This window comes from Helicobacter sp. T3_23-1059 (assembly GCF_053654515.1).
This window is the reverse complement of record NZ_JBSIUV010000014.1, coordinates 1-57671: the sequence shown is the minus strand read 5'-3', so window position 1 is coordinate 57671 and position 57671 is coordinate 1. Positions and strand designations below refer to the sequence as shown.

Annotated in this window: 57 protein-coding genes and 2 pseudogenes (1 of these 59 running past the window's edge); 27 read left to right on the top strand and 32 right to left on the bottom strand. The window is 38.9% G+C overall.

Annotated features, from left to right (window positions below; all coding sequences use genetic code 11):
- The 5 genes from ACWIX0_RS05750 to ACWIX0_RS05730 form a co-directional block, all read right to left on the bottom strand.
- Positions 1 to 1183 carry the 5' end (the start) of an endonuclease MutS2 gene (locus ACWIX0_RS05750; protein WP_454172725.1) on the bottom strand. It extends 1295 nt beyond the left edge of the window, so 1183 of the gene's 2478 nt are visible here — the first part of the coding sequence; the start codon lies at positions 1181 to 1183; the stop codon falls past the left edge of the window.
- Positions 1184 to 1203: 20 nt separating this feature from the next.
- Positions 1204 to 2541: an RNA polymerase factor sigma-54 gene (locus tag ACWIX0_RS05745; protein WP_454172723.1), complete on the bottom strand. Its 1338-nt coding sequence runs from the start codon at positions 2539 to 2541 to the stop codon at positions 1204 to 1206.
- 18 nt (positions 2542 to 2559) lie between these two features.
- Entirely contained in the window at positions 2560 to 3288 is a 729-nt protein-coding gene (gene lptB / locus ACWIX0_RS05740) for an LPS export ABC transporter ATP-binding protein (RefSeq protein WP_454172721.1), read from the bottom strand.
- A gap of 191 nt (positions 3289 to 3479) precedes the next feature.
- Entirely contained in the window at positions 3480 to 4163 is a 684-nt protein-coding gene (locus ACWIX0_RS05735; RefSeq protein WP_454172719.1) for a tRNA (adenosine(37)-N6)-threonylcarbamoyltransferase complex ATPase subunit type 1 TsaE, read from the bottom strand.
- Positions 4164 to 6122 carry a DNA polymerase III subunit gamma/tau gene (locus ACWIX0_RS05730; RefSeq protein WP_454172718.1) on the bottom strand — a complete coding sequence of 653 codons (1959 nt, stop codon included), beginning with the start codon at positions 6120 to 6122 and terminating at the stop codon, positions 4164 to 4166.
- Positions 6123 to 6373: 251 nt separating this feature from the next.
- Between ACWIX0_RS05730 and ACWIX0_RS05725 the strand changes: the two genes are divergently transcribed.
- The 4 genes from ACWIX0_RS05725 (at position 6374) to xseA (ending at position 10072) form a co-directional block, all read left to right on the top strand.
- The gene (locus ACWIX0_RS05725) at positions 6374 to 6703 is read left to right on the top strand and encodes a hypothetical protein (protein WP_454172716.1); all 330 of its coding nucleotides are present in this window, start codon (positions 6374 to 6376) and stop codon (positions 6701 to 6703) included.
- 232 nt (positions 6704 to 6935) lie between these two features.
- Positions 6936 to 7517: a CDP-diacylglycerol--glycerol-3-phosphate 3-phosphatidyltransferase gene (gene pgsA / locus ACWIX0_RS05720; RefSeq protein WP_454172714.1), complete on the top strand. Its 582-nt coding sequence runs from the start codon at positions 6936 to 6938 to the stop codon at positions 7515 to 7517.
- A gap of 108 nt (positions 7518 to 7625) precedes the next feature.
- On the top strand, positions 7626 to 8792 hold the full coding sequence (gene rseP / locus ACWIX0_RS05715) for an RIP metalloprotease RseP (protein WP_454172712.1): 1167 nt from the start codon (positions 7626 to 7628) through the stop codon (positions 8790 to 8792).
- A gap of 20 nt (positions 8793 to 8812) precedes the next feature.
- Complete coding sequence (gene xseA / locus ACWIX0_RS05710) at positions 8813 to 10072, top strand: exodeoxyribonuclease VII large subunit (protein WP_454172710.1); 1260 nt, start codon at positions 8813 to 8815, stop codon at positions 10070 to 10072.
- Positions 10073 to 10319: 247 nt separating this feature from the next.
- Here xseA and ACWIX0_RS05705 read toward each other — a convergent pair whose 3' ends face one another.
- The 6 genes from ACWIX0_RS05705 to fabD all read right to left on the bottom strand — a co-directional run bounded on the left by ACWIX0_RS05705 (position 10320) and on the right by fabD (position 15275).
- Positions 10320 to 11129 carry a hypothetical protein gene (locus tag ACWIX0_RS05705; protein ID WP_454172708.1) on the bottom strand — a complete coding sequence of 270 codons (810 nt, stop codon included), beginning with the start codon at positions 11127 to 11129 and terminating at the stop codon, positions 10320 to 10322.
- Positions 11130 to 11569: 440 nt separating this feature from the next.
- Positions 11570 to 12214: an META domain-containing protein gene (locus tag ACWIX0_RS05700; RefSeq protein ID WP_454172707.1), complete on the bottom strand. Its 645-nt coding sequence runs from the start codon at positions 12212 to 12214 to the stop codon at positions 11570 to 11572.
- Between the two features lie 201 nt (positions 12215 to 12415).
- A complete protein-coding gene (locus tag ACWIX0_RS05695; RefSeq protein ID WP_454172706.1) occupies positions 12416 to 12901 on the bottom strand; it encodes a type IV pilin protein in 486 nt (161 codons plus the stop codon).
- 27 nt (positions 12902 to 12928) lie between these two features.
- The gene (locus tag ACWIX0_RS05690) at positions 12929 to 13429 is read right to left on the bottom strand and encodes a type II secretion system protein (RefSeq protein ID WP_454172704.1); all 501 of its coding nucleotides are present in this window, start codon (positions 13427 to 13429) and stop codon (positions 12929 to 12931) included.
- Between the two features lie 83 nt (positions 13430 to 13512).
- Complete coding sequence (locus tag ACWIX0_RS05685) at positions 13513 to 14283, bottom strand: 5'-methylthioadenosine/adenosylhomocysteine nucleosidase (RefSeq protein WP_454172702.1); 771 nt, start codon at positions 14281 to 14283, stop codon at positions 13513 to 13515.
- Between the two features lie 56 nt (positions 14284 to 14339).
- Positions 14340 to 15275, bottom strand: coding sequence for an ACP S-malonyltransferase (fabD, locus tag ACWIX0_RS05680; protein ID WP_454172700.1), 936 nt, complete (start codon positions 15273 to 15275; stop codon positions 14340 to 14342).
- Positions 15276 to 15430: 155 nt separating this feature from the next.
- Between fabD and ACWIX0_RS05675 the strand changes: the two genes are divergently transcribed.
- Both ACWIX0_RS05675 and ACWIX0_RS05670 read left to right on the top strand, forming a co-directional pair.
- Positions 15431 to 15931 carry a Sua5/YciO/YrdC/YwlC family protein gene (locus tag ACWIX0_RS05675; RefSeq protein WP_454172698.1) on the top strand — a complete coding sequence of 167 codons (501 nt, stop codon included), beginning with the start codon at positions 15431 to 15433 and terminating at the stop codon, positions 15929 to 15931.
- A gap of 67 nt (positions 15932 to 15998) precedes the next feature.
- Positions 15999 to 16256 (top strand): RNA-binding S4 domain-containing protein, encoded by a 258-nt coding sequence (locus tag ACWIX0_RS05670; RefSeq protein ID WP_454172733.1) that lies wholly within the window; start codon positions 15999 to 16001, stop codon positions 16254 to 16256.
- Between the two features lie 184 nt (positions 16257 to 16440).
- On the opposite strand, the gene ACWIX0_RS05665 is transcribed toward ACWIX0_RS05670, so the two are convergent.
- Complete coding sequence (locus tag ACWIX0_RS05665; protein WP_454172696.1) at positions 16441 to 16599, bottom strand: hypothetical protein; 159 nt, start codon at positions 16597 to 16599, stop codon at positions 16441 to 16443.
- Between the two features lie 270 nt (positions 16600 to 16869).
- On the opposite strand from ACWIX0_RS05665, the gene ACWIX0_RS05660 reads away from it, so the two are divergent.
- Positions 16870 to 20646 (top strand): vacuolating cytotoxin domain-containing protein, encoded by a 3777-nt coding sequence (locus tag ACWIX0_RS05660; RefSeq protein ID WP_454172694.1) that lies wholly within the window; start codon positions 16870 to 16872, stop codon positions 20644 to 20646.
- Between the two features lie 404 nt (positions 20647 to 21050).
- On the opposite strand, the gene ACWIX0_RS05655 is transcribed toward ACWIX0_RS05660, so the two are convergent.
- Together ACWIX0_RS05655 and ACWIX0_RS05650 are read right to left on the bottom strand one after the other, a co-directional pair.
- The gene (locus ACWIX0_RS05655) at positions 21051 to 21362 is read right to left on the bottom strand and encodes a hypothetical protein (protein ID WP_454172692.1); all 312 of its coding nucleotides are present in this window, start codon (positions 21360 to 21362) and stop codon (positions 21051 to 21053) included.
- A 32-nt stretch (positions 21363 to 21394) separates the two neighbouring features.
- Positions 21395 to 21811 carry an outer membrane beta-barrel protein gene (locus tag ACWIX0_RS05650; protein ID WP_454172690.1) on the bottom strand — a complete coding sequence of 139 codons (417 nt, stop codon included), beginning with the start codon at positions 21809 to 21811 and terminating at the stop codon, positions 21395 to 21397.
- A gap of 136 nt (positions 21812 to 21947) precedes the next feature.
- On the opposite strand from ACWIX0_RS05650, the gene ACWIX0_RS05645 reads away from it, so the two are divergent.
- Positions 21948 to 22154, top strand: a complete 207-nt coding sequence (locus tag ACWIX0_RS05645) for a hypothetical protein (protein WP_454172688.1) — start codon at positions 21948 to 21950, stop codon at positions 22152 to 22154.
- Between the two features lie 285 nt (positions 22155 to 22439).
- On the opposite strand, the gene ACWIX0_RS05640 is transcribed toward ACWIX0_RS05645, so the two are convergent.
- The gene (locus tag ACWIX0_RS05640) at positions 22440 to 22778 is read right to left on the bottom strand and encodes a c-type cytochrome (RefSeq protein WP_454172687.1); all 339 of its coding nucleotides are present in this window, start codon (positions 22776 to 22778) and stop codon (positions 22440 to 22442) included.
- Positions 22779 to 23073: 295 nt separating this feature from the next.
- Here ACWIX0_RS05640 and ACWIX0_RS05635 point away from each other — a divergent pair, with 295 nt between their 5' ends.
- The 5 genes from ACWIX0_RS05635 (at position 23074) to ACWIX0_RS05615 (ending at position 27606) form a co-directional block, all read left to right on the top strand.
- Positions 23074 to 24276, top strand: a complete 1203-nt coding sequence (locus ACWIX0_RS05635; protein ID WP_454172685.1) for a flagellar basal body P-ring protein FlgI — start codon at positions 23074 to 23076, stop codon at positions 24274 to 24276.
- A gap of 108 nt (positions 24277 to 24384) precedes the next feature.
- Positions 24385 to 24699, top strand: a complete 315-nt coding sequence (locus ACWIX0_RS05630; RefSeq protein WP_454172731.1) for a rod-binding protein — start codon at positions 24385 to 24387, stop codon at positions 24697 to 24699.
- The gene (locus ACWIX0_RS05625) at positions 24672 to 25961 is read left to right on the top strand and encodes a sensor histidine kinase (protein WP_454172683.1); all 1290 of its coding nucleotides are present in this window, start codon (positions 24672 to 24674) and stop codon (positions 25959 to 25961) included. The genes ACWIX0_RS05630 and ACWIX0_RS05625 overlap by 28 nt, the downstream gene beginning before the upstream one ends.
- On the top strand, positions 25918 to 27210 hold the full coding sequence (locus tag ACWIX0_RS05620) for a DNA ligase (protein WP_454172681.1): 1293 nt from the start codon (positions 25918 to 25920) through the stop codon (positions 27208 to 27210). Before ACWIX0_RS05625 ends, ACWIX0_RS05620 begins: the two co-directional genes overlap by 44 nt.
- 162 nt (positions 27211 to 27372) lie before the next feature.
- On the top strand, positions 27373 to 27606 hold the full coding sequence (locus tag ACWIX0_RS05615) for a hypothetical protein (RefSeq protein WP_454172679.1): 234 nt from the start codon (positions 27373 to 27375) through the stop codon (positions 27604 to 27606).
- A 216-nt stretch (positions 27607 to 27822) separates the two neighbouring features.
- Here the strand turns inward: ACWIX0_RS05615 and ACWIX0_RS05610 are convergent, their stop codons facing one another.
- Genes ACWIX0_RS05610 through nhaA form a run of 5 tightly spaced genes read right to left on the bottom strand, consistent with a single transcriptional unit; the run spans position 27823 to position 33186 of the window.
- Positions 27823 to 28110, bottom strand: coding sequence for an SPASM domain-containing protein (locus ACWIX0_RS05610; RefSeq protein ID WP_454172677.1), 288 nt, complete (start codon positions 28108 to 28110; stop codon positions 27823 to 27825).
- A complete protein-coding gene (locus ACWIX0_RS05605; RefSeq protein ID WP_454172676.1) occupies positions 28061 to 28852 on the bottom strand; it encodes a radical SAM protein in 792 nt (263 codons plus the stop codon). The genes ACWIX0_RS05610 and ACWIX0_RS05605 overlap by 50 nt, the downstream gene beginning before the upstream one ends.
- Positions 28852 to 30003, bottom strand: coding sequence for a dTDP-glucose 4,6-dehydratase (locus tag ACWIX0_RS05600; RefSeq protein ID WP_454172674.1), 1152 nt, complete (start codon positions 30001 to 30003; stop codon positions 28852 to 28854). Before ACWIX0_RS05600 ends, ACWIX0_RS05605 begins: the two co-directional genes overlap by 1 nt.
- Before the next feature lie 35 nt (positions 30004 to 30038).
- Positions 30039 to 30944 carry a glucose-1-phosphate thymidylyltransferase RfbA gene (gene rfbA, locus ACWIX0_RS05595; RefSeq protein WP_454172672.1) on the bottom strand — a complete coding sequence of 302 codons (906 nt, stop codon included), beginning with the start codon at positions 30942 to 30944 and terminating at the stop codon, positions 30039 to 30041.
- A 43-nt stretch (positions 30945 to 30987) separates the two neighbouring features.
- Positions 30988 to 33186: a Na+/H+ antiporter NhaA gene (gene nhaA / locus ACWIX0_RS05590; protein ID WP_454172670.1), complete on the bottom strand. Its 2199-nt coding sequence runs from the start codon at positions 33184 to 33186 to the stop codon at positions 30988 to 30990.
- 444 nt (positions 33187 to 33630) lie between these two features.
- On the opposite strand from nhaA, the gene exbB reads away from it, so the two are divergent.
- The 4 genes and pseudogenes from exbB to ACWIX0_RS05570 all read left to right on the top strand — a co-directional run bounded on the left by exbB (position 33631) and on the right by ACWIX0_RS05570 (position 36299).
- Positions 33631 to 34056 carry a TonB-system energizer ExbB gene (gene exbB, locus ACWIX0_RS05585; RefSeq protein WP_454172730.1) on the top strand — a complete coding sequence of 142 codons (426 nt, stop codon included), beginning with the start codon at positions 33631 to 33633 and terminating at the stop codon, positions 34054 to 34056.
- Between the two features lie 40 nt (positions 34057 to 34096).
- Positions 34097 to 34477, top strand: a complete 381-nt coding sequence (gene exbD, locus ACWIX0_RS05580) for a TonB system transport protein ExbD (RefSeq protein ID WP_454172668.1) — start codon at positions 34097 to 34099, stop codon at positions 34475 to 34477.
- Entirely contained in the window at positions 34443 to 35156 is a 714-nt protein-coding gene (locus ACWIX0_RS05575) for an energy transducer TonB (RefSeq protein ID WP_454172666.1), read from the top strand. Before exbD ends, ACWIX0_RS05575 begins: the two co-directional genes overlap by 35 nt.
- Before the next feature lie 12 nt (positions 35157 to 35168).
- Positions 35169 to 36299, top strand: a pseudogene (locus ACWIX0_RS05570) (lipid A deacylase LpxR family protein).
- Positions 36300 to 36517: 218 nt separating this feature from the next.
- On the opposite strand, the gene ACWIX0_RS05565 reads toward ACWIX0_RS05570, so the two are convergent.
- The 5 genes from ACWIX0_RS05565 to ACWIX0_RS05545 all read right to left on the bottom strand — a co-directional run bounded on the left by ACWIX0_RS05565 (position 36518) and on the right by ACWIX0_RS05545 (position 42453).
- Positions 36518 to 37330 (bottom strand): metal ABC transporter permease, encoded by an 813-nt coding sequence (locus ACWIX0_RS05565; protein WP_454172665.1) that lies wholly within the window; start codon positions 37328 to 37330, stop codon positions 36518 to 36520.
- Positions 37323 to 38063, bottom strand: coding sequence for a metal ABC transporter ATP-binding protein (locus ACWIX0_RS05560; RefSeq protein WP_454172663.1), 741 nt, complete (start codon positions 38061 to 38063; stop codon positions 37323 to 37325). Before ACWIX0_RS05560 ends, ACWIX0_RS05565 begins: the two co-directional genes overlap by 8 nt.
- 62 nt (positions 38064 to 38125) lie before the next feature.
- Positions 38126 to 39667 carry a HoxN/HupN/NixA family nickel/cobalt transporter gene (locus tag ACWIX0_RS05555; RefSeq protein WP_454172661.1) on the bottom strand — a complete coding sequence of 514 codons (1542 nt, stop codon included), beginning with the start codon at positions 39665 to 39667 and terminating at the stop codon, positions 38126 to 38128.
- 32 nt (positions 39668 to 39699) lie between these two features.
- A complete protein-coding gene (locus ACWIX0_RS05550; protein ID WP_454172659.1) occupies positions 39700 to 40641 on the bottom strand; it encodes a metal ABC transporter solute-binding protein, Zn/Mn family in 942 nt (313 codons plus the stop codon).
- A 45-nt stretch (positions 40642 to 40686) separates the two neighbouring features.
- A complete protein-coding gene (locus ACWIX0_RS05545; protein WP_454172658.1) occupies positions 40687 to 42453 on the bottom strand; it encodes a hypothetical protein in 1767 nt (588 codons plus the stop codon).
- 211 nt (positions 42454 to 42664) lie between these two features.
- Here ACWIX0_RS05545 and ACWIX0_RS05540 point away from each other — a divergent pair, with 211 nt between their 5' ends.
- The 3 genes from ACWIX0_RS05540 to ACWIX0_RS05530 all read left to right on the top strand — a co-directional run bounded on the left by ACWIX0_RS05540 (position 42665) and on the right by ACWIX0_RS05530 (position 46731).
- Complete coding sequence (locus ACWIX0_RS05540) at positions 42665 to 45049, top strand: DNA methyltransferase (RefSeq protein WP_454172656.1); 2385 nt, start codon at positions 42665 to 42667, stop codon at positions 45047 to 45049.
- The gene (locus tag ACWIX0_RS05535) at positions 45046 to 45927 is read left to right on the top strand and encodes a DNA methyltransferase (protein WP_454172655.1); all 882 of its coding nucleotides are present in this window, start codon (positions 45046 to 45048) and stop codon (positions 45925 to 45927) included. The genes ACWIX0_RS05540 and ACWIX0_RS05535 overlap by 4 nt, the downstream gene beginning before the upstream one ends.
- A gap of 549 nt (positions 45928 to 46476) precedes the next feature.
- Positions 46477 to 46731: a geranylgeranylglyceryl/heptaprenylglyceryl phosphate synthase gene (locus tag ACWIX0_RS05530; RefSeq protein ID WP_454172653.1), complete on the top strand. Its 255-nt coding sequence runs from the start codon at positions 46477 to 46479 to the stop codon at positions 46729 to 46731.
- Positions 46732 to 46845: 114 nt separating this feature from the next.
- Here ACWIX0_RS05530 and ACWIX0_RS05525 read toward each other — a convergent pair whose 3' ends face one another.
- Complete coding sequence (locus ACWIX0_RS05525; protein ID WP_454172652.1) at positions 46846 to 47106, bottom strand: hypothetical protein; 261 nt, start codon at positions 47104 to 47106, stop codon at positions 46846 to 46848.
- A 342-nt stretch (positions 47107 to 47448) separates the two neighbouring features.
- Here ACWIX0_RS05525 and ACWIX0_RS05520 point away from each other — a divergent pair, with 342 nt between their 5' ends.
- From ACWIX0_RS05520 to trpA, 3 genes are read left to right on the top strand one after another with little or no spacing between them, the layout of a single operon-like run.
- Positions 47449 to 48501 carry an AAA family ATPase gene (locus tag ACWIX0_RS05520; RefSeq protein WP_454172650.1) on the top strand — a complete coding sequence of 351 codons (1053 nt, stop codon included), beginning with the start codon at positions 47449 to 47451 and terminating at the stop codon, positions 48499 to 48501.
- Entirely contained in the window at positions 48501 to 49064 is a 564-nt protein-coding gene (locus tag ACWIX0_RS05515; protein ID WP_454172649.1) for a hypothetical protein, read from the top strand. Before ACWIX0_RS05520 ends, ACWIX0_RS05515 begins: the two co-directional genes overlap by 1 nt.
- A gap of 24 nt (positions 49065 to 49088) precedes the next feature.
- Positions 49089 to 49871: a tryptophan synthase subunit alpha gene (trpA, locus tag ACWIX0_RS05510; RefSeq protein WP_454172647.1), complete on the top strand. Its 783-nt coding sequence runs from the start codon at positions 49089 to 49091 to the stop codon at positions 49869 to 49871.
- 68 nt (positions 49872 to 49939) lie between these two features.
- Here the strand turns inward: trpA and purB are convergent, their stop codons facing one another.
- From purB to ACWIX0_RS05480, 6 genes are all read right to left on the bottom strand, one after another.
- Positions 49940 to 51301, bottom strand: a complete 1362-nt coding sequence (purB, locus tag ACWIX0_RS05505; RefSeq protein WP_454149949.1) for an adenylosuccinate lyase — start codon at positions 51299 to 51301, stop codon at positions 49940 to 49942.
- Positions 51302 to 51338: 37 nt separating this feature from the next.
- A complete protein-coding gene (locus ACWIX0_RS05500) occupies positions 51339 to 51980 on the bottom strand; it encodes a hypothetical protein (RefSeq protein WP_454172645.1) in 642 nt (213 codons plus the stop codon).
- Positions 51946 to 52806 (bottom strand): DNA-methyltransferase, encoded by an 861-nt coding sequence (locus ACWIX0_RS05495; RefSeq protein WP_454172643.1) that lies wholly within the window; start codon positions 52804 to 52806, stop codon positions 51946 to 51948. Before ACWIX0_RS05495 ends, ACWIX0_RS05500 begins: the two co-directional genes overlap by 35 nt.
- A 35-nt stretch (positions 52807 to 52841) precedes the next feature.
- Positions 52842 to 54800: a motility associated factor glycosyltransferase family protein gene (locus ACWIX0_RS05490; RefSeq protein WP_454172642.1), complete on the bottom strand. Its 1959-nt coding sequence runs from the start codon at positions 54798 to 54800 to the stop codon at positions 52842 to 52844.
- Entirely contained in the window at positions 54782 to 55030 is a 249-nt protein-coding gene (locus ACWIX0_RS05485; RefSeq protein WP_454172640.1) for a hypothetical protein, read from the bottom strand. The genes ACWIX0_RS05490 and ACWIX0_RS05485 overlap by 19 nt, the downstream gene beginning before the upstream one ends.
- A gap of 200 nt (positions 55031 to 55230) precedes the next feature.
- Entirely contained in the window at positions 55231 to 55587 is a 357-nt protein-coding gene (locus ACWIX0_RS05480) for a hypothetical protein (protein ID WP_454172638.1), read from the bottom strand.
- Positions 55588 to 55722: 135 nt separating this feature from the next.
- On the opposite strand from ACWIX0_RS05480, the gene ACWIX0_RS05475 reads away from it, so the two are divergent.
- From ACWIX0_RS05475 to ACWIX0_RS05460, 4 genes and pseudogenes are all read left to right on the top strand, one after another.
- Positions 55723 to 55872, top strand: coding sequence for a hypothetical protein (locus ACWIX0_RS05475; protein ID WP_454172636.1), 150 nt, complete (start codon positions 55723 to 55725; stop codon positions 55870 to 55872).
- Positions 55873 to 56228: 356 nt separating this feature from the next.
- Positions 56229 to 56617 (top strand): annotated as a pseudogene (locus tag ACWIX0_RS05470) (hypothetical protein); the annotation flags it as partial.
- Positions 56618 to 56781: 164 nt separating this feature from the next.
- The gene (locus tag ACWIX0_RS05465; protein WP_454172635.1) at positions 56782 to 57381 is read left to right on the top strand and encodes a hypothetical protein; all 600 of its coding nucleotides are present in this window, start codon (positions 56782 to 56784) and stop codon (positions 57379 to 57381) included.
- A gap of 62 nt (positions 57382 to 57443) precedes the next feature.
- Positions 57444 to 57671: hypothetical protein (locus ACWIX0_RS05460; RefSeq protein WP_454172633.1), on the top strand; the 228-nt coding region annotated here is incomplete at its 3' end.

Here is a 57671-nt window from a genome sequence, read left to right as displayed (position 1 = left end):
TTAAAATAGATTTTAGAAGCATTGTTTTGCCACCTGCATTTACGCCTGTAAGGATTAGCGCACCTTTGTCAAATGTGATATTTATAGGCTTTGGATTTGATAAAATCGGGTGGCAAAAATCACGCAAAATGATTGTGTCAAAATCGTGGCTAAAATCTTTATTATGCTTGTTTTGATTGTGTGTTTTATGTGGATTTTGTGGGCTTTGTGAGATATGTGAGATAAAATCTAAATTATGCTCTTTTGCAAATTTTATGCGCGCTTGAAGTAAGTCAAATTTATCAAATTCTTTATCAATAAAGCTCAAAAAATGCAAGTTCCCTTTTAGCAAAATCGATAGATTTTCACATATTTTAGCAATCTCTACTTCAAGCAAATCACGCAAAGAATTTTGCTTTTCATAAAGCTGTTTTATGCTACTTGGCAGGACATAAAAATACCCCGCTTGCGTGCGCTCTAAGATATTGCCATTTAGGATTTTGCTAAATCCAGCTTTTAGCAAAAGGCATTGGCATTCATAAATAAAATGCACTTGTTTATCCACCAAAAATGGCTCGATTTTAGGAGAATTTAGCAGCGAAGTTAGCTCGGTTTTTATCTGTGAGGCGACATTGTTAAGATTAGATTTTATGGAATCTATTTGAGAAAAAATGCCATCTTTTATCTCGCCTTTTTGGGTAAAAATTAACATTGATTCTAGTAAATTTGGCGGGAAAATGATTTTATCTAGCCATTGTTTTAGGCTACTTTGTGGGGAGATTTGTGGGTTTTTTTGAGCGTGTTTTTGAAGCAAAGAAAAATATCCCAAAATCTTAGCTATGTTAAAGATTTGGTTTAAATGCAAAACACCATTTTTGCTTAAATGCAAAAATGCTAAATCTAGGGATTCTACGCGTGGGATAGTAGGCAAAGATATGCTAGAAAACGCGAAATCTAACTCATCTAAAATCTTTTTGTATAGCCCAAAATCCCCTTGCAAATAAATAGGCTTTTTTCGTGCCAAAAACGCGCTAAAATCGCAGATAAACCCCTCCAAATCAAGCTGTTTGATTAGCCTAGAATCTGCTTTATTATGCAAAGACAAAAAATCATTTAGCATTTCTGCTGTGCTAGCATTTAGATTTTGACAAAAATCTGCGTTATTTTGCGTATTTTGTGTATTTTGTGTATTTAGCATTTGCATAGTTTTGCATAAAGCGTGATTTAATACCCGATTTCATATAGCTTTTTGCGCTCGCTTGAGCTTGCGATATTAAGCTGTTTTCGATACTTAGTTATCGTCCTGCGCACGATTTTTAGCTCAAATTTTTCCTCTATCATTTTTAGGATTTTCAAATCGCTTAGCGGTTTTTTGCGATTTTCGCCTTTGATGATTTCGCTTAGAAAATCTTTGATTGAAGCATTGCTTACATCGCCCTCAATCGCGGTGGTAAAAAAGCTCTTTATAGGGAAAATCCCCCTTTGACATTCTAAATATTTATTAGAAATCGCACGCGAAATAGTGCTTGGAGCATAGCCTAGCTCTTCGGCAATATCTTTTAGCTTCATAGGCTTCATCTCCCCTCCCATAAAAAAATCATACTGATAATCCACTATCATAAGCCCCACTTTTTTAATCGTTGCTTTGCGCATTTCTAGGGCATCTATCAAGTCGCGCGCTTCTTTGATTTTGGTTTTTATGTAGGTTTGGGTGTCTTTTTCCTCGTTTGTGAGATTTGCACTGCGGTTGTTTTGCAATGTCTCAAGCCTAGATTCTTGTCTCTCTAGCTCGATTATTGGGTAGTATTCATCATTGCTTTTTACGATGATATTTCCCTCCTCCTCTAGCACATAAATATCGGGGATTTTATACGAGTCCTCATAGTCAAAATCTAATCCGGGGGGATTTTTAAAACTTCGTATGATTTTCATCGCCTCTTCATAAAAAGGGCTTTTTTTGTATTGGGTATGCGCGCTTAGATTGTGGATTATTTGCGTGCAAAGCTCATAAGTGTCATTATCTGCCCCGCTAGATTCTAGCTGAAAGCAAAATGACTCTAGCACATCTTTTGCCCCCACTCCGCGTGGCTCAAGATAGCAAAATCTAGCGCGGATTTTTTCATACTCCGCTTCCTCCACACCAAGCCTTTTAGCACAAACCTCACTATCCTCCCTAAAATACCCCTCGCTATCAATCCCCTCAATAATATCAAATGCGATTTGTTGAGAAATATCCGTAGGAAAAAGCGGGGGGTTAATTTGAGATTTTAGATTTTCATAGAAACTATCTTTTGCGATAGTTAGCTGCTCGATTTTCTCGCTTATGCTAGATTTTGTGGCTATGCTATTGCTTTGCTTGCTAGATTTGCTTATTTTATTTATTTTGCCAAAATCCTCTTCTCTAGCATTTTTTATGTTGATAAATGGATTTTGCATAGCGCAATCTTTTAGGATTTCCTCCACTTCGGATAAATCCCCCTGCAAAATGGGCAACCAGCTTTTAAGCGTAGTAGATAATTTGCCTTTGATATTTTGCCGTAGGCGAATCGCTCCTTGCGCCATTTTGTCCCCTAAGTCTTGCTACGCCCTAAAATGTTCGCCTAGATAGTAACGGCGAACAAGGGCGTTTTGGTAGATTTCATCAGCACTTCCACTTGCAAGCAAAGAGCCAGATTTTATCACATAGGCTCTCTGACATACTGATAATGTCTCACGCACATTGTGATCGGTGATAAGCACGCCTATATCCATATCTACAAGCTTTTGGATAATCTTTTGAATATCTATCACAGCGATTGGATCCACCCCTGCAAAAGGCTCATCAAGTAAAATAAACTTTGGTTCTTTTATCAGTGCGCGGGCGATTTCTACACGCCGTCTCTCCCCACCGCTTAGGCTTAGCCCTTTTCGCTTTCGTATAGGTTCTATGTTAAATGCTTCTAACATTTGCTCGATTTTGTGTGCGGCTGCTTTGGCGTTTTTAAAAGTCGCTTCCGCTGCTAGTGCTAGATTTTCCTCCACACTCAAATCTTTGAAAATGCTAGATTCTTGTGGCAAGTAGCCTATGCCTAGATTTGCCCTTTTGTGCAATGGATATGCTGATAAATCCTCCCCATCTAAATACACCCCCCCAGAGCTAGGCTCTAAAAGCCCGCAAATCATATAAAAAGTCGTAGTTTTTCCCGCTCCATTTGGTCCTAGAAGTCCGACTACTTCGCCACTTTCTACAAAAAGAGAGATACCATTGACAATTTTTGTTTTTTTGATATGCTTGGCTAAATCTTTTGCCTCTAGCTTATGCTCTCCCATCGCCTTCCTTAGTGCTTTTTGTAAGTATTTTTTGTGGTTTTTTTGGTTTTTGATATTGATTTGTAATGCTTGATAATGATTTGTAAAAAATGCGAAACAAATAAGTATATAAGAACAAAAATTGCTTGTTATTATAACTGCGTTGTTTTAATTTGTGGCGTTTTTTGTGTTTTTTAGTCCTGTTTTGGCATTTATGATAAAAATCTATAAAATCTTTTAGAATCTTTTGGCGTTAGGGTTTGGGATAGATTTTTGATATGTTGTGATTTTTTGTTGTGTTGCAAAACCTCATCTAAATCCTCGCTAATAATGATTTCTACGCATTCAAAGCCATTTTGCTTTAGCAAAGGCACTGCTTCTTCCCCCCACTCGATAAAATGCCACCCCTCCTCATCTAGCCATTCCAAAAGCCCAAGCTCTAGCACATAGTCCAAATCTATGCGATACAAATCATAATGAAATACACTGCCATAGTTTATGCTATTTGCTTGATTTTGGCTATGGATTTTGCCATATTCATTTCGTATCCCAAAAGTAGGCGAGCTAGCACGCACCAAAGCAAAATCCTCAAAATCCACACTATTTTTTTTGCTACTTGTTTTTACGCTTTGTTTCGCGCTATTTTTTTTTGCGTTTTTGTTATTATGTAGATTTTGCTTTTTTTGCATAAGCGATAGCACAGCTTGCACTAGCGTAGTCTTGCCACTTCCTACCGCACCGCTTAATACAAAAATCCTCTCCCCTCTCTCCAAAATCATACTAGCGATTGATTCTATATCTGCCACATTTGCGCAAAAAATGTCGGTATTTTTCACATCTTGTGTCGTTGTTTTTTGCGTATAGCTATGTGCTAGATTTTGTGTTGTGTTTGTCATTTATGTTGTTTTTGGTTGTTCGTCATTTTTTATATGCATTTGTGTCGCACCAAAATTTTGCTTTATGCTATCTATTAGCTCTTTATTTTGGGCTAAAAATTGTTGAGTTTGGAGCTGTGATTTTGCTAAATCGTTGGAGTTAGATTCTGCTTTATTTGGCTCATTTAGCTCATTAGATTGTGTCTCGTTTTCTTCATTAGATTCCACAGATTTGCTTGAATCAAAATTGCCAAAATCCGCATTGCTAGAATCCATATTTGCAAAATCTTGTTGTAAGTTAGATTCTTGCGTATTTTCTTTTGGGGTAGATTCTGTTATGTTATTTGGATTTTGGTTTGGGGGTTGATTTGGTGGGTTGTTTTCGTGTTTGCTAGGATTTGTATCATTTATCTTGCTATCTTTTGTGGTGTTTTTTATCGCTATTGTTTCGCCAAATATCTCTTTTGCAAGCGCGACTATGACGGCATATCCACGCGTTAGTTGCTCTTTTTGGCTTTCATTTGGGCTAGATTTCCAATACAGCACATTTTCTTTCACGCATTCAAACTCCACGCACGCGCTAAAAACTTCGCCTAACTCAAAAGAGCGGTCATAAATCTTTTTGATTAGTTCATCAAATTTTGCGCTATCTAGGTTGCCATCTAGGTTGCTAGATAGATTTTGGTTTGGCATATTTGTAGGCACTATATTTTGTGGGGTAGGATTTGACATAGATTGCGTGCTAAAATCTTGCTCGTTATCATTTGTGATATTTGGGGGATTTTGGGTATTGCTAGCTTTATTTTGCATAGATTCTTGCGCTAGATTTTGCGCGTTATTTTGTGTAATATTTTGGGTTAGATTTTGCGTGTGGCTTGTGGCAGAATCTAGCGTGTTTGCTTTGGTTAGATTGTTAGAAAAAGTAGTTTTTTCTAGTGAATTTATCGCTTCATTTATATCTCTTAGCTTCATTGCCTCGCGCATTTTTAGGCTTATAAGCGTTAGGACAAACCCACCATCTGGATTTAGATTTAGCAGGGATTTTGCCCGCGATAAAATCCCTAAAAATCTATCCAAAAGTAGCAAAGGAAAATCCTTATTCCCGCCAAAAAGCGCGTCTTTTAGAAAAAGCAACATTTCATCGATTATCATTTCGCATTCATATTCGCTTAGCGTTTCTAAATTTTTCTTTAGCCCCTCCTCATCATTATGCAAAATACTCCCAAAAAAATCACTCAACACTTGAGGATCCACCACGCCTAGCATTTGGGTTACTTGCTGTGTCGTCAAAAATTTATCGCAATAATTTATCGCTTGATCAGTTAGCGTTAGCGTATCTCGCAAACTCCCCCCGCCAGAGCGAGCGATAATCTCTAGCGCACCATCATCATATCCTACTTCTTCTTTTTGCAATATCATCTTTAAATGCGCCACAACAAGCCTATGTGGAATCTTTTTAAACCGAAAATGTTGCGTGCGTGATAAAATCGTAGCAGGAAGTTTTAGCGGGTCAGTAGTCGCAAGGATAAATTTCACATACGGCGGAGGCTCTTCAAGAGTTTTTAATAATGCGTTAAAAGCCTCTTTTGTCAGCATATGGACTTCATCAATGATAAAGATTTTAAATCGTGCCATTGCGGGGGCGTATTTGGTTTGCTCAATCAAATCGCGGATATTATCAATGCTACGATTTGAAGCAGCGTCCATTTCGATAATATCGATATTTCGCCCCTCTAATGTCGCCTTGCAAATATCACATTCCCCACAAGGCGTAGAGATGGGTCCCCTCTCACATTCCAAAGCCCGCGCAAAAATCCTAGCCGAGCTTGTCTTGCCACTGCCTCTAAGCCCGCTAAAAAGATATGCGTGCACAATGCGATTTTTATCTAATGCCATTCCTAGCGTTTTAGAAATCGCTTCTTGTCCTATGAGGTCGCAAAATAGCTGTGGGCGGTATTTAAGGGCTAGGGCAAGCGACATAGATTCTCCTTAATTTTAGCTACAAAATCTCACGCAAAAATGCAAAAAATTTAATTAAATCAATAAAAAATAAGTTGAAATTATAATGACATTTTTGCAACATTTGCAACAAAACGATAAAATGTTGGCTCTTAGGAGCGATATTCTTTCTAATCAAGTTTTAAGTCAAAATTTGCGTAAAAACCGCTTATACAGCTTAAAAAGGCTTAATGCAAAATCACAAACTAAACTAGCAACAAAGGGGCATACAAATGACAACTGCAAAAACAAACACAAAAGCAAAAAAGCACCAAAATCCAAAATCTAAAAAATCCCAAAAAATCAACAACATTCACAGCTACAACATTTCTACTAAAGATTTGCAATCAATCTTTAAAACCCTCCCAAATATCACGCATTTTCAACTGCAAAAAATTCGCACAAAAATGCCTACTAAGATTTACAAAAAGCTACAAACGCTATGTCCTTTTATTGACAAATACACCATTAAAGATTTGCAAAAAGAAGCCACTTCGCTTATGCAAATCGCCACAAAGCTATCAAATGACGCTGCATTTAGCAACCTCGTGGAAGCAAAATAACGCTAAATAAAACTAAATAAAAGCTAAAAAATATTATTAAATTGTCATAGCCATATTGTTTATTTGGCTATGTTTTAGTCTTTTTTTTTAGTCGCGTTTTTTATTGAGTCGTTTTTCTTGGATAAGTTAAAAACTTATTAAAACTTCTTGTGATAAGATTTCGCTTATGCTTTTTAGCAACGCTAACTACCACAAATACATAAAACAACACATAATTAAGCAAGGCAACCAAATGAAATCTCTGCCAAATTTTCTTACCATTAGTCGCATTATCTTAAGTATTTTTTTACTCTTTTTTTTGCTACATAGTGATTTGGTATTGCCATCTTGGGTGGATAAAAGCTGGGCAAATTATGTCGCGTGTTTGATTTTTTGCATAGCGAGCATTACGGATTTTTTTGATGGCTACATAGCGCGAAATTTTGCCTTAGAATCCACTTTTGGCGCAGTGTTTGATCCTTTAGCAGATAAGATGCTAATTTTAAGCGCGTTTATTGGGTTATTGCTTCTTGGCAGGGCAAATGCGTGGGCAGTGTTTATGATTTTAAGCAGGGAGTTTTTTATCACGGGTTTGCGCGTAGTAGTCGCTTCTGCAAAATCCAACTCCAAACAACCACAATCTAGCAAAACAAAATCTAGCATTTCTATCAAAGCAAGCAATTTAGGCAAATACAAAACAGGTGTGCAAATCGCTGCGGTTGCGTTTTTGCTAGCGGATTTTTTCCCGGGCGGTGAGGTGCTTTTGTGGTTAGCGACTTTTATCACGCTATATTCTGGCATAGATTATACGGTCAAATATTACAGGGCTTTGTAGATTTTTGATGAAGTCTTGGTGGATTCTCACAAGATTTTAAAAAATCTTGCAAAAACGCGCAAAATCTAGTTTATAGCCATTTTATCAAACACAAATTTAAGGAGCATTATGGGTTTTTTAGAAGCACTTTTAGCATTATGTTTTTTAATCTTTTTTCACGAGCTAGGGCATTTTTGCGTAGCAAGATATTTTGGCGTATGTGTAGAAGTCTTTAGCATAGGGTTTGGACCAAAGATTTTGACCAAAAAAATCGGGCAAACCAAATACGCGATTTCTGCTATCCCGCTAGGTGGCTATGTAAAGCTAAAAGGGCAAGATGACTTAGACCCGCTAAAAAAAGATAGCGCAAATGATAGCTTTAGCACAAAGCCTGCGTATCAAAAAATGTTAATTTTATTTGCTGGACCATTTTTTAACTTTATTTTGGCATTTATCATATACCTAATCGTAGGCACTATGGGGGTAAAAACACTATCCCCAAAACTAGACACCCCAAAAGAAAATTCCCCTGCAAGCGCGGCAAAACTCCAAAAAGGCGATGTGATTTTATCCATCGATGGCAAGCAAATACACTCTTGGGAGGACATAGCCATAGCCATTGCAAATGCTAAAGAAATAAAAGATGGGGATAAAAAACTAGCAGAATTAACCTTTGTGATAAAAAGAGAATCTAGCGAAATCTCTCAAAAAAATGATTCTACAATTAAAGATTCCAATGCCACGCAGCAGATTTTAGAAATCAAAATCGCCCCGCAAATCACCCTAACCAAAAATATGTTTAACGAAGAAATATCTCGCCCCATCATTGGCATAACGCCACTAGGCGAAGTCATCGAGCAAAAGTTTGGTGGATTTGGGCTAGTTGCATTTGCTCTTGATGAATGCAAAAAATCTTCTGTGATGATTTTTGAGGGAATCAAAAAGCTAGTTTTAGGAGTGATTCCGCTAGGGGAGATAGGCGGTGTGGTAGGGATTGTAAATATTATGGCAGATATTGCACCTAGCGGGTTTGTCGCATTTGGCTTGCTTGTGGCACTAATCTCTATAAATCTAGCGGTTTTAAACCTGCTACCTATCCCAGCACTTGATGGCGGGCAAATGCTCATCACGCTTTATGAGGGGCTAAGCAAAAAGCCTATAAACGAACAAGTGCTTTATATTATTACGATTGCGGGCTGGAGCTTGCTACTAGGGCTTATGCTACTAGGACTTTATAATGACTTTTCGCGCATTTTCCCAGACTCCCTGCAAGCATTGCCACGCATAGAGCCTTAGAGATTTTATCGGTTTAGTCAATGCCCGCATTCTCTGTAAGCGCGCTAAATGCGCAGATAAAATCTCTTATTGAAACGACATTTTTATCTGTCGTAGTGGAGGGGGAAATCAGCAATTTTACCCTGCATAGTAGCGGGCATTTATATTTTAGTCTAAAAGATGAAAAAAGCATCATATCTTGCGTGATGTTTAGAGGGAATGCTAAGGGATTAAAATTTACCCCCCAAAATGGCGAAAAAGTCGAGCTAAAAGGCACGCTAACCGTGTATCTACCAAGAGGTAGCTACCAAATCATCGTTGAGAGTATGCACCAAAGCGGGCAAGGGGAGCTAGCACAAAAATACGAGGAGCTAAAAAAAACGCTAGAATCAAAAGGCTATTTTGCAAAATCCAAAGCCCAAAAACCTCTGCCCACATTCCCCAAAAAAATAGCCCTGCTTACTTCGCTAAATGGCGCAGCCCTCCAAGACATACTCCGCGTGGCGCAAAATCGGTGGAATCTAGTGCATTTTGTGGTGTTTGACACGCTCGTGCAAGGCGCAGAGGCAAAGCACAAAATCGCTCAAAATATCGCGCTAGCTGATAGTTTTTATGGAAGTAGTGAAGCGTTTGATATAATCGTGCTTAGCAGAGGTGGGGGGAGTATGGAGGATTTATGGGCGTTTAATGAAGAAATCGTAGCCGAAGCGATATTTAACGCACGCACGCCCATCATCTCAGCCGTAGGACACGAAATCGATTTTGTGATTAGCGATTTTGTAGCAGATGCACGCGCTCCTACGCCAAGCGCGTGTATGGAGATGATTTTGCCCGACAAAAAAGAATGGCTTTTAAGGCTTGATGATTTATCACAAGCCCTAGATGTTAGTTTTGGCAAGATTTTGCAAAAAGCAGGTGCGACTTTGCGCGATTTGTCCGCATTGTATGAGTCCATAAGCTATGAAGCAAAGCTAAAGCAATGCGCTACGCATATCGCTACGCATAAAGATTTGCTAAATTCCACTTTTTGGGCTATCTTGCGACAAAAAAGTCAAAATCTAAATTTATTTAAGCAAAATCTTAGCCTAGATGTTGTGTTTAGACAAAAAAAAATGTTGCTAGATTCTCTAAAGCAAGCTATGCAGGGGCAAAATCCAAAATCTAAAATCAAAGCAGGCTATGCCCAAATCTCACAAAAAGGCGATATAAAGCCTTTGTGTGATTTAAAAGTAGGAGATGAGTTTGAGCTTTGTGATGGCAATATAGAAGCAAAAGCAAGACTGCTAGATAAGGATAAGTAGAAAAGCAATATTTTGTGGATTTTCATAAACGCAACTAGCACAACTAAAGCGCGACACAAAATCAACCAAATCAACGCTAAGCGCGAATAGCTCATAAAACACGCATTTTGCAAAAGATTTTATAAACCTTTTGCAAATGACTCTCTTGCAAAAAAATACAAAAACTTGCAAAAAATGACAAAAAAGCCACGCGCAAATCCGCATTTTATGCGGATTTAACGCTATGAATGGATTACAAACAAAATCGCTATTTTGGCATACAGCCTATGATAAAGCTAGCATTTAGCACCAAATCTTCCTCTTTTGTCGTAGGAAGTGATAGCTCTCGATTATTTAGCGCGGATTTGGCAGAGGCTGGCTCTACACTCATCGCCATTACGCCATTTCTGCCTTGCGCTTTTGGTGCTTTTAGATTATCTACTTCTTGGAAATTTATATCCTCGATATTGCACTCCTGCCTCAAAGCCTTAGAATATTGTTTTGCAACGCCTTGCGCTTTTTTTAGCAATTCTGTTCGCATCTCTTGGGTATTTTTATCAATCTGCTCAGGGGTAACAATCGCTTGCAAAGGCAATAATGGAAGCGTAAGCAACGCATTTCGCCCCACTTCTACACCCACAGCTTTTAGCAATTTTTCATAAGAAGTTTTTTGCTCAATACCAAAACTGCATTCAATCTCTTGGCTAGCACTAAAACCTACCCTGCGTCTATTGCGCTCATAATACACTTCTGGCGCATATCCATAGCTACCGCCCGAGCAAATCTCTTTATTTGCCTTTATGAGTCTAGAGACTGCTTCAAAAGTCTGCACCAAACTATCACTTTGATCATCATTTAGCTTAGATAGCGCACGCAAAGCGTTGCTACCTTGTATGCGGATTTTTGCCTTAAATGTGTCTGGTTCAGCTTTAGAGCGCACTTCCATTTCCTGATTTATGGTTAGTTTTCGCTCGGTTGCGATTTTGTTGTCATTGAGGGCAAATCCTAGCCATATACCGCATACAAACACGATAGCTACGACAGAGACTGCCACGATGAATTTTTTTGAGTCTAACATAGTATGCTCCTTAAATTAAGCAATTATCATTAGCTAGATTTTGGTGTGGCTAATGATTTTATAGTTGCCTAATGAATTTGTAATTGCATTGTAGTCAAACAAACCTTAATATTTACTGAATATTTACTAATTATTTACTTAATATTAACTAAATATTTAATGCAGATTTACCATTAAATTTTGGGCTTAAAATAGCGTATTTTAGGGGGTTTAGCAAAAATGATAGTTTAGATTTTTGCAAAAAACATTGCAAAAATTTTTAAAATATTTTTGCAAATATTGCTAGATTTTGCAAAAATATTTGTTGATTGTTTATGGATTTTATACCAAAAAATTTTTACCACATATCAAAAAATATAGCCCAAAATCTAAAAAAACCAATCAATAATCAAAAATAGCCTTAATTATTCAACAAACAACAACTATAAAATATATTATTTTTAGCGATAAAGGTAGATTGTCATTTTTTCGCTTTTTAGGATTAGGCTTTTGTCCTCTTTATGCGTGATTTCAAACACCCCATCAAGTCCGCGCACAAGGCGAAATTCAAACCTTGTAACCTCTCTTGGCGTGCAAATCTTGCGCGTAGCACTGCCCGGGATAATCTCTAAATGAGTCCTATCATTCCACGAATACCGCGCATAATACGAGCCACAGCCACTCTCCCCTGAAATCCTATTTTCTTTTGCATCAAAATCCATTGTGGCGATTTTATCGATTTGTGCTAGCTCATATATGGGCGTTGGCTGACTTGCGTTGCTACCATTATTGCCGTTATTTTCGCTAGCATTCTGGCTATGTTGCTCACTTGTAGCGGATTGCTGATTAGATTCTTGTGGCAAGCCATTTTTTAGTGATTCTTGCGCATTTTGTGCTAGCACTTGAGGAGAGAGAAACTCCTCGCCATTTTCGCTACCATTTTCACTAAAAACAACGATTTTTTGGATATACCATTCATTTGCAGGGAGGTTGCCCTGTGTGGCTTTGCGCTGGATAAAATCAAACAACGAACACCCGCTAAATCCGCATATAATCGCTATATTTATCGCCATTAGTTTTAAGATATTTTTTTTTGTGTGTGTCAATTTTTTTCCTTTTTTTGTGGGGATTAGAAGTGGCGCATAAAGCGCGTATGTATGGGTAATAGCTAGAATGATTTGCTTTTGTCTTGCTTTAGTTTTTTCACGGGCTTTTTATCGTAATATAAAGCAAAATCTACTCCAAAATTTTACAAAAAATTTACCAACATTTCGTTTTCTGGCTTGCTCAAAATCACTTAATGGATTTTAGCGGATTTTGGTTCGCTCTAAGATTTTGCGACAAAGCGCATTTGTTGTGAAATTGCACTTAAAAGCGGGCTGTTCGCTAAAATCGCTTGGAGTTATGCTAAAAATGGTATTTTGATTTCCCGCAGTTGCGATTAGACGATTTTTGCTAAAAGTTAGTTGGCAGTTTTTGGTATTGTCAAAATCGCTATTTTGCAACGAAGTTTGCAATAAATGCAAGCTAGATTCTTGCATCGTTGCAAGTGGTGTTGGACTAAGCGTAAAAGAAGTATAAAGCAGTGAAAATCTCTCTTGTAAAATCGCCAAAGACTGCGCTAACTTAGCATAGCAAGATTTTTCTTTTGTGTGTAAAAAGCTAGGGATAGCCACGACTAGCACACCCAAAAGAGCGATGACAAACACTAGCTCAATAAGGCTAAACGCGCTTTTTGTATGCCCTGCTTTGATTGCGCTTTTTTCCCGTGCAAAATCTAAACTAAGCGACAAAATCTAAACCCAAATGTTATGCAAAATCTAAAGCAGTGAATCTTGCAAATTGATTCTAAGGGGGTTTGGATATGCTTTTAGTAGTTTTTGACAAAGTGGCGAGCTAGATAGCGGGGCAATCTCTATATTTAGCGTTTGCGCGCTTGCATCGATTATCACGCAGTTATTTTGCGTATCGATTGTGCCATCTTTGCTTAGTCGCACGCCATTTCCCTGCGCTATCCAGCGCAGTGGGGATAGCCCTGCGATACGCATTATAAAATCTCCTTTTAGACTAGAAGCGAGATTGTCCTGTGTGGTGGCGGCTACTTGGATAGATGAGATAATAGCCTGTATGTCTTTATTGATGGCAGCATATTGCGCATCGGTGCGAGTAGCACTTAGCTTTGGGATAGCAATAGCTGCTAATATCCCAACCACAGCGATGACAAACACTAGCTCAATAAGGCTAAACGCGCTTTTGGAGTGTCTATGAAAATGTTTATTGAAATGTCTATTTATGCGTCTTGTTTTTTGTATTTGTTGCATATTTTTCCTTATTTTTGTCTTGTTATTTTTTGCGTTTTTGCTTTGTGCAAAATGGCTTTGCACAAAAAGAGAAAAAATGCTATCTAGCTTAAAATCTTATCAAGCATTTTTTTGACAAACTCCGCACAGATTTTCGCACTTGAGTCCAAAAACTCATCAAAACTCACTTCCGCGCTACCATCAGCACTATCACTGATAGAGCGAAACACACAAAAAGGCACGCCAAAGCTATCGCACACCACCGCCACGCTAGCACCCTCCATCTCCACTGCGTCCGCGCCAAAATTATCCACTAGCCATTGTTTTTTCTCCGCACTATGCACAAACTCATCGCCTGAAGCGATTATCCCCTCTTTTAGCAGGATTTCGCCATTTTTCACTCCACATTCCGCGCTATATTCTTGTGCGACAAGATTTGCTATGCCATTTAAAATCTTGCTAGATTCTACAAATAACTTGCTTTCAGGGATAAATCCTAGCGGATGCCCAAACGCGCTAATATCCACATCGTGCTGGCATAGCTTGGTAGCAATTAGCATATCGCCGATTTTTAGATGTGGATTTAGCGCGCCTGCCACACCGCCAAAGATTATCGCCTCACAGCCAAAATGCGCTATCATCGTGGTAGCAGTCATCGCGCTATGGACTTTGCCTATTTTGCTATATGCGACATATAAAGTGGCATTTTTGTATGGAATCTCATAGTAGATATTCCCCCCCACAGCAAGCGCGGTATGCGTGGAAAAAAGATTTAACAACGGCGTAATTTCTTCTTGCATAGCACCGATGATACCGATTTTTTGGTAGTTTGGTGCAATATTAGATTTTATACTAGATTCGTTTTTGTCGTGCATTTATCGCTCCTTAAGATACGCTTTTGACTCGCTTTTTTTGTCGCATTTGATAGATTTTAGCCATTTTGCTGTATTTGGGCTATGGTGGCTTTTAGTGATTCTGTGTCGCTTACATTTAGCGTGGGTTTTTGACTTAGCCGTTTGTTTAGCCCTTTTAGCACATAGCCGTGTCCTAGCTCGATATAGGCATCTACTTCGTTATCTATGCTTTGGATAGATTGTTTGTATAGCACGGGGGAGGTTAGTTGCAAACTTAGCAGTTTTAGGGCGTCTTTTGCGTTGTTATAGGGTAGCGCATTGGCATTTGAGATGATAGGCAGTGCAAAGCTATCTTTTAGCATTGGCTTTAGCAACGCTTCAAATTCTGCATTCATAGGCTCTAATAATGGGCAATGGCTAGCCACAGACATAGGCAGTAGCAATACGCGTTTAGCACCCAAATCTTTTAGCGCATTGGTAGCAAAATCTAAATCAGCCTTTTTCCCAGCGCAAACGACTTGCCCATCGCCATTATAGTTTGCACACCATATTTGTTTGCCATCTTTGCGTAGATTTTCACACGCCCTCTCTAGCTTGGCGTCCTCTAGCCCCACGACTACAAGCATTCCTGCATCGATATTTTCGCAAGTTTTTTGCATTAGCTCGCCTCTTTTTTGCGTGAGATATAGCCCATCTTCAAAGTCAATGCCTAATGCCACGCATAGCGCACTTATCTCGCCTAGCGAATGCCCTAAGGCAAATTTGGCTAAAAGTGGGGATTCTTGTTGCAAAATAGTGTGGGCAATTTGACTTATCAAAAAAATCGCTGGCTGGGTGTATTGGGTTTGGTTTAATAAGTCATTTTCGCTAAAAAGTAGCTTAGCAAAATCTAGCTTTAGCTTCTCGCTAGCTATGCCAAACATTTCTTTTGCTACTTCAAAATTGTCATAAAAATCTTTGCCCATTCCGATAGCTTGAGAGCCTTGACCCGGGAAAATAAACGCATATTGCATAATTACCTCGCTTTAAAAAAGTTGTGTATTTTTGCGCCTTATTTTTTGCAAAACGCGTATTTTATCAATTTTTTGCTTAGAATTTCTTAGATTTTGTGTTTTTGTATGTTTTGATATAATGTTTCAAATTTTTTATATTTTAAGGATTGTGCTAAATGAAAGAGCTAGATTTTGATTGCCCCATATTTTTGACTCAGAGCGACACCACAGCGGGATTTCTCTGCGCTAATGCCAAAAAGCTAAATGCCATAAAAAAGCGTGCGCAAAATCAAAAAATACTGCTTGCTTTAAGCGATTTTAGGGAGCTAAAATCTCGCTTTAGGATTCCACCTTTTGCCAAAAAAATCGTGCGAAATGCTAAAAAAACAAGCTTTATTTTGCCAAATAAAGAGAGTTTTCGTGTAGTTGCAGAATCTAAAAAGCTAGATTTTACGCTAGATTCTAATATAGATTTTAGCAATGCGCATAGGGAGTTTTTATCCCATTTTGGAGGGCTTTATAGCACTTCGGCAAATGAAAGTGGCAAGCCGTTTAATCTAGCGTGGGCACTGCAAAATGCCGATATTATCGTGCTAAATTCTAGGGGGATTTTTGAGGCAAAGCCTAGCAAAATCTACAAGCTAAGCAAGCATAAAGCAAAAATCTTGCGACACTAAAAGCGCAAAATAAATGCGCAAAAATCTAGCAAAACCTAAATCCAAACAAAATCCAAAAGGGGAAAAAATGAGAATCGATAAATTTCTAAACTCTACAAATGTGCTAAAGTCGCGCAAAATCGCCCAAGATATGTGCGCTTTAGGCGTAGTAGAGATAAATGGCATAATCGCAAAAGGAAGCAAAGAAGTCAAAGTAGGCGATAAAATCACGCTAAGATTTTTAGAATCAACCAAAATCTATGAAGTTCTAGCAATCCCTACGACAAAATCAATCCCAAAAGCAAAATCTAGCGAATATGCAAAGCTAATAAGCGAGGGCAAATAAGCAAAATTTGTGCGTTTTGGCGTTTTTGTGCGTTTTGGCGTTATTGTAAAGTAAAATTTTGTCATCGCAAGCGTTTGCTTTATAGCCATTGCAAGCAAATGTTTTTTTATCATTGCGAGATTTTGCTTTATCATAAATTGTGAGCTGGCAAAGTAAGCGTAGCAATCTAAATAAGCCCCCTCCCTTAGCGCGAGGGGGCTAGGGGGTGGGTTTTATCCCCATCGCAATGACAAAAACGCTCGTTATATTCATCATACTGATGAAGCAAAGCTACCGAAGTATCCAAACTTTTGTGCAAATTTACATTATGTTGCAAAATGTTGCAAATTTGGCTTATTTGCAAAATCTACTTTTTGGATATTTTGACTAAAACTTAAAGTATGACATTGTGTAATGCGTGGCAATGACAATTTAGGAATAATATTTGTATAGAAAACAATGCTAGAATTTATCGCTTAAAGTCAGTCCCAAAAGTTAGACGAAAGTTATACTAAGGTAAATGTATCGTTTTTTGTTTTTTGTTATAATCGCATTATTTTTAGATAAATATTGAATCAAAGCAAAATCATAAAGACACGGCAGGACATTGATAGCGACACGCTAAGGAGTCATAATGAAACAAACTATACTCCATACAAATATACCAAAACCCACTACAAAATCCACCATCACGCTAAGCGTAGCCCTTGTGTTTGCGCTGTGCGGACTTTCTCACACTTCTAATGCTAATAATATTACGGATTCTGTTTATAATTTAAAAAACGAAAATAACGCAAATTCAGGGATTTTCTCTGTGGGTAGCACGCGCACTTGGAGCACTGGCGGGGCTAGTTTTAGTCAAACTTACACAAATGGCACACTTATCTTTGGCAATACCTCAAAATCCCCTAAAACAGATTCTAACATTTGGTTTGGTGGCGATGGCTGGCAGAGCGGACTTGTAGGCTATATCACTACCAAATTTAGCGCAAAAGATATTTATCTCACAGGCACGATTGGCGGGGGCAATGCGTGGGGCACAGGTGGAGGCGTGCAGCTAGATTTTGACTCTAGCGGGGGCTTTAGAGCGGATTCGCTAGATTTGAAGCTAAATCACGCAGGCTTGCAATATAGCAATTTCTTTGTCAAAGCGACAAATGGCATTAGTTTTAAAGATTCTACTTTGCAGGCTAGCTCTAATGGCTTCAAAATGCACCTAACTAACACAAATGGCGATATTACGCTTGATAAGACAAACGCAGATTTTGGTGGCGAAGTAGGCATAACTTCAGGCACAAATATCAACCTAAACAATGGCTCTTCTATCACTTCGCGGGGAAATGCCATACGACTAATGGCTGGCTATATCCAAAATGAAGTTCAAAATGAAAAAGGTGAAAAAGTGCTTAAATGGACACCTAAAGAAAATGGCTCTATCACGGGAAATGGGAATCTAGATTTCTCCGCAGGCACGGCTGTAAATCCCGGGGTGATTGAAATTTTTGCAAAAGATAAAATCGAGCTAGGCACGACAAAATTGCAAGTCAATGCCTCCGCGCTAAATGGCTCTATGGAGGGCAGAATCGAAGTCAAAACAACTACGGGGGATATTTCCTTTGACACACTAGAATTGGTAGGAAATAACGGAATCAGCGCGTTTGGCACTTATGCACATATCAAAGCAGGGGGAAGCATAAAAGTAGAAACAAATGGCGCGATTTACTCAAATCGTGGGATAAATAACTCCACCGATACCGCAGGTAGATTTCGCGTAACGCTAGAAGCGGGGCAAAATATTGACTTAAAAAACACAAATATTTCCCTGCTAAATCAGCTAGCAGGTATCGGCGCACCCGATAGTATGACGATAAAAGCAGGGGGGAATCTAGAGCATAGCGGGACGATTTCATTTCTCACCAAGCAGCAAACTTGGGAAGGGGCTATGCTAGATATTAGCGGTGTCAAAGGCAACGCAAAGCTAGGAAATATCATAGGTTCAGCGTTTTATCTAAATGCAAATAAAAATCTAAGCGCAAATTCTATCCGCATAAATGCTAGGCAGACAAATGGCGGATTTTATGGCACAGGGACGCAGATATGGACAAAAGAGGGTGGCACATACACTTTTGATAAGATGACTTTAGATGAATGCGGGCTTACTCCGTGGGGCTGGTGTGAGGTAGCAAATACCGCTAGGCTTAGCTTTTTTGGCACGAGCGGGGCGGATAGCAATGGCGAGGGAGGCTCTGGGACAAACTCTTTTGTCAAAGGCTCTACACTAAATATCACAGACCTAAACTTAGGGACTATGGCAGGACTATACGCAAGCAATATCCAAAACACCAATATAACAAATATCAATATGTCAAACCTCTCAACTGCGGTATTTCACAACCTAACTCTGCAAAGTGGTGGTTCTATCACTATGGATGCCACAAGCCAAATCCAAGTAAAATCTAGGGCTTATGAGGTAAATACCACGCCCATACTTGGCAAGGTTACGCTAAATGTAGATAGCAGTGATAAAACTAAGCCGTTTTTATCTATCACTTATGCGGGCAAAAATTTAGAAAATCTCAACATACAAGCAGGCAAGACTTATCGCTTCATAGACGCGGGCGAGATAGAATATAATCTAACAAATAAAGATAGCACAAGCACATTTCATTGCACCGATAATGTAGAAAATTGCAATACCATTAAGCAAATGTTTGGAATCTATGCGGGGGGTAAAGATTCTAGCAGATTAGATTTTGGTGCTAGCACTGCGGATAATTTTTTGAGACTAGAAAAAGCGGGGCTAAAATTTGAAAAAGTCGCAGACTACTCCACCATAGGCATAAAAGCTACTGCCATAGATTATAAAAACCCCTATGACATCGATGATATACGATACTATATCTGGCAAAAAGGTGGCGATGAAGCAGTGGCAAAAATCGGCGGAATCTCAAAAGGTGCGCAAGAAAAGCAAACCACGCAAACAAGGCTAAATAGCTCATTTTCCACTACGATTGATGGCGCAAACAAAACCACCACAGAATCTCCCACAAGCGAGAAAGTCTATACCATAGCAGGCAAAGGGGATTTTACCCAAAGCGAATTAGCAAGTTGCACGACAGATAGTTGCAAAAACTTGAGTGAGCAAGAAAAAAATAGCGCAGTAGAAAAAAAAGTAACCCACCTAGAATCTGATATTTTCAAATGGTTTGATGTGCTAGCTTTGCACCAAAAAGGCATAACTTGGACAGCTACAAATATGCTAAATTATGATTTAAGTTTCTTTGAAAAGACAGCTAAACAGCTAAACAATACCCTTGAGCAGCTAGTATCCACCGAGCGAAAATCAAACGCCGCCTCTTCTGTGCGCTTTGCCTCTGATTTAGCAAAAGCACAAAGGCTAGTCAAACTCGCTAGAATCGACAAAGAGGAGGAAAACTACCGCTTTGCAGAGCTTTTATCACAAAAGCGATATGCCGCAAGCGGAGGGATAAAAAGCGATGCGGGGGGAGTGGATTTTGGATTTTTGTATAAATTTTCAAATCGCCACGAGTTTTATAACAACCTCTGGGCAAACGCGCTAGGAAGTGCTAGCTTTGTCGATGGTGGATATGGCACGCTATATGGCGCAAATGTGGGGTATGATAGGTTTATCCCGCTAGGAGAAAATGGAATCATACTAGGGCTAGTCGCCTCCTATGGCTATGGCAACTACACTGCCAACCTACTAAAAAACCAAAGCCACAATGTAAATACAGGTATCTACTCCCGCACAATGCTAAAAAACAACGAAATCGATGTCAATGTGGGCTACACTATTGGTATGAATAGCGAGGATTTGGTAACGCGCCAAAATGTATGGCTATCTAGCCTAGACCAAAGCTACAAATACAACACACACACCATAAACGCCAATGCAAACTACGGCTATATCTTTAGCTTAAAATCTAGCGGATTTGTATTTAAGCCAAATGTGGGAGTTAGCTACTATCATATATTTACAGGTGCGCTAAACGCAGAATCAAAACAAATCGTAAGTGCTGATAATCCAAACGCCCCAGCGCAAAATCTAGCTGTCCAATCCCCACAGAGTGCGCGTGATTTAATCGCGCTAAATCTAGCCCTAGAAACAAGGCAATATCTAAATAAAGGCTCATATTGGTTTGTAAATGTTGGCGCACAAAAAGATATGTTTGTAACAGGAGGCGAAATCCTGCAAGTGCGATTTGTAGGCGAAGAGTCGCTAAACTACAAAAAAAGCGACAATCTAAATACATTTGTCCTAGCAAGCGCAGGTGGGGAAGTCCAGCTAGGCAGACGAATGTTTGTAAATTTTTCACTCGGTGGCAAAGCAGGGCTTAGCTACAAAGATATAGGCGTGCAAGCAAATCTAGGTAGCAGAATCGTATTTTAGGAAGTTTTGGGGGGGGGTTGGTTTTTGCGGGGGTTTATGAGTTTGTATATGTTTGATTTTGCGCGAGTTTAGATTTTTATGAGTTTAGATTTTATAAGATTAGATTTTGCAGGATTATATTTTTGTAAGCCTAGATTTTGCAACCTTAAATTTTATAAGTTTAGTTTTATGCAAAATTAGTTGTATGAAAGTTTAGATTTTTTGAAGTTGGTTTTTATATGTTTTTTGCATATTAGATTTTGATATGACTTCGCAATAAGTGATATTGTTATTCCTTACCTTTAAGCTCTTTTTTGATTTTCTAAGATTTTGCTTTATCATCATTGCTTTGCACCAAAGCAAATAATGCTAAGATAGCTTAGCCAAACAACGACTAAGCAAAATCCTAGCATTAAATCCAAAATCTAAAATGTATAAGAATATCCTAGCGTAATGATGAGATTTCGTATTGAGGTTGTAGTAGGTGCGGTAGCTTCACCTTCAGCATTAGTGCCAGCACCGACAGATTTGCTATAAGCAAGAGTTGGGATTCTAAAGTTTAAGCTAGCATTGTGGTGCTTGCCCATATATACCTCTAGCCCAGCATTTACAGGCAGGACAAAACCATTTGCGACTTTTGTATTTGTGGTGGTTGCGGTATTTGCTTCAGTCGTAGTTGAGCTTGTATCTGCCGAGCCATAGCCAGCACCTAATCCAGCATAAGCACCTAGCCCCACACCACTCAAATCAAAAAATTTAAATGTAGCTTCTACATTTCCCGCGACTTGATGATAAGAATTAAGAATTGAAGTTTTTGTGGTGGTATTTTTGTTTCGTTGGTTGTAGAATCACTAGCATTAAATCCATAATGATAGCTAGCATAGCCTCTTATACCCACCCATTTATTAAAAAAATGCGTGTATCCAAGTTTTATACCAATTTTCGTTGCAGGTGAAAATTGATTTGCGCTTGTAGTTGTGGTAGTTGTAGCATTTTGTTCGGTGGTAGTTTCTTTTGTAAATGAAGCAATCCACCCAAGCTCCGCGCCCAAGAAAAATCCGCTAGAAGAATCTTTTGCTTCTTTTGGAGCTTTTTGCGCAGGGGCAGCTATGCTAAGCCCCCCCAACAAAAACGCCATACTCGCCATAGCGACACTCTTTTTTAATAAAACTTTTTGCACTTTCATAGTGCCTCCTTATGTGAAATTTAGAGGCAAGATTATATCGCTTAGAAAGTTAATAGCAACTAAGCAAAATCAATAAAATCTAATCTTTTATCAAATTTATATAATCTTTAGATAATCCTTTTTTATACATTATTTTATGGATTATTCCACAGATTTTGTGGATTATCACAAATCTACATTTCGCGCAAACGCGCAAAAACTTGACACACAAAAACTTAACACGCAAAATATTGCATTTACAGCGTTTGTCATATTTAGCATAACGCAAGCGCAAAGCAAAAAGCCTCATCATTGCAAGCATAACTACGCCACGCGTGGCAATCTATCCGCTTACTATACTTAAGCGTAGCAAAATATCTCAAAATACACAAATAAATAGAGATATTTCGGCTTTTTCAAAGCCTAAATATGACAAAATCCGTCATCGCAAACAAATCGCAATACTTGCGTAAAAATCGATTTTATTAGATTTTGTCAAAAAAGCGTGTTTTTTGGATTTTTGCAGTGATAGATTACCACGATTCTAGCCTTTTTGACAAAAGCCTAGAATCTCGCAATGAGAAGCACCCCCCGTTTCTTTAAAGCCCCCTTTGCGTAAATGTGGCAAAATCAAAAGCTATCAATTTGACTATTTCCCTTTAAGTGTGGGGATATATTTTGACAATGCCTCAATGTCATCTGCGCTAAGAGAAGCTGCTTGCCCCCACATAGTCGCACCTAGCCCAAAAGTATTTAGCGTCTTTGCCTTGTAGCCTAGAAGTGCGGTTTTGATTTGCGCAGGGGTTAGGGTGTTTGTGATTTTGCTTTTGCCGAGTGCTTGTTTTTCCATTTTTGGTCCGTGGCAGGATTGGCATCGTTGTTTGATGATAGTAGCTGGGTCAGCCCCTTGCAGTGTCAAAATGCTAAAAGATAGTGCAAGCGCACCTAAAATAAGCGTCTTTTTTAGCGTATGTTGTTGGGGTTTCATTTTTGCTCCTTAGTGGTTGGAAGTGTCGTTGTTGTGAGTTGTTTGGGTGATTTTGTGCGTCTAAGATTTTGGCAAAATCATATCCAAAAACCAAAATATTATATTCTCAAAAAACTAATAAAAATGAGATAAAGTTACAAAACTTTTGAGATTATCCAAACTTCAAAAACTACAAAATCTATATAAAAATCTTACTTAAATGGAATCTATTTTGCTTCTACCTTGTATAAAGAAATGCTAGCAAGCATTGCGAACATCTAAGATAAACGCACATAACGCACATTAAGGAGAATCTATGCGAGATAATTTTGGGACAAAACAAGTTTTTTTACGACAATTTTTGCATAATTTTTGGGACGATTGGAGGGGTAGTGCTAGCTTTAGCACAAAAGATACAAAGCCAAAATCAGCCCTAGCAAAATGCCTAAAAAGCATATTTGGCAATGCTATTAAAAGCTATGCGGGCAGAGTGTTTGTAGCGATTTTGCTAGGTGGAGTGGCGTTAGGGATTTTTACCCCTGCTAAAGCAGAAAAAATCAGCGAAATCGCAAATGTCGTAGGCGTGCGCAATAACCAACTAATCGGCTATGGGCTTGTCATCGGGCTAAATGGCACGGGGGACAAAACAAGCTCGCGCTTTACAATGCAATCTATCGCAAATATGCTAGAGAGCGTAAATGTCAAAGTCGATGCAGAATCTATAAAATCCAAAAATGTCGCAGCGGTGCTTGTAACGGCGGATTTGCCACCATTTGCAAGGCAGGGCGATAGACTAGATGTCAAAATCTCTTCTATCGGCGATGCCAAATCGCTAGAATCAGGGATTTTGGTGATGACACCGCTTAGTGCCGTAGATGGCAATATCTACGCAGTGGCACAAGGTGGCGTTACCACAGGGACTTCAAGCAATGCTCTAAGCGCGGTAGTAGCGCAAGGCGCGGTAGTCGAGCGAGAAGTGCCATATAATCTTTTTAGCCAAAATTCTATCACGCTAAGCCTAAAATCTAGCAATTTCCAAAACGCTGTAAAAATCCAAGAATCGCTAAATAAAATCTTTGGCGAGCAAACTGCATTAGCCATCGACTCGCGCACGATAAAGGTGCAAAAACCCCAAGACATAACGCCTGTGGAGTTTCTAGCCCTTATCCAAGAAGTCCAAATCGACTACTCCCAAGCAAACAAAATCATCATCGATGAAAAATCTGGCACAATCGTAGCGGGCATAGATATTCCTGTGCGTCCTGTGGTAGTTACAAGCGGAAATATCACGCTAAAAATCACCAATGAACCGCTTGAGGGCGAAAATCTCCAACAGCTAGATTCTACAAGTAGCTTTGATGCTGGGGCTGGCGTAATCAGTGCGAGCGAAAAAGCCACGACTATTTCTAGCGTGGTAAAGGCTCTGCAAAAAATGGGAGCTAGCCCAAAAAATATGATTTCGATTTTGGAAGCTATGCGACAAAGCGGGGCGATTGCCACGCCGATAGAAGTAATATAGCAGTTTGCCAAAGGAACTACAATGAAAATAGATAGCACAGGCGCGCTAAATCAATACGAAGCACTAAAAATCAAATCCCTAGAATCTAGTCTAAACAACAAGGCGACATTGCACTCAAAAGCAAACGCGCTAAAAAACTCGCTAGATTCTACACAAAAGCTAGATAAACAAAACGCACCGCAGCATAGCGCACAAAGCAAAGAGGACAAAGCACTAAAAGAGCAAACAGATGCGTTTGAAGCGATTTTATTAAAATTTATGCTTGATAACGCGCTAAAGCTAGAAGACCCACTTTTCCCAAAAGAGCCCGGTAGCGACATATATCATAGTATGTATAAAGAAACGCTAGCTGGGCAACTATCAGGTGGTTTTGGATATTCTAAAGCCCTATATGATTGGCTAAAAGAGCAGGGCAAAATCTAGGATTTTCATTTCACATAAACGCGCTTAAAAGTCTAAAAATGCCAAAAAACCCTACCAAAGAATCTAGTTTGCAAAATTTGGATAGTGAGAAGCTACAAACCGATATTTTGCAAGGTGATATTTTAAAAGAAAATAACCCTGAAAATATTAAGGCATTGCTAGAAGAATTTATCCGCATATCTTATAGCTATGAGAGGGAGGTAAAAGACGCAAAAGCCCTGTATGAACGCGTGATTGAGACATTGCCTGAAGCGATATGGGTGTATAATCCTAAAGGGGGTTTTTTTTATCAAAATCAGCTTGCTAAAGATTTAAATCCTCTACTAGAAAAGCTAAAAACACACAGCACAGATTCTAGCAAAAGCCATAAAGCAGGGGCAAAAAACGCCACAAATCCTAACATTAAAACCAAATCTAGCACCAAAACCATCACAAAATCTAGCCCAAAATCCACCAAAAATCCCACACAAGAAGAAATCACCTACCAAAATAAAATCTACCTTATCCAAACAACCTATGTCCAAGCAAGTGATTCTAAAACAAGCGATTTTGATGAGCAGGGGCAATACACGCTAATTACCGCTACTGATATTACGCTTCAAAAGCGTCAAGATAGACTAGCATCGATGGGGCAAATCTCTGCCCACCTCGCACACGAGATACGAAACCCCATAGGCTCTATCTCGCTACTTATTTCTACGCTTGCAAATCGCGCCACAGAAATCCAAAAGCCCCTCATTTATGAAATCCAAAAAAGCATTTTTCGCGTGGAGAGAATCATCAAAGCGACATTGCTTTTTTCAAAAGGCATAAACGCAAACAAAACTCCCAACAAAATCGCTTCTTTAGAGCAAGAACTACGCGAAATACTTGCGTATTATAGTTTTGGCAAAGATATAGATTTTGATTTTAGGTTTGTCGATAAAGTCGCGCTTTTTGATAGGGATTTGATGTTGATTGCGTTGCAAAATTTTCTTTTTAACGCCATTGATGCGATCGAAGAGGGGGAAGCACAAAGTGGCAAAGTATCCATAGAAGCAGTGTTAGAAGGCGATTGGCTAGTTTTTAGCATACAGGATAATGGCAAGCCTTTTGATGAAAATTTTGATGAGGGCGCACTTTTTGAGCCATTTATCAGCACCAAGCTAAAAGGCAATGGCTTAGGGCTAGCACTCTCACGCCAAATCATACAATCCCATCAAGGCTTTATCTCGCTAAATGCCAAAGACAAGCAATTTATCGTGCGGATTAAACGAGCGTAATGGATTTTGTCAATCATTTAGAAATATTGCGTTTTTAAGGTTTTTTATGTGTGTTAGATTTATTTGTATGATTTTTGTGTGCTTTGTGGGGCTTAGCTTTGCTAGCTTAGAATCTAGCGCAGATTCTAGCAATGCGCTAGATTTGGTTGTAGATTCTAGCGTAAATGCTAATGTGGATTTTAGTAGCGATTTTAGCGCAAAATCTAGCGCGGATTTTTATGCAAATTCTAGTGAAAATTCTAAAGTTTTTGCCCTTAGTAAATTTGATAAAAAATTGCTAGAAAATGGCACATTTAAGGGCTATGTGATGAGTGAAAAACTAGATGGCGTGCGCGCCATTTGGGATGGGGAAAATCTAAAAAGCAGGAATGGGAGGATTTTTAGCGCACCAAAATGTTGGCTAGATAGATTGCCACCTTTTTTACTTGATGGCGAGCTTTTTATCGATAGGGGGAGGTTTGAAGAGGTGCTAAGCATAGTAAGCAGGGGCGAAAATGAGTGCGAACAATGCAAATGCGATGAGTGGCAAAAAGTGGGGTATTTTATCTTTGATGTGCCTAATTGTGATGATTTTTTAAATATGGATTTGACAAATACTGATTTGAAAAAAACGAATTTTGCAAAAATGGATTCTAGCAAAATAAAATCTTGCACGCTTTTAGAGCGACTAGCGGTGCTAGAAAAATGGCTAGAAAAAAACGAGCATTTAGCGCAAAACTCTAGCATAGATTTTGCCTCAAAATCTATGCTGCATATTATCCCACAGATACCTATCAATAATCAAAAAGAGCTAGATTCTAAACTAAAAGAAATCATAAAAAGCGGTGGCGAGGGGATTGTGATTCGCAAAAATAGTGCGCCTTATGAGAGATTTCGCACGCCAAATGCGATGAAGCTAAAAGGCTATGAAGACGCTGAATGCGTGGTAATCGCGCATAATATCGGCAAAGGCAAATACGCAAACGCTCTAGGCTCTATCACTTGCGAAAGCCTAGAGCTACCAAAATCCAACTTATCAAAATCCACACTACAAACAAACACGCCTGCCACCAAAAAATCTCTAAATCCTGCTACAAATCCAAAAACTTCCATTGATAAAATCCGCTTTAAAATCGGTAGCGGTTTTAGCGACAAAATGAGGGCAAACCCACCGCCACTTGGCACAATCATCACTTATAAATACTATGGGATAACCAAAAATGGACTGCCTAGATTCCCAATATTTCTTAGAATCTATTCTCCACAATGACAACTAAAATCGCTAAAAATCAACAAAAAGATTTTGGTTTTATCCAACCTAATAAGTTAATTTTTTCTTTTGTGTAAAACCTATAAAAAGAGCGAGTTTAGCGCGTTTGATTAGGGTAAAATTGGCTATAATGATAGCTTAATAAACTAGCAGGAGAGCTAAATGAGCGATAAACAACCAACGCTAATCACGGGACTTTGGAGGAATAAAAATAGTCTAGGGGAGGAAATTTTGGTAGGCAAAATAGGCGTAAATCTAACCGCTATGGTAGTCAAAAACCCAAACTATGAGGAAGGATGGCGATACCCAGAGTTTTTGCTATATTTTGGAAATGGTAGGCAAATGGAAGTAGTTGCTAAGAAAATCGAGCAAGAATGCGATAAACCAGATGAGTAAAAGCACAACATAGCCAACTTTAAGCAATGCAAATAAACTTAACTTTTTGTTATGGATTGAGGTTTATTTGCATTGCACTTCTTAGATTTTTCACACTGATAAAACCTGCTAGAATCACCAAGCCAAAAACAGATTTTTTATAAATGCACTTTGCGTTAATTTAAAAAAAGTTTGGATTGCAATAAATCGCACTTTTTTAATATTTGCTTCACGCCCTCACAAAAACTCACTATTTGTAATATCTAAGCTTAGTTTATTAAGCGTGCGATTAAAGCTATCGTTGCGACACAAAATCGGGCATTTCGCACAATCAATCGCATTATACACTTCCCTAATTCGCGCACCACGCCAAATCTCCTCCAAACTCTGCTTTTCTAAATCCCCCAAAAAATGCTTCGCACTCTGCCGAAAATGCAAACACGCCCACACCTTAAAATCCGCACTTATCACCGTGCTAAAAAAACATTCTGTGGCATTTGTCATATCCACGCCCAGCACCTTCATTTAAGCCTTCCATTTCTTTGTATTTTTGATAGCTCGCCACGATTTTAAATTCTGAATCCTCATATTTTTCGCGCAATTCTAAAAGTTTATTTGTAATATCAAGCCTATCGCCTGTAAATGGGCGAAATTGCGCAAAATCTGCTCCCCTCTCTTTAACTAACTTTACAAAGGATTCCATATCACCTTGCGTGATATTGCTTGTGAGAAACCCCACGCCAAAGCTAGTCTTGCTCCCAAGTCGCACCTTAGTATTTGCAAAACTCTCAATATTTGCCAAAGTTTTTTCAAAGTGTTTTGGCTTCATTCCGTGAATCTTCTCATACATTTCCGCACTCCCCGCATCAATGCTAATCCTAAAATACTCCAAATTCTCCGCTATGATTTCATTTAATCGTTCATTAAGATTCATTCCGTGTGAATTTAGCCCGATATTTTGCCCTGCGTTTTTTAGCAATTTTATGGCGTATTCAAAATGTGGCGAACAAGTAGGCTCACCTCCACCGCTTAAAATCACGCCTTTATTATCCATAGCCCTTAGATTGCGCACCACAGATTCTACTTGCTCTTTGTTTAGCTCGGCATTATTTTCATTATGCCCACAGCAGCCCGGACAGCGATGATTGCATTTGTTGGTTAAGTCAAGTTCGGTTACGATGAGAGTTTTGTGAGAATTGTAAAAGTGGTCGATTTTGCCCGTGTAGCGCAAAATCTTTTCATCTGAGTTGAAGTTATTTATTTTCATTATCCATACTCCGTTTTGTTGCTTTGGGTATATTTTTTGATATACCACTCTATTGTTTTTGCTATGCCAGATTCAAAGCTGTGCTTTGGCTTCCACCCTAGCGTTTTTTGCAGTTTGGTAGAATCTATGGCATATCGCCTATCGTGTCCCGCCCTATCTTTGACAAAGCGAATCTGCTTTGCGTAAGTTTCTTTTTTGGGCAATTTTTTATCTAAGTAGGCGCAGATTTTCTTTGCAATATCAATATTTTCTTTTTCTTCGTTGCCACCGATATTAAAGCACTCAAAAAAGACTTTGTTTTCATCAAAAATGCGTTGATTTTGGGGGCTGTTTTTTGGATTTTCATTTAGTAATTCCCCCCCCCCATTTGAATCTAGCGCGAGGATTTTATTTCTCGCATACGCAAACACCGCGCAAATCGCATCGCAATGGTCTTCTACAAAAAGCCAATCGCGCACATTTTTGCCATCGCCATAGATGGGAATCTCTTTGCCTAAAAGCGCGTTGCGGATAATGGTGGGGATTAACTTTTCATCGTGTTGGTGCATTCCGTAGTTGTTTGAGCAATTTGTAATCACGCAATGCAATCCAAAAGTATGCGCATAGCTTCGCACAATCATATCGCTAGATGCCTTTGAGGCAGAGTAAGGCGAGTTTGGCGCATAAGGGGTGGTTTCGCTAAATTTGCCACTCTCCCCAAGTGTGCCATAGACTTCATCGGTGCTAATGTGGTGAAAAAGCGCGTTTTCATAGCCTTTTTTGTGGCAAAATGGCGAATCTAGCCAATGTTTATACGCGCAATTTAGCAGATTCCAAGTGCCATAGACATTTGTTTTGATAAATACTTCGGGCGTGGCGATAGAATTATCCACATGCGATTCAGCAGCAAAGTGAATCACGCTAGTTACATTATACTTTGCAAAAATCTCGCTAACTAGCACACTATCGCAAATATCGCCCTTTATAAAATGATAGTTTTTATGCGCTTTTACGCCTTTTAGATTCTCCAAATTCCCCGCATAAGAGAGGCAATCCAAATTGATAATCGTGCTATCTTTATCCGCACATTTTGGCAAATATTCGCGCAAAAAATGCTCGATAAAATTACTCCCGATAAACCCCGCCCCACCTGTGATAAGTATGCTTTTCATTTGCTATCCTTTTTGCGCTTTAAATTTTAAAATGCCTATCTTGCATTTGCAAGTGAGCTAAGATACACACCATAGTCGTTTTTATCAAGTTTGCTCGCCAACTCACGCAATTTATCCGCATCTATCCAGCCATTTAGATAGGCGATTTCCTCTAAACACGCGATTTTTAGATTTTGCCGTTTTTGCAAGGTTTGGATAAAGCTACTCGCCTCTAATAGCGAATCGTGCGTCCCTGTGTCAAGCCACGCAAAGCCTCTCCCCATAGTCGCGCATTTTAGGCGGTTTGATTGCAAATACATTTGATTTAGCGTGGTGATTTCTAGCTCGCCACGCGCACTTGGTTTTATTTGCTTTGCTAGCTTGCTCACTCCGCGTGGGTAAAAATACAGCCCCGTTACCGCATAATCGCTTTTTGGCAGGGCAGGCTTTTCCTCTAAGCCTATGACTTCGCCTTGCGCGTTAAACTCTGCTATGCCATAGCGTTGCGGGTCGCGCACCTTGTAGCCAAAAATCGTGGCAAAGCCATTTTGTGCGTCCGTTACGCCATTTTCTAGCAGGGGTGTCAGTCCGCTACCATAAAAGATATTATCCCCTAGCACAAGGCAAGAGGGCGAATCGCCTAAAAAAGATTCCCCTAAAATAAAGGCTTGGGCAAGCCCATCAGGGCTAGGCTGCACACAATAGCTAAGATTTACCCCAAAATCCGCTCCGTCTCCCAAAAGTGCCTTAAAATTTGCGCTATCTTGGGGCGTAGTGATGATAAGTATCTCGCGAATCCCCGCTAGCATAAGCACAGATAGCGGATAATAAATCATCGGCTTGTCAAAAACGGGCAAAAGTTGCTTGCTAATGCCCTTTGTGATGGGGTAAAGCCTCGTGCCAGAGCCCCCTGCTAGGATTATGCCCTTAAAATTTGTGCTTTTTGTATTTATGTGTTTCATTTGCTTCCTTGTAAATTTTTAAAAATAATCTCATAATTTTAGATTATTTTAGATTGATTTGCGAAGTAGAATCTTTTATATGATGTTTGGCAGATTCTTTTGTGAATGCTAAATCTAGCGCAAAATCCTTTGCTTTGTCATTATCTTTTGGCATAGCAAATGCGCTAGATTCTCCGCTAGGGCTAGAAATATCACTAGGCAAATCGCGTTTAGATTCTAGCAGATACACAGGCTCTTTTGGCTTTGTAAAAAAATACAAAAGACAAATCCCAATGATAAGTGCTAGCGAAGAAGCATATAAAATAGAGATTTTAGATAAAATGATAGCATCTTCGTGATCATAAGCTAGATTTGCCACAAAAATAGACATCGTAAAGCCTATGCCCGCTAAACACCCTGTGGCAAATATATGTCCAAATGATAAATCATTTGGCTTAGTCGCCACTCCTAGCTTCACACCCAAAAACGAAAAAACCAAAATCCCAATGGGTTTCCCCACCACTAGCCCCAAAATCGTCCCTAAAAATATATGGTCTAAATCAAAATTTATACTAGAATCTATGCGCACGCCTGCATTTACAAACGCAAAAAATGGGACTACAAAATACGAACACAAAGGGTGCAAAAATGTTTGTAGCTGAAGCAGTGGATTTTGTGCGGCGTGAGAATATTTGGCGATAGATTCTAGGATTTGGACGCGCTGACTTTGCTCTTGTATGTTAAATGTGCGCTCGCTTTCTTTAGAGCTAAAAAATTTCTTTAGGCTTGCTAAAGTTTGGCGAAATCCTCCCATATCTTCTTTTTTTGCTTGTGTTTCAAAAAAGTTTCGCCCGCTTTGCGTGATATGCGTGATTTTTTTTAGCTCTTCGCGCAATCGCAAAAGCGCAATATCAGAGACATTTGAACGACCGGGGATACAAAACGCCAAAAGCACGGCTGCTATGGTGGCGTGGATTCCGCTATTATGCACTGCTATCCACAAAAGCACGCCTAAAAATAAATAACTTGAGGTTTTGCGCGTATCTTGTTGGTTAAAATAAATCAGCACAGCTAAAATAATAAGCGCAATGATAAGCCAAGAAATTTGCAGATTTTGCGTATAAAAAATCACTATGACAAAAATCGCTCCCAAATCATCTACCACCGCAAGCGTGACCAAAAAAACCTTTAGGCTAAGAGGCACTCGCTTGCCTAGAAAGAGTATCGCACCAAGCGCAAAAGCCGTATCCGTGCTCATCGCCACGCCAAATCCCACAGCTGAAGGCGTGCCGTGATTAAAAAACAGATAGATTCCTATGGGGACTACAATCCCTCCAAGCGCGGCAAGCATAGGGAAAATGACTTTTTTTGCTCCTGCTAGCTCGCCATAGAGAATCTCTCTTTTCATCTCTAGCCCAATCATTAAGAAAAAAAAGCTCATCGCTATGTCATTTACAAAATGCAAAATCGACATCCCTGCGTGCCCCTCGCCAAAAAACACGCCAAGTTTTAACTCTTGAAATGCAAAATATTTTTCTGCAAACGCGGAATTTGCCACGCCCATAGCAAAAATCACGCAAAAAAACAGCAATACCCCGCTAAAAGATTCGTGGCTAATAAATGTATTTAGCCCTTTTTTTAGCCTATCTTTGACATTTATGGCTTGTGCGCTATGAAATCTATGTCGCGAAGTCTTTGTAAAATAAGGCAACTTAGGCTGACTAGAATCCCCCTCCAAACTCTCCTCAAACTCTTGCAAATCTTCAAAATCATCAATGCCTTGCCCGTCAAATTCTCGCTCAATATCGCTAAGATTTGGCGTGATACCTCGCGCAAAATCCTGCCTGCTATCGATATTATCGCTAAAATCATCTAAATCATCTAGCCCCTCTAGTTCATCGGTATTTTGACTAATTGCATTGTTTTGTGTATTTGACATATTTGTAGGATTTGTAGATTCCATAGATTCTGCGGGATTTATAGATTTTGTGTGATTTGTTTCATTGTCTTTGGTTTGTGAAGTTTTGGGGGATTTTGCGTCTTTGTTGGTATCTTGTTGGGTTGTTTTTTTGGGGGTTTTTTGAGTGTCTTTTTTAGGTTTTTTTATCAAAGCAAAATCCCCCCAAGATTGGTTTATGTATTCCTCAAAAGACATATCGTTAGATTCTGCCTTATCGCTAGATTTTGGGCTAGATTTTACTTCAAAATCTAAGCTAGAATCTAAAGAATTAGTCTTGGTGTTTTTGGCAGATTTTTTAGGCATTTGGTAACCTTTTTTGTTTTATTTTTGCGTTTGAATGGCATATTTTGTTTAATGTTATTTCATAAAAATCAAGTGGCAAACATAAAATCATAAACCCTAATAACACGCGCAATTATAAGCGATTAAGGCTAATCTTTTGGTATTTTTTGGGATTTTGTGTGCTATGTGAGTATTTTTGTGGATTTTTATGCGATTTGTATGGATTTGTGTCAATGTATATTAGGCATTGTGTGAATTTATGTAATGCTTATGTAAGGTTTATGTGCGTTTTTATGCAAGTTTTATTTGTGCGTTAATAAAAATACATTAACATTGCTTTCACATTTGTGCTAAATACTAAAAGCTATTCTCTTTTTGATGGGCAAAATGAGAATCAATAATGCGATTTTAGGCATAAATAACATAAACAAACCAAGACAAAAATCCAAAAAAAGAGGTTGCAAAATGGACTTTTTACGAACACATATTGATATGATTATTTTTTGTGTGCTAGGACTTATGAGCTTTTTATCGCTATGGTTTAGCATAGAGCGTGTGCTTTATTTTTGGCGTGTAGATGTGCGTGTGTTTGTCGATATTGACGCCCTTGAAGAATCCCTTACCAAAAACCTAACCACACTTTATATCATTTATTCAAACGCCCCTTATGTCGGGCTTTTAGGCACGGTGGTAGGCATTATGATAACATTTTATGATATGGGTGTCAGTGGCGGGATTGATGCAAAAAGCATAATGGTAGGGCTATCTCTAGCACTAAAAGCCACGGCCTTAGGGCTAGTCGTGGCTATCCCCACACTTATCTTGTATAACGCACTTTTGCGCCGTGTAGATGTGTTGCTAAATCGCTACAAAGCCTACAAAAAATCCTAAGCCCAAAACATACAAACCACACAAAATCTAGGAGAATCAAATGAAACTACATCGCCGAGATGGGCTAAATGTTATCCCGCTTATTGATGTTATGCTTGTCTTGCTTGCTATTGTGCTAAGCGTTTCGACTTTTATCGCTCAAGGGGCAATCCCTATCAATCTCCCTCAAGCCGATAAAGTCGAAAAAAAACTTGATGATAAACGGCTAACTATCGTAATAAATGCCGATAATAAAATCTACATTGACGATGAAGAAAAAGATTTTGATGCGATAAAACAAATCATAAATCAAACCAACGATGACAAAATGATAGAAGTCAAAAGCGACAAAGACGCGAAATTTGACAATTTTGTAAGAATTATAGGTATATTAAAGGACAAAGGGCATGAAAACTTTTCTATCTCTGCGCAAGCAGATTAAAACTCCTGCATTTATCGGCTTTGCTAGCTCTGTGGTATTTCATCTAGGGCTACTAGCGGGGATTTTAGGGGTATTTGATAGAAATGAGAATCTAGAAGAAATAGGGCTAGCCCAAATCACAATGAGCCTAGCAAGTATCAACACAAATGCCAACCAAAAAGCCTACTCCACTCCTACCAAACCTCGCCATAAACGGCACAAAAAACACCACAAAGAGCATATCAAACACCACAAATCAAAACACCCAATCCCGCTAGAAGAGCTAGAAAAAATGCAAGAAGAGCCAAATGAGCAAGAAAACATAAGCAAAAATATCCCAACCGAGCTAGAATCAAACGCCGCTTCCAATCAAGACTCGCAAGGCTCTACCTATGAATCCTTAGCGTTTAATGAAGGCATAAGCGATGAGTTTTACCAAAAAGTCCAAGCCGAAATCCGCAAAAAACACCACTACCCCAGACTAGCCCAAATCCGTGAAATGCAAGGTAGCGTGTGGGTGGATTTTGTCCTAGAGCCAAATGGCGCGATAAAAAACCTCAAAATCTACCGCTCCAACACAGGCGACATACTAAACACACAAGCCCTAAAAAGCGTCCTAGAAGCGCACAAAAACTTCCCCAAACCCGAAAAAATCGTCCGACTAAAAATCGAGGTAAATTATAATTTAGAGCACCGATAAAAAGCGTCTATAATGTGGAGTTTGCATAGGTTTGTTGGCATATTTTGTTGCGCGTTTATGGCTATGGGGTTGTTTGCTAATGAAAATATACCGACTTGCAGTGAATTTTGCACTTGCAGTGAATTTTGCAACGACAACGCAAAATCCCGCACTCCCAAAAGCGATAAGAACTCATTATTGCTTCTTTATGAAAACGACTCAAACTTCAATCCACACATTGATAGATACTACACCGCAGGAGCAGCACTCAAATTTCACTCCAAAGATTTGCTACAAAATCAAACTAGCAAGCATCGCACAAGATTTTATGCCTTTATGAATGCGATTTCTTTGCCTAGCTTTTTTGCGAAATATTTATCAAAATACGATGAGAATGCGCTTTTTGCCCCATCTTTTGGCATAGCTATGTCCCAAGAAATATACGCCCCAAAAGATAAATTTTCAAACCCGCCACCAAGTGGGGATTATCCATATAGCGGATTTTTATACACAAGCGTTGTGTTGCAAAATTGATTTAAATATATTGTCGAGCAGTTTGAAGCCCAAATAGGAGTAGTAGGCAAAGCAGCCCTTGCCAAACAAACACAAGATTTTATCCACGAAGCGCGAAATGTCCGCAAACTATCGGGCTGGGATACACAGCTAAAAAATGAAGGGATTTTTAATATGTATTATCGTTTGTCTTTTAGCCTGCCAAAAGTGTATGAAAAAAGCAAATCATTGCTAGATATTATGCCTCAAGCTAGCTTTGGGCTAGGCAATGCCAAAATCTATGCCCAAGCAAACCTAATCGCCCGCATAGGCTACAACCTAATTCCAAACACATTCGCGCCGACTATAAATTCTGGCTTTGTAAGTGCGATGAAACATTCATTTGATTTTAGTGTAGAGGCTTATGCGGGGGTTGGGATTCGCGCTGTGGTGCGCAATATGTTTTTGCAGGGCAATTCTTTTTTGCCACGCAATGATATTGATTTGTCGCGTGGTGTGGGGGAGTTTATATGGGGAGTTAGTCTAAATTATAAGCGATTTTTTGTGGCATATACCGCGCTTCATCACACGAGAGAATTTAGCAATCAAGATGGCGGGGGATTAAACGGAATCCACACCATTGGTAGCATTATTGTAGGTGGAAATTTTTAGATTTTGGTTGTGGTTTATAAAAACTAGGCTTAGGATAACTTAAAAAGCTGTTTTATCAACTTCATTTTTTGCCCTGCATTTTTGAAGTTTTTTCACATTCATTGGCGATTAAGATTTTATGTTACTTAAAGTTTTTACACAAAGATTTTATATGTAGCGATATGCTTGTTTTTCATCGCGTGAGTTGTGGCTAAAACTTTTTTTTGCTAGGGATTAAATTAAGACATTTTATTTTTCTTTAGCAAGCAAAGCACAAAGCAAAAGCACGCTACGAGGATAATACTTGCTCCGCTTGATAGATTGAGCGCGTAGGATAACGCTAGCCCGCTTAGGCAAAATATCGCGCTTAAAATGCACGAGAGAAGCATTATCCCGCCCAAAGTCCGTGCAAATCGCTCCGCGATAAAGCAGGGAATCCCAAGCAATGCAAGCACCAAAATAAGCCCCACCACGCGCATAGCCACCACCACGCAAAGCGCGATAACACATACCAAGACTACATACAAAATCCCCGTTTTTACCCCCTTTAGCCCTGCAAATTCGCTATCAAAGCTCATCGATTCAAACTGCCGATAAAGCGCGACAGCAATGCCAACAAAAAGCACATCACACACGCCCATAATCGCCAAATCTTCCCCGCTAATCGCCAAAATATTGCCAAATAAATAGCTCATCAAATCCCCGCCAAAATCGCTACTCTTATCCACCAAAATAATCCCAAACGCCATACCAAACGCCCAAATCACGGCGATTACATTATCGCTTCTATGCGGATAGACTTTGCTAAGATATGCCACGATAATGGCTAAAAATAGCGCGAACATCGCCGTGCTAGCAAACATAGCAACGCCACTAAGCCCTAGATAAAATCCAAGCCCGATTCCCCCAAAAGCCCCGTGCGTAATGCCTCCCGCTAGTGAAAAAAGCCGATTTATCATTACTAATGAGCCGATAATCCCACACGCCACGCTTACCAAAAACGCGCCAAAAATCGCATTTTGCATAAAGCTAAAAGAGAGGATTTCAAACATTTGCGCCCTTTAGATTTTGCGGATTTTGCACGCGTTGCAATGCACTTTTATGCGTGGGGAGGGGATTTTGATTTTGTTGCACCTTTTGCGGATTTTGTCGCCACTCTAGCGTGCGATTGAGCGTTGCGACTTTGTTTGCGTATTTACTTGCCAAATCCACATCGTGGCTAATGAGTAAAATCCCTACACCGCGTTTATGCAAGCAATCTAAAAGTGAAAAAATCGCCTCCGCGCTTTGCTTATCCACACTTGCACTTGGCTCATCTAAAAGCAATATTTTGCACTCCCCCACCAAAGCCCGCGCGATAAACACTCTCTGTCGTTGCCCTCCGCTTAAATCATTTAGATTTCTATCCCAAAGATTTGCGATTCCCACAAGTGAGAGGGCATTTCGTGCTTTGTCTTTGTCGCGTTTAGAAGCAAAGCCAAAGGTTCTCCCTCCCACAAGTCCCATCGCCACGCAGTCAATGGCGCGAATCGCAAAGTTTGGATTTGCCTGCGTGATTTGTGGGACATAGCCCATTTGCGTAGTTTTGACATAGCGCGTTATGTGTGGATTTTGCGGGTGCAAAATGCCTAAAATTAGCCTTATTAGCGTAGATTTCCCCCCGCCATTTGCCCCCGTAATCGCCAAAAAATCGCCACTAAAAAAGCGCAAATTGATATGTTCTAGCACGGGCGGTTGATTCGCACTATACGCAAAGTCTAAATTTTCTATCCTAAAAAGCTCCATAACATTACCTCAAAAATTGCGAAATCTCATACCCAAAATCACGCCATTTTAAAATTTAAATTTTAAAACACGCCAGATTGTATCGCTAATGAATTGACAAACATAAAAATCCCCACACAAAGCATTCCACAAAGCGCGAGGTATTCTAAAAAGCGCGAGAGTTTCGCACTAGCACTTAACCGCACCTTATGCGCAAAAACCGCAGATACAAACACCACCGCGCTCATTCCAATCGCAATGCAAAGCGCACTTACAAGCGCACTAAAAAAGCTTACTTCAAAGCATAACAACAGCACGATAATCATACTAGGGCAAGGCACGATTCCCGCTGCGATTATCACGCCCCATTTGGCAAAATCAATCTTTGGAAAACGCCTTTGCATAGCATTCAGCGCGTTTATAAGCGTAGAGCGTGGATTTTGCGCGTTGTTCTTATAAAGCGTGTTTGAGTTAAGCGCGTGTTTTTGGCAGGACACACACCCGCAAGTATGCGCGTGTTTGCCACGCATTTTTCGCACGAGCAAGACTAACGCCACCGCGATGATTATCGCGCTTGAAATCTGCGTGATAATCGCATTTGTGTCATTTGCTAGGCTTTGCACCACGATTTTTAAGACAAAAAGCCCAAGCCCCACAAGCACAAACGCGCTTACAATATGCACTATCCCTACGCGCAGGGCAAACCCAAATGCCTTTGCATAAGAGCCTTTGTGCGCTAAAAAATACGAGCTAGTCAGCAATTTGGCGTGTCCGGGCGCAGCGGCGTGTAAAATGCCATAAAGCAGGCTTAACGCCATTAAGCCCAAAATCCCAAATACGCTTTTTTCGCCTATTATGTGGGATTTTATGGTGGAGAGCATTTTGGCATTGAGCGCGACTATGCCCTGCCACAGCGCACTTAAAAATGCCTTGCTAGAATCTTTTATGTTTTGCAAGCTAGAATGTGGGGGGAGATTTTGCATAGTTTCAGAATTTAAATCGCTAGATTTTGCTTTTTGAAAATCCTCTAAATCCTCGCTTAAATTCTCATTCAAATCCTCCTCATTTTTTGCCTCAAAAATGATAAGGTTTGCATTTGCATTGCCCACCAAAATCCGCTCCCCTAGCGCAATGTCGCGCGGCAAAAGTTTAAACGCAAAAAAATCCCCCTCATCTTGGACTTGCACGGCAAGTCGCTTAGACTTGTCAAAATCAGAATTTAAAACGACTTCATAGCGATAGATAAGCCTCTCATCGCGCATAAAGATTTCATTATGTTGCACGCGAAATTTGACATTCTCTAGATTTTCATTGTTTGGATTTTCTCGCAGGATTTGGGTTAGGTTATTTTTTGGCAGGGTATAGCTTGTAAGCGCGTTTTTTATGGCGTTTAGCTCGCTTTTTTCAAGCACATTATTTGCGTTTGTATCATAAGTGTGAAGTAGCGTTTGGGTAAATTCGCGCTCAAATTCCCATTCAAGCGCGATAGAGCTTTGCGCGTTATGCTTGCTAATATAGAGCACGGTTACAAGCACATTTGGGATATAGGCTTGGCAGAGCGCACAGGCATAGATTTGCGCTATGCTAAGTGCGACAAAAAGGCAAAATCCAAACAAAACTCGCATTTGCTAAAACCTTGCTAGCCTTACTCTACGCCTTATTCTTGCTCTGCGATTTTTTGCGCGATGTGGAGCATTTGCTTGTCCCACTCATCGCTTAGATGATTGATTTGTGCGACATTTGCGCCTAACTCTTTGGCAAGAGTTTTAGCGGATTTTTGGGCGAATCCTTTTTGCACAAAAATCGTGCGGATTTGCTCTTTTTTAGCTAGATTTATTATGGCTTGCAAATCCTTTGCCTTAGGCTCTTTACCGAGAATCTCCACAGGGATTTGAGTGAGATTATATCGCAAAGCAAAGTAGCTTAAACTTGGGTGGTAGATGATAAATTTTTTGTGCTTGCTTTGGGAGAGGATTTGTGTGATTTGGGCGTGTAAGCTATCTAATTCTTTTTCAAAATCCGCGAGATTTTGCGCGTAAAACTTCGCATTTTGCGGGTAGAGTTTGCGTAAAGTTTTGGCGATATTTTTTGCGATTGTTTTTACCAAAATCGGGTCAAGCCAAATATGTGGGTCTTTGCGCGAATGCGTGTGCGAATCGTGCGAATGCGTATTAGATTTGTGCGCGTGAGAATCTTTATGTGAATGTGAATCGTGCGCGTGATTATGCTCGTGCGTATCGCTCATCTTTGCTATGCCCTCGCTTATATCCACGATTTTTATGTCTTTAAATTTATCCGCTAAAATCGCTTCGATTTCTAGCCCGATAGTGAAATACACCGCGCTTTTTTGCAGGTTTGCCACCACGCTAGGCTTAAAATCTAGCGTGTGCTCATCGCTATTTGGCGGGATTATGAGGTTTATATCCACGCTATTTTTAGCGATTTTTTGGACGAAATAGCCCACAGGCGCGATACTCACCGAGATTATGGGCTTTTGCGCATTGAAGTCTTTTGCGCTTGCTACATTCAAGCACAATGCTAGCGTGCAAAACGCCACTATGCCTCCACGCAAGATTTTGCTAAATCTATATTTTTTCATCGTTGTTCCTTATGTTGATTTTGCGTTGAAATTTGCGTTTAAATTTTAAAATCTCCACTGCATATACGCCTTGCCAAAAGAGCGATTGAGCGTATGAGGGATTCCATTGTGTGCGTGTTTATCGAGCATATACACAGCCAAGCCACCGATTTCAAAGCCGCCAGCGAATTCATATCGCAATCCTAGTGAAAACGCGCTCTGCGTCTTAGCACTGCTTGTGCTATCTCGCCCCATAATTTCTAAGCCAAATCGCCTCTTTGCGCCAAATCGCGCCCCCACAAAGCCATAGTAAGTGTTTGTATGCGCGTCATAAGCGTTTGTCGTATGGCTTCCGCTATGCAATGCACCAGGGCGTATCACGCCAAATCCCTGCCCCTCGTGCGCTTCAAAGCGCGAAGTAGTCTCAATGTTTGCTAGCTCAAAGACGCGCGCGCCGATATGCTGAAATCCTAGCCCAAAGTAGAGCAAATCTTTGTAGAGAAACTCTTGCTCTAAGAGCGCGAAATAAGTATCGCCTCGATTATCCGTATCTAAGTGTCCGTGCCCGTCCTCGTGGTTGTGGTTATGCTCGCCACCTTCTTCGTTATGATTATGTCCTGCGTGGATTCGCGCATAATTTGAATACAAAAACGCTCCGTGTGCGATAGTCTTGCTCCGCCATTTTGTGCCACTTACATTGCCATTAAAATCCCCGCCAAAGCCAATATCTAGCACAAATTTGCTCCCATACACGCTAAAAAAATGCGTCAAATAATACGCGTAAGGCTCGATATGAAAGCGCGTATTTTGGCTTAAGGCGAGGGATAGATTTACCCCGCCAGCGAAAAGATTTTCTTTTGGGTAGAGGTGTTTATAAAAGTCAAAATCCGAGCTAAATTCGCGCGTAATGTCTGCGTGCTCATTTACCCAGATTCCATAGATTTGGGCAGAATGTGGATTTGTGCCTGTGCTAAATGGGAGCGTTACGCGTCCAAACACGCCCTGCAATGAATGCCCCACCCACTCTAATTCTTGCTCAAATCGCCCCGCTAGCACTTCGACACTTGCGCGGTTAAAGTCTTTGATATAGCCCAAATACGCGTTGTTTGCGACAAAATTTGAATTGATATAAGTGTAGGCGTTTGCCCTGTCGTTATAAAAAGGCGAATACGCCACTGCGCCTACGCCCACTTGCAAGCCACTTAAGCCGTTATGCGCGTTTGCAAAGGGGGTTGCGCGAAGCAAAAGGCGTGAGTAAAGCATCGCGTAGTTGTCTTTGTTTGCGTTGTCGCTTTTGCTCGCAAGGGCAGAGGATTTGCCAAAGATTCCCACTTTTGCGCTAAGACTAGCAAAATCGCTTTGCTTTGAATGCTCGTGCTCGTGGAGTTCGTAAGTATGCAAATAATCACGCTTGGTGGCGTGAGAATCCCCGTGATTTTCGTGCGTGGCGTGCGAATTTGTGTGGGAATTATGCGCGTGCGAATGGCTAGAATCTGCATTAAAATCGTGGGGGTGCGAATGTCCATCTTGCAAGTTATGTGCGTGCGAATACTCGTGTGAGTCGCTGTGAGAATGCGATTTGTGTTGATTATCGCGGATTTTGTCTGTGTTTTGTGCGCTGCTTTGCGTGGTTGGCGTATGTTGATTTTGCGCTGTTTTGTTTGCATTGTCTGCATACAGGGCATTTGCGCTAGTGAGAAACGCACAAAGACAAAGTGCCTTTAGCGTTAGATTTTGTGTGCGTTGCATTTTGCTTTGTGATATGGTGCGTGTTTGCAAGTCATTAAATGGTGTATTGCTAAGCATTTTTGTTTGTGGTTTGAAATTCTGCATTGTAAGTCCTTTTTCACCTTTTTGGTGGTTTTTTAAAATTTAAACGGCGGATTATAACACTTTTTTGCTTAAATGCAACTTAGTTGCTTTATAAAAATAAAGTTGCTTAAGAAATGATAAAATCACAATGGATAAAAACAACAATTCTATATAATTGAAGTTTAAGAGAATATCTTGTATGATACGACAAATTTTTTTAAGGCGGAATGGTATGCAAGAAATAAATTACGCGCTTGTAGAGGATAAAAGACCACCTATTTATACTGCTATGAAATATTGGGGCAAAAAGCCTCATAACATTTGGAGAAAATACATTGATATTTACACGCCAAAAAATGGTGTATTTTTGGACGCATTTTGTGGTAGCGCAATGAGTGCGATTGAAAGCCTAAAAGTTAAGCGAAAAACCATAGCTTTTGACATAAATCCTTTAAGTTCTTTTTTGCTTGAAATTTACACAAGTCCTTTTGATTTTAAGGCATTTAAAAAAGAAGCAACAACAATTATTGAGCGTGTAAAGAAAAATGAAATTTATCAAAAATTGTGGTGTTATGATGGTGAGTTGCATAATTTTAAATATGAAAATAACGCCATTTATGAAATCTGCAAAAGTAATAAATCTATCCTTAAAAAAGTTAGAGATATAGATATTGAAGCCCTAGATTTTGCCAATAGCGTTGATTTAGAGAAATTGGGGATAAATTTTATTGATGAACCATTTTTAGATAGTAATTCTTTTAGTGCAAATTTTATAAAAAATATAGGTGGCAATAATTTCAAATTCATTTGGACAAAGCGGAATTTGATTGTGTTATCCTTAATTTTCAAGGAGATTTTAAAGGTTAGTGATGAGGTTATCAAAAAGCAATTATTGTTTGGTTTTATTATGATTACGCATTTGTGTTGTAAAATGAATATCCCAAGACGCGATAGCGCAAATCGAAATTTTAGCACGAGTTGGGGGCGAAGTGCGTATGTATGCTCTAGTAGGCAAATGGAGCAAAACCCACTTTTGCTTTTTGAGAGAAATTGCTTTAATAAACAAAGCGTAAAAAGTTCCTTAAATGCTTCAAATGACTATATTGACAAAAATATCAAAATCAAAAAAGTTAGCAATGCAAGCAAACTAAAAGATAGCACAGCGTTTGACTTAAAATATGGCGTGGTAAATATCTTAAAACTAGATGATTATATCAATGAAAAAAGTGTAGATTTTATCATTACAGACCCTCCTTATGGTGGGCTAGTGCAATATTTGGATTTAAGTTATTTGTGGCTTTTATGGCTTAAAAAACTTGACACGAGCTATGCAAGCGTAGATTTTGCTAGTGAAATTACCATAAACAAAAAATGTGATATTAAGGTATATGATAGCAGATTTACACAGGCATTAAAACAACTGCATAGAGTGCTAAAAGATAATGGCAAAATGGTGATTACTTTTCATAATAAAGACATAGCCATTTGGAATAGTTTTATGCGTTCATTGCGAAATGCAAATTTTATCATCGAAAAAGTCATACACCAAAAAAATCGTAGAAGCGGAGAGAGTGTAGTAGCAAATCCTTATGGCACTTCTGGGACAGATTTTTATTTGCGATGTGCAAAAAATATTCACACATACAGCAACGATAATTTAATAAATGGAAATTTGGAGCAAAGAATCGTAGATATTGCGATTAAAGCTATTGCAGAGCGAAGTGAGCCTACACCTTATGAAATTTTGTTTGATGCAATTTTGGCTGAAATCACTTCGCAAGGGCTTATATTTAGTGATGATTGCGATGGGGATATAAAAAATGCGCTAAATTCTCAAATCAATAAAATCTTTACTATAACCAAAGATAATGGTTCAAAAGCTGGGAATTTATGGTGGCTAAAAGAACCTAGAAAATATATAAATTACATAGAGATACCATTAAGTCAAAGAGTTGATAAACTTGTGCTATTTATGCTTAGAAACAATGCCTTGATTGCTTTAGATGATATTTTGGCAAGTGTTTATAAGCACTTTCCAAATGGCTTAACACCCGATGAAAGTAGCATTTTAAAATCGCTAAATAAATACGCCACAAAATCTAGCAATGCTTGGATTTATAATCCAAATAGTGATTTTTCTAAAGAAGCTACCACACACACGCTATACATAAGCTATCTTGCAATGATTGGCAAAAAACTAGGCTTTGATATTTTTATAGGCAAGCGCGAGCAACAAGAACCCATAGAAAATAAAAGGCTTATTGATTTTGCGACTTTGAAAACGCTAGATTTTATCAGCGATGAATTTGAAAGAAAGCGAGTATCTATGATAGATATTTTGTTTATTAAAGATAAGGAAATACACTGCATTTTTGAGATTGAAAATTCTACAAGTATTATTTCTGCGTTGCATAGAGCAAGTGTTTTAGACAAAAATATTGCAAAATTTATCGTAATTCCAGATGCTAGGATAAATGAACTTTTAGCCAAACAAGAACCTTTAAGCAAAGAGGCATTTATCCAAAATAATTGGAAATATCTTTTATATAGCGATATAGATAAGCTTATAAAAACTATTAACCCACAAATACAAACCTTTGCTAAAGATATAGTATGAAAGATTTATTTACAGATTTAGATTTAGAGACAAAAACACAAAAAGAGGGCAAATACGATAAAAGAAATGCCCTTAATGATTTAACAGGCAAGGAATGGTTAAAACTCACTTCTAGCTTTTGGGTAAGCGAAAAATGCAAACTTGATAAAGAAGCATTAAAGCACCCCGCCCCATTTTTAGTAAAAGATATTGAAAAACTCATTAGGCTTTTTACTAAAAAAGATATGGTTGTGTTAGACCCATTTTGTGGTAGCGGAACAACTCTTATCGCAAGTTTTTTGCAAAATCGTTTTGGTATTGGATATGATTTAAGCAAAGAATATTACGAACTTGCGTTGTCGCGTCTAAAAAACCTCAATGCCAAAGAAAAGCAAGATTTTTGTTATGAAATTGGAAATAACATTGCCTTAATACAAAATTTACAAGAATCTAGTGTGGATTATATTGTAACTTCTCCGCCATATTTTAATATTCTTAAAAATAAATCACAAGGTTTAAGGGCGGATAAATCTTATAAAGGTTTTAGAAACGGTGCAAGAAGTGGTGTTGTAGCTTATGACACGGACACAAAAGAGAATTTAGAAAATTGTAAAAATTATGGGGATTTTTTGCTATCTTTGGAGCAAGTATTTATAGAATGCAAAAGAGTGCTAAAAGATAAAAAATATCTATCAATCATAATTAGCGATTTTACGGTTAATAAAATCGAAACAAATGTAACGGGTAATATTATTGATTTAATGATAAAAATAGGTTATGAGTTTGTGGGAAATATTGCGCTTTTGCAACCAAATAAACCACTTTATCCCTTTGGTTACCCTTATGCTTACAAAATAAACCACCATAATCAAAACATTTTAAATTTTAAAATAAATTAGTTTTAAATTCTGCGCTAAAGAGTTTGATAGCAAACTCGCACCCATAAGCATTAGCAACTTTATCGAGCTAGTGGAATCTAGCGCGACTTTTAGCGAGTTTAAGCGCAATTTTGATAGGCTCTTTGTGGATAGATTATTGCGCGAAAAAACGGATAATTACATTGATAGCGTGAATGCTAGGGCATAGATAATTTTAACGCAAAATTTATGCGAAATTGCACGCTAAAATCGCATAAGCAAAATCCAAATTTGCTATAATGTGCTTAAAAAATGCCAAACGCGTAACGCTTAAAGCGCGAGAAATGTTGCTTAATTTTGCAATTTTAACAGCCTCAATATCTAAACTTTCTTAAAAAGCTACGAGCATAAGCGAAGTAGAAACATATTTAAGAATCTTTTTTTAAATCTATCTTGTTTTTGATTCTCTTAGCCTATTAAATTCTTGTAAAGGTTTTTATTATGTGGTGATATACTTGTTTTTCATCGTGTGTAACATAACTTAAGACTTATTTATGTGAGATTAAGTTGGATTGAGCCTTATTTCATTATGTGAGTTTGCTTGGCGTAACGGGAATGCGTGAAAATGTCGGCGGAGGTGTGCGCAAAATGGTGGCACAAATAAAGCAGATTCGTAGCTCTATACCTGTGGCGGTAGGATTTGGCATATCAAATGCGCAAAAAGCGCGTGAAATAGCAGAGTTTGCCGATGCCATAATCATCGGTAGTGCGATTGTAAAACTATGTGAGAATGAAAAAAATTGCGTGCAAAAAGTGGCGAGATTTACGCGCGAGATTCACGCGTAAAGTAAGGGGTGCTAGGCAATGTTTTACTAAAAAAAATGTGCTTTGCAAACGCAGTGAAGCAAACATTCAACCCATACGAATCTAACACGAATCTAAAAACCACATTCACCCAAATCAATGCAATAGTTCCACGCTTTGCGCTTTTTGTAATTGTTTTTGATAGTCTTGTAGCACAAGTTTGCGTATGATAATACGCTCTTTGTTGCGCTCATTTTTTAGTCGCAACTCCGCATTTTTGCATTCAGATTCAAGCAATGATATTTCGCGCTCTAACGCCAATTTAACGACTTCTTTCGCAAATGGTGGATGTGAATTGCGATTGATTACGATATGATTACACGCCACAAAGTCGCCGTATTCACACCCTTTAATCACAAAATCATCATTAGTAGTATATCCTTAGCATAAAGCAACCACTGCCATTTTTGCACAAACCAAGTTTTATTGTAAAAGAATAAAACATAGCCTTTTTATAAAGCATTTAAAAGCAAAATTTGATTGAAATATAGATAGCAAGGATTGCTTTGGCATATTTGCAATCTTACCCTTTGGCTATGCCACGATATGACTGCAATGAATTTGCCTTTGGCAAGGCAAGTTTAGGATATTGACAGAGAATTTGATTTGGCGATTGAATGTATGAGCAATAAAACTGCTAAATATTCAATTTATTTATGCTAGAATAAGCCATTTTATATTGTTTAGAAAGGTAGCGTTATGGATAAAAATCCAAAAAAACTCGAACTAAAACTTAAAAACATAGGATATATCAAAGAGGCAAACATTGATATATCTGGGCTTACAATTATAGCTGGAAAAAATAGTATGGGGAAAAGCACCATTGGCAAAGCTCTTATGGCGATTATAAAAGCTAGAAATATAGCTGATAATCACCTAAATAGAGGGGAACAAAACATTGAATATTTGCGCGAAAAACATCTTAATATGATGATAGAATTGCTTTTTGATTCTGAGATTAGTCGTAAGGGAAAAATTGCTTTCAGTGTCAACGATAAAGAACACTATGCGGTTGATATTAAGTCGCATAAATGCGACAGTTTTAATGCTGTTGTTAAAATGGCAAGGGAAAAAGAGTTTTTGGATTGCACTTTTATACAAACGCCACTTATATGGGACTTGGCAGAATTTTTTGAAACTACACTAATAATGAAAGAAAATAGTTCCATCTATGACAACAATTTTGAAATAAAATACCCTTATGTTTTATGGGATTTATTTACAAAATTTCGCGTTAAAGCATTGGATTTTGAATACAAGGAAGAGCCATTGCAAGATATTAAAAAAGAGATTATAAAAGTGATAGGTGGAAAATTTATGAAAGAAGAGGGAAAAACATATCGCTTTTATTCCACAGATGGGCAGGACATATCCTTAAAAAATGTTGCCATAGGCATTAAGGGTCTTGGAATTATTCAAGTTTTGCTTGATAAAAATCGTTTTACCCCGCAAGGATATTTTATCTTTGATGAGCCAGAAAATCATCTGCACCCCACTTGGCAACTTGCATTAGCTGAAATTTTAGTTATCCTTGCAAAAAATGGTATCCGCATTATGATAAATACGCACAGCCCATATATGCTAGAAGCACTTGATAAATATAGCAAAACACACAATGCTTACACAAAATTTTATCTAGCCGATAAAGGCATAGTGCAACAAATCAATGGAAGTAACGCAGGGACATTAGAAGAAATTTTCAAAAAATTAAATGAGCCATTTAAAATTTTTGATGAAATGGAAAATAAATAATGGCAGATACTTCGGTTTTGAAAAAATATTTTCAAAATTATCTATCAACACTAAAAGAAACGAGCTATGACAAAAACAATAAGGAATATTTGTGTTATAGCAATAAAGAAGTAGTTAATTTTGATGATTTTACGCAAAATACAAGTGATTTTGCATTTAAGAAAAGCAAATCTTGCGATGGGGTATTTTTGTCTGAAATTTCAAAAGAAATATATTGCATTGAATTTAGAAATCAAAAGCATAGCGACATTGACAATAATGATATGAAGGGAAAATATATTGATTCGTTAATAAATCTACAAACTATATTTCAAAAAGAAAATATTGCCGTGCAAAATTATCAATTTTATTTCTTTGTGGTATATAAAAATCCAACAAATATGGGTATGTATAAATATCGTGGTATGCAAAATGAAATTCAGTTTGGATTAGATGACGAAAAAGAAAAATATAAGGCTAACTACATAATTTGCAACTCTATCATCAAAACAGAACCCAAAGACAATTTCAAAAGATATTATGGAAAATTTTTCAAAAATGATATAAACTGCTTTAATATTTAATATAGATAATTAGTGAGGAAGTGTATGGGTAATTTTAGTGAGATTTTTGCCAAACGCAAGGGCTTTGTGGCGTTTATTACTTACGGCTATCCTAGCATTGAAGCGAGCGAAAAATTGCTTGAAGTTATGGCGCAAAATGGCGTGGATTTGATTGAAATCGGTATCCCATTCTCCGACCCCACAGCGGAGGGTGCAGTCATCGCAAACGCAAATGAAATCGCCCTAAAAAATGGCATAAATACGGATACAATCTTTGAATCTTTAAGGCGTGTGCGGGAGCGTGTGAGCGCGAATCTGTCCTTTATGACTTATGCAAATGTCGTGTTTTCTTATGGCAAAGAGCGGTTTATCGCGCAAATGCGGGAGCTAAAAATGAGTGCGCTGATTTTGCCCGATGTGCCTTTTGAGGAAAAGGGCGAGTTTGAGAGCGAATGCAGGGCAAATGGCGTGGATTTGATTTCTTTTATCGCGCCTACGAGCGTGGATTCTGCAGATAGAATGGCGCGAATCGTGCGCGAGGCAAGGGGCTTTATTTATTGTGTGAGTTCGCTTGGCGTAACGGGAATGCGTGAAAATGTCGGCGTGGGTGTGCGCGAAATGGTGGCACAAATAAAGCAGATTCGCGCAGATATTCCTGTGGCAGTGGGATTTGGCATATCAAATGCGCAAAAAGCGCGTGAAATAGCAGAGTTTGCCGATGCCATAATCATCGGTAGCGCGATTGTAAAGCTATGTGAGAGTGAAAAAGATTGCGTGCAAAAAGTCGGCGCGTTTGTCAAAGAAGTGCGAGAAGCGTTAGATTTATAAAAATACCATAAAAATTGCCAACACTAAATGCACCTCACAAATTACTTTGGGCGAGCATTTTTAGATTCTCACTCACCAAACACCCGCTTAAAGATACTATCCACGCTTTTTGTGTAGTAGCTCACATCAAAGCATTCTTTTATCGCCTGCTCGCCTATCGCGCTTACCAATTCAGAATCTTCAAGCAAATATTGCAGATACAGGCTCTCGCCGCGTTCATTTAGCGCGCTTTTGCCCCCTGCGCTTTTCCCCTCTTGCACCTCATTATTTTGTAGATTTTGCCACACCCTCATCGCATTTCTTTGCACGATTTTATAGGCGTTTTCGCGTGAGATTCCCTTTTTGGGTAGCTCTAAAAGCACGCGTTGAGAAAACACAAGCCCGCCTGTGAGATTAAGATTTTTGCGCATATTTTTAGGATACACCACGAGCTTATCTAGGAGCTGTGTGAGGCGAGCGAGCATAAAATCCGTGGTGATAAAGCTATCAGGCAGGATAAATCGCTCCACGCTAGAGTGGCTAATATCGCGCTCGTGCCACAAGGCGACATTTTCCATAGCGGGCAGGGCGTAAGCGCGAATCACGCGACAAAGCCCCGTGATATTCTCGCTTAGCACGGGGTTTCGCTTGTGTGGCATAGCAGAGCTTCCCTTTTGCCCCTCTTCAAAGAATTCTTCAGCCTCATACACTTCCGTGCGTTGCAAATGGCGAATCTCAACGGCGATTTTCTCGCAACTGCTTGCTAGCAGGGCTAAATCCGTGATGACTCGGGCGTATCTATCACGCTGGATTACTTGGTTGCTTACAGGGGCGGGCTTTAGCCCGAGATTTTCGCATACGAGCTCTTCTAGCTTCATCGGCGTGTGGGCGAGATTTCCCATCGCCCCGCTTAGCTGTCCCACACTGATAATCTCAAGGCTAGAATGCAACGCGTCTAAATGCCTGCCTAGCTCGGCAAACCACACCGCACACACTAGCCCAAAAGTGATAGGCTCGCCGTGAATCCCGTGGCTTCGCCCCACCATAACCGTGTCTTTGTGTTCATAAGCGCGCCTTTTTACCACTTCGCGCAAATTTTTCACGCCATCAATGATGAGTTTGAGAGAATCGCGCATCTGCAACGCCACCGCCGTGTCGATACAATCACTGCTCGTAATGCCATAATGAAACCACCGCGACTCCTCGCCCAAAGATTCTGCCACACTCGTGGTAAAGGCGATTAAATCGTGCTTGGTTACCGCTTCAATCTCATCGATTCGCTTTATGTCAAACTTCGCATTCGCGCAAATCTTTTCGCAATCGCTATCAGGGATTAGCCCTAGCTTGTTCCACCCGCGCACAAGGGCAATTTCAACCTCTAGCCACGCGCTATACTTCGCCTCCAAACTCCATAATGACTTCATTTGCTCTCTTGCATATCGCTCTACCATTTTGTTGTCCTTTATAATCTTAGTTTCGTTTGTGTTTTTACAGCAATTTCCCGCCGTAAAGCTCTTTATTATTTGCATTATATTCTAACTTTAGCTTGACTTCTTTGTCAGACATATCTACGATATGAAAATCGCCATTTAGCATCAACGCGTTGCCATTTTTACTTGTTAAAAAGCAAATGAGCAAATGGCACGCATCATAGAGGATTTTAGAATTATTTGAGGGCGAGTAGAAAAATGTCCGCAAAGTTTGATTTTGTTGCTTTTCCTCGCAAGTCTTTAGCTCGGTGTAGAAATACGCATTTTCAAACACTACCAAGCCATCAGGATAACCACTCTCTTTTCCTTTGCCTTGCGTATCTTTTGGCTTTTGATAATCTAGCCCAACAGCCTTGCACTCTACGGCAAAAAGATTTGCCACGATATTACCAAATTCATTTGGACGCCCACTAAATTCTATGTTATTTACAGGCGTTATAGTGTTAGCACACGCGGATTTTAGCAGGGCTAATAATTTGTCGTTTTTAAATTTTAAAACTTCGCGTTTTTCGATATTTTTGATTACTTCTTTGAAAGGGAATTTTTTGTTGTTGAGTTTGCTAATTTCACCAAGTTTGGCGTAGTCATTCGCGCTTTTTTCGGGCTTAAAATAATCCACTTGCCACCTCGATTTTTGCAATGCGCTCTTTGGCAAAATCTAAATAGCTTTTTTCAATCTCACAGCCGATAAATTTACGCCCTAGCTCTTTACACGCCACGCCTGTCGTGCCAGAACCACAAAATGGATCAAGCACGATTTCGCCCTCATTGCTCCACGATTTGATATGGTCTCGTGCGAGCCACAACGGAAAAGTCGCGGGGTGTTTTATGTTTTTACACATATTTTCCTGCCCCGAAGTGTTGCCTTTCCAAATGTTATAGCGCATACCAAATTCAGCGATTACGCGCTTTTTTTGTTTGGCAAAGTCGCCGTCCTTTTTGCGAGTGGTATTTTCGCCAAATGTAGTATGTCCAGCATATACATTTTTTCTATCCATAAGTGGATTAAAGGTTTTTGGCGTGCCTTTGGTAAGCACAAACATATATTCAAACACTTGATGATAGCGCGTCTTGCTAGGATTTGAAAAATTGTTTTTTTGATAAATCATCGTATCGTGCATTTTAAAGCCTATGTCTTTAAAATGCAATGCCTGCTTAAAGCTACTCAAACTCTCGCTCCCTTTTTGCATAGAATCCCCCACAATCCACACCATTACACCGCCATCTTTTAGCACACGAAGTAGCTCACTTGCGATTGATTCAAAATCAAAGCTAAATCCTTTATAATCGCGCAAATCATCATAGGGCGGGGAAGTCAGCACAAAATCTATACTGCAAGATTGTAGCGTTTTAAGCGTGATTTTGGAATCGCCTAATAGAAATAATGGAAAATCATTTCGCACTAGATTTTGGCTAAATTGCGACAAATTGGTAGAATCTATGTAAATTGCTTGTGAAAAAGTCATCTATATATCCAAACAATGTTTTACACAAAATCAACTTAATTTTGATACTTTGAAGCGAGCATTTTATAGCGTAGTAGTATTTTATCAAGCGCGTTTTTTATACTATCTTTTGCCTCTGTGAAAAACGCGCTTATGTCATTATTTGGCAGATGAAGCACAGCTATCATTAGATTTTGACAAATATGCGCCAAACTCCCCTCAAACAAAATCCCCACAAATGGCGAACTTACCGACTTTTTAGCGTTTATGGCAAATATCATATCTACCCATTTAAATAGCTCTTGTTTGGTTTTGACTTCTGCGTTTAGCGCGTTTGATAGCTTGGATTTAAACTCTTGGATTTCTTGCAAGTAAAAATCCTCCCTAAAATCGCTAAAAATGAGCTTTTTATCGTTTTTAAAATAACTTTTTATCTCTTTGATAAAGGCAGATTTTTTATTTTTTTTCAAACTAAACTCATTTGTCCTAGTAGGACGCGCACCCTCGATATACGCGCCCTCGCTTAGATTTAGCACCATTTTGGGTTTTAGGGCTTTGATGGCATTTGTTATCATTTGGCTAGATAGCAAAAAAATCGAATCGCTATACACTTCGTGGTCAAAATTCCCCCGCACGCGAATCGCATTGCTTGGGATAGTGGCTTCTTCCTCGCCATACGCAGAGTTGCTAGCGTGTTTTGTGCGCCCCTTTATATAGCCACAATCAATCCCGCAAAGCAACACTTCATTGCCTAGCTGACACGCAAGCGCAAATCCTGCATTGCCCACAAATGGAGCGCAAAACTCCATAACAAATGGGCTTTTAAACATATAGCCACTAGCACTCCCACCGCGCATAAAAAGATATTTTTCGCTCGCTAGATTTAGCGCGTTTGGATTTACCATATTTCCGCACATCAAAGCAGTTTCGCCAAGTGTGGGGGATAAATATTCTGCCAAATAATCCACGCGCTCAATTTCGATTTGAAAATCTGGCTGTATGCCCGCTTGCTTTAGTGGCTTTATCGCCGTGCCACAGCTAAAAATAATCATCTTGCTTTGATGCTCACGCAAAAAATCCAAACTAGAATCCAAACTCGCGCCATTTCCCACCACACATATTGGCATATCCACGCGCTTAGGATTTACCAAAAACAAATTTGGCTTTTTCTTTCTCTCGTTTGGTTTTATGTTTGCGACATTTTTTAGCGTATTTTCTATGCCTATCATCTCATCTTCAAAGCTCCCCCACCCTCGCGCATTGCTAGCGTATTCTTCTGCTACGATTTGCATAGCGGATTCGATTTTGGGGCTTTTATATAGATTTATCTCTGCGCGTAAAAAATTGTTTGTGATTTTTTGGCGTGCGAAAAAGTTGCGAATAAAAAAGCGATTTACCAAATCTTTGACAAACAAATAGCACGCCCCATCGCTTACTTGACTAAAAAGTCTAGGATAATCCACAAAATAGCAACTCACTCGAAACATATCAAGATTTTCTTCAAAAATCAACAGCGAATGAAAAAACACGCCCCGCTCAATGATAAACTCCAAAAACATTCCACCCAAAAGCCCAAAAATACAAGTTGATGGCATAAAATCCTTGCTTAAAAAATATTCTTTGATTCCATCGTGTTTGAAAAGCAAATCGATAAAATCATTGCAAGTCTGCCCTGTGATAGGAAATCTAGTCGTATCCATTTTGTCTAAAAATATACCATTTGAATGGATACTCCATTTGTCATTTTTAAGCGGTGATAGACTTAGATTTTCATTGACAGATACCATTGTGGATAGAGAATCTTGCAGGGGGTATGAAAGCTCGCTAGTGGCTAAGTTTATAATATTTATGCCCTGTTTATTGATTAGCAAATTATATTGTGTTGGATCTTCTTTGAGTGCGTCAAATAGCTCGGGCGAAGTCTTGTGAAAATACTCCATATTTTTGACAAATCGCGCAGAAATTTCTTTTTGTATCGCTTCGTAGTCGTTAGATTTTAGTAGCTCAAGTAGCATTTGGCAACCTTGTGATTTTGGGGTTTTTGGTTAGATTTTATGCTAGATTTTGCACAATATTTTGAAGTATAGATTTTGTGCTTGTCGTGTGGTTTTAGCGCAATCAAAATCCTAGTATTGTAGCGTAGAATCAATAATGCAAGTATAAATCGTGCTAGTATTGTAGTTTTATTTCGTGCGTTATGTTTTGGTATTTCGCATTTTTTGGGTTTTTTATCATTGTTTATCATTGCTTTAGATTTTGGCTTTAGATTTTGGCAAAATCTGCGTTTTTGGATATTTGGGCTTTTTGTAAAAAGATTTTAAGTATGACAAACCCACCCCCCCCCCTTTTTTTTTATCCACTCCGCAAAGGAAGTGGGGGACAAAAACCCCGCAAAATCCTCCGCTAAATTCCGCCACAATGTAAGGGAAAGTGTGGGATTATCATCTACAATGGAGGAGAATAAAATTTTGACAACTCCGCAAAGGAAATGGGAATCTCTGTCATTGCGTGTTTTTGTGCAATCTTTAGCCAATAAAGATTGCCATCATTGCGAGATTCTAGGCTTTTGTCAAAAAGACTAGAATCGTGGCAATCTATGTTGTTTGCATTATCATATAGATTTTGCTTGCGCAACTGCACCCACTCGCGCTTACGCGCTAAATCGCTACTTTGTAGCTGTGGGCTTGTGCCACGCGTGGAATAGCCACGCTCGCAATGACGGGATACCCACCCCCTAACCCCCTCCGCAAGGGAGGGGGGATAAAAGGTTTGCAACTCCGCAAATGAGGGGAAAATAACCACATTGTCATATTGAGCGCGTTAGCCCAAAGTATCCAAAAACATAGATTGCCACGCTCGTTTCACTCACTCGCAATGAAAAATTCTTAAACTTTAAGGCTCAAGACAACTTAAGACAAAATAAAGGAGTCTTAAGTTATGATAAACACGATGAAAAACAAGTATATTATTCGTTCAAGAATTTCAGAGACAAAAACAAGAGAGATTCTTAAATATGTTTCTACTTCGCTTACACTCTTAACTTTGCAAGAAGTCTTGATATTAAAGCTGTTAAAATTGCAAAATTAAGCAAAATTTCTCGTCAAAGTATCAATAAAATCATCAATCAAATCCGCATTTTAATCGCCAAAGAATGTGAGAAAACTTCTAAAATGCAAGGCGAAATTTAAGTTGATGAAAGCAATTTTTTAATATAGATTTTGGGTGCTAAAAGAGTGAGAGGCAAAAGAGGGCGAGTAACTGGCAAAAAAAACTTCTGTATTTTTGCTTTGTTTGACTTACAACTGCAAGTAGAAGGTATGCTAAAGCGAAATAATTGTGTTTATACTCAAATTGTAAAGCATTGCTTGGCAGATGAGCTTTTGCCTATAATAAGGGATTTAAGCGATATTAATGAGACAGAATTTTATAGTGCAAAATTGTATGATGATTGGAGGGCTTATGATGGGCTAGTAGATTTTTTGCTTCGCTTACGCTTACAACTGCAAGCAGAAGGGGCAAAGGCACATCATCGTGTTAAACATAGCAAAAATGAGTTTGCAAAAGGCAAAAATCATATAAATGGCATTGAAAATGTTTTTGCTTCGCTTTTGCTCGCAAATGTAAGCAAAATTGGCTATGCAAAGCATAGATTAGCTAAATTTAAAAGAATCAAAAAAGAGAATTTCTTGCTTCACTTAAAAGAAACAGAATTTAGATACAAGGCTAGCAGTAGCATTGAAATGTCAAAATACAAAAGCAAGATTTGTATAAAATCTTGTTAAAAATGATAAGAAATCAACCGCTTAAGTTGCTTGAGCCAATTCTATTATAAAGAACCAAAATTTACTGCGACAGGGCATACGACATTATGGTATGGAGATAAACAATGTTTTGGCGATTATAAAGATGTTGGTGTATCGCAATATGCTACAAGACCACTTACTTCATTTTTTAAAGATAATCTCGCAACAAAATTTGAATTTTGGGAGCTATAAAATGAAAAAAACCATACTAACGCTATTGTTAGCATTGGCAAATCTAAAGGCTGGAGCGACATTTGGGCTAATATCGCCAGAAGAGCTACCATATATGTCAAATGTATGCAAAGGTTTTTTATATGGGGACGAGAGTGGTTACTCGATATATTACGAACCAGCAACAATCAAAAGACTAAAAGAGGAACTAAAAAAATACGCAATGTCGCATTGTCTAAAGGCAGATTTAGATAAAATTATCGCTCAAGCGACAAAAGAAGCACCAAGAATGGCACTGCAAGGCGGACAAATCACCACAGATTTGCAAAACGAAACTGCAGACTTAAGGTATCTATGCACTAGCTTAGTAAATGAGGGCAAACGGCTAAATATCGATGGCGCACTAAATGATATAAAATCCTATATAGACAATGCTTATACAAATAGATTCATAATGACATTGCATGGACTAACACCTATAAAACCATATCGCAAGACAATGAATGGATTAACCCCTGAAAATGTCAAACAATGTTTGAAAATCTATGAATCTATCGATTTTGATGAGGCAATGGAAAACATTGCAAAGAAATACTGCAATGATTTCTGGGATATTAAATGAAATTGTGTGAATCTATGAATCTACAATGCTAGGATTTTGGGAACTAAAATAAAGGAGTAAAAATGAAGTTATTGTTTATAACCTTATTATCATTTTGTCTTTGCTATGGCACGGGAGAGAGACTTTTAGATGAGCGGGTTGCCAAACTCGTTTTTGATAAGCAATACCAAATCACAAGCATAAAACGAGCAGGGCTAGAATACTGCCTAAATTACGAACAATTAAGACGCAAAAGTTTATCCAAAGAGGAGCAAAAATCATTTTTTCCTTATGAATATTATCGCTTTGAG

Coding starts and splice junctions, on each gene's coding strand:
- ACWIX0_RS05610 (WP_454172677.1), bottom strand. CDS start 28,110: ATGAAGGTGCTGGGCGTGGATATGACAAATGCCACAGAATGTTTTTTT.
- exbD (WP_454172668.1), top strand. CDS start 34,097: ATGAAACTACATCGCCGAGATGGGCTAAATGTTATCCCGCTTATTGAT.
- nhaA (WP_454172670.1), bottom strand. CDS start 33,186: ATGCCTAAAAAATCTGCCAAAAACACCAAGACTAATTCTTTAGATTCT.
- ACWIX0_RS05555 (WP_454172661.1), bottom strand. CDS start 39,667: ATGCGAGTTTTGTTTGGATTTTGCCTTTTTGTCGCACTTAGCATAGCG.
- ACWIX0_RS05495 (WP_454172643.1), bottom strand. CDS start 52,806: ATGACTTTTTCACAAGCAATTTACATAGATTCTACCAATTTGTCGCAA.
- ACWIX0_RS05600 (WP_454172674.1), bottom strand. CDS start 30,003: ATGAAAAGCATACTTATCACAGGTGGGGCGGGGTTTATCGGGAGTAAT.
- ACWIX0_RS05565 (WP_454172665.1), bottom strand. CDS start 37,330: ATGTTTGAAATCCTCTCTTTTAGCTTTATGCAAAATGCGATTTTTGGC.
- ACWIX0_RS05675 (WP_454172698.1), top strand. CDS start 15,431: ATGAAAGAGCTAGATTTTGATTGCCCCATATTTTTGACTCAGAGCGAC.
- ACWIX0_RS05670 (WP_454172733.1), top strand. CDS start 15,999: ATGAGAATCGATAAATTTCTAAACTCTACAAATGTGCTAAAGTCGCGC.
- rseP (WP_454172712.1), top strand. CDS start 7,626: ATGGGTTTTTTAGAAGCACTTTTAGCATTATGTTTTTTAATCTTTTTT.
- ACWIX0_RS05465 (WP_454172635.1), top strand. CDS start 56,782: ATGAAAAAAACCATACTAACGCTATTGTTAGCATTGGCAAATCTAAAG.
- ACWIX0_RS05725 (WP_454172716.1), top strand. CDS start 6,374: ATGACAACTGCAAAAACAAACACAAAAGCAAAAAAGCACCAAAATCCA.
- ACWIX0_RS05515 (WP_454172649.1), top strand. CDS start 48,501: ATGGCAGATACTTCGGTTTTGAAAAAATATTTTCAAAATTATCTATCA.
- ACWIX0_RS05745 (WP_454172723.1), bottom strand. CDS start 2,541: ATGGCGCAAGGAGCGATTCGCCTACGGCAAAATATCAAAGGCAAATTA.
- ACWIX0_RS05615 (WP_454172679.1), top strand. CDS start 27,373: ATGAGCGATAAACAACCAACGCTAATCACGGGACTTTGGAGGAATAAA.
- pgsA (WP_454172714.1), top strand. CDS start 6,936: ATGAAATCTCTGCCAAATTTTCTTACCATTAGTCGCATTATCTTAAGT.
- ACWIX0_RS05620 (WP_454172681.1), top strand. CDS start 25,918: ATGCCAAAGACAAGCAATTTATCGTGCGGATTAAACGAGCGTAATGGA.
- ACWIX0_RS05550 (WP_454172659.1), bottom strand. CDS start 40,641: ATGAAAAAATATAGATTTAGCAAAATCTTGCGTGGAGGCATAGTGGCG.
- ACWIX0_RS05575 (WP_454172666.1), top strand. CDS start 34,443: ATGAAAACTTTTCTATCTCTGCGCAAGCAGATTAAAACTCCTGCATTT.
- ACWIX0_RS05560 (WP_454172663.1), bottom strand. CDS start 38,063: ATGGAGCTTTTTAGGATAGAAAATTTAGACTTTGCGTATAGTGCGAAT.
- purB (WP_454149949.1), bottom strand. CDS start 51,301: ATGGTAGAGCGATATGCAAGAGAGCAAATGAAGTCATTATGGAGTTTG.
- ACWIX0_RS05635 (WP_454172685.1), top strand. CDS start 23,074: ATGCGAGATAATTTTGGGACAAAACAAGTTTTTTTACGACAATTTTTG.
- ACWIX0_RS05645 (WP_454172688.1), top strand. CDS start 21,948: ATGGATTATTCCACAGATTTTGTGGATTATCACAAATCTACATTTCGC.
- ACWIX0_RS05540 (WP_454172656.1), top strand. CDS start 42,665: ATGCAAGAAATAAATTACGCGCTTGTAGAGGATAAAAGACCACCTATT.
- rfbA (WP_454172672.1), bottom strand. CDS start 30,944: ATGAAACACATAAATACAAAAAGCACAAATTTTAAGGGCATAATCCTA.
- ACWIX0_RS05685 (WP_454172702.1), bottom strand. CDS start 14,283: ATGCACGACAAAAACGAATCTAGTATAAAATCTAATATTGCACCAAAC.
- ACWIX0_RS05545 (WP_454172658.1), bottom strand. CDS start 42,453: ATGCAGAATTTCAAACCACAAACAAAAATGCTTAGCAATACACCATTT.
- lptB (WP_454172721.1), bottom strand. CDS start 3,288: ATGGGAGAGCATAAGCTAGAGGCAAAAGATTTAGCCAAGCATATCAAA.
- ACWIX0_RS05730 (WP_454172718.1), bottom strand. CDS start 6,122: ATGTCGCTTGCCCTAGCCCTTAAATACCGCCCACAGCTATTTTGCGAC.
- ACWIX0_RS05490 (WP_454172642.1), bottom strand. CDS start 54,800: ATGCTACTTGAGCTACTAAAATCTAACGACTACGAAGCGATACAAAAA.
- ACWIX0_RS05520 (WP_454172650.1), top strand. CDS start 47,449: ATGGATAAAAATCCAAAAAAACTCGAACTAAAACTTAAAAACATAGGA.
- trpA (WP_454172647.1), top strand. CDS start 49,089: ATGGGTAATTTTAGTGAGATTTTTGCCAAACGCAAGGGCTTTGTGGCG.
- xseA (WP_454172710.1), top strand. CDS start 8,813: ATGCCCGCATTCTCTGTAAGCGCGCTAAATGCGCAGATAAAATCTCTT.
- ACWIX0_RS05485 (WP_454172640.1), bottom strand. CDS start 55,030: ATGATAAACAATGATAAAAAACCCAAAAAATGCGAAATACCAAAACAT.
- ACWIX0_RS05650 (WP_454172690.1), bottom strand. CDS start 21,811: ATGAAAGTGCAAAAAGTTTTATTAAAAAAGAGTGTCGCTATGGCGAGT.
- ACWIX0_RS05690 (WP_454172704.1), bottom strand. CDS start 13,429: ATGCAACAAATACAAAAAACAAGACGCATAAATAGACATTTCAATAAA.
- fabD (WP_454172700.1), bottom strand. CDS start 15,275: ATGCAATATGCGTTTATTTTCCCGGGTCAAGGCTCTCAAGCTATCGGA.
- ACWIX0_RS05605 (WP_454172676.1), bottom strand. CDS start 28,852: ATGAAAATAAATAACTTCAACTCAGATGAAAAGATTTTGCGCTACACG.
- ACWIX0_RS05735 (WP_454172719.1), bottom strand. CDS start 4,163: ATGACAAACACAACACAAAATCTAGCACATAGCTATACGCAAAAAACA.
- ACWIX0_RS05640 (WP_454172687.1), bottom strand. CDS start 22,778: ATGAAACCCCAACAACATACGCTAAAAAAGACGCTTATTTTAGGTGCG.
- ACWIX0_RS05660 (WP_454172694.1), top strand. CDS start 16,870: ATGAAACAAACTATACTCCATACAAATATACCAAAACCCACTACAAAA.
- ACWIX0_RS05535 (WP_454172655.1), top strand. CDS start 45,046: ATGAAAGATTTATTTACAGATTTAGATTTAGAGACAAAAACACAAAAA.
- ACWIX0_RS05705 (WP_454172708.1), bottom strand. CDS start 11,129: ATGTTAGACTCAAAAAAATTCATCGTGGCAGTCTCTGTCGTAGCTATC.
- exbB (WP_454172730.1), top strand. CDS start 33,631: ATGGACTTTTTACGAACACATATTGATATGATTATTTTTTGTGTGCTA.
- ACWIX0_RS05475 (WP_454172636.1), top strand. CDS start 55,723: ATGATAAACACGATGAAAAACAAGTATATTATTCGTTCAAGAATTTCA.